Here is a 51,423-nt window from a genome sequence, read left to right on the forward strand (position 1 = left end):
CGGAGACCGTCTACAAGGTGCTCGAGAGCGCCGTCGCCAACGCGGAGACCACTGAGGGTCTCAACGCTGCCGACCTGGTCGTCTCCGCCGCGCTCGTCGACGAGGGTCCGACCATGAAGCGTTGGCGTCCGCGTGCGCAGGGCCGGGCCACCCGGATCAACAAGCGCACCAGCCACATCACGCTGGTCGTCGCGCCGGCCGCTAAGAAGGTGAAGTAATGGGTCAGAAGATCAACCCGAACGGCTTCCGCCTCGGCATCTCCACCGACCACAAGTCGCGTTGGTACGCCGACAAGCTCTACAAGTCGTACGTCGGCGAGGACGTCGCCATCCGCAAGCTGCTCTCCAAGGGCATGGAGCGGGCCGGCATCGCCAAGGTCGAGATCGAGCGCACCCGTGACCGCGTGCGGGTCGACATCCACACCGCGCGTCCGGGCATCGTCATCGGTCGCCGTGGCGCCGAGGCCGACCGCATCCGCGGCGAGCTCGAGAAGCTCACCGGCAAGCAGGTCCAGCTGAACATCCTCGAGGTCAAGAACCCCGAGATCGACGCGCAGCTCGTCGCCCAGGGCGTCGCCGAGCAGCTGTCGGGCCGCGTGCAGTTCCGCCGTGCCATGCGCAAGGCCATGCAGACCTCGATGCGCTCGGGTGCCAAGGGCATCCGGATCCAGTGCTCCGGCCGCCTCAACGGCGCCGAGATGTCGCGCACCGAGTTCTACCGCGAGGGCCGCGTTCCGCTGCACACGCTGCGTGCCGACATCGACTACGGCTTCTACGAGGCCCGCACCACCTTCGGCCGCATCGGCGTCAAGGTGTGGATCTACAAGGGTGAGGTCGCCGGCACCAAGGCCGAGCGCCAGGCCCAGCAGGCCGCCCGCGCCGGTGTCCCCGGCCGCAGCGGCCGTCCGTCCCGTGGTGGCGAGCGTGGGGGCGACCGCCCGAGCCGTGGCTCGCGCGGTGGCCGCACCGACGCTCCTGCCGCCGTCGAGGCCCCGGCCGCCGAGGCCGCCGCCCCGACCGAGACCCAGGAGAGCTGACCCATGTTGATGCCGCGTCGCGTCAAGCACCGCAAGCAGCACCACCCCAAGCGTCGGGGTGCTGCGAAGGGTGGCACCTCGCTCGCGTTCGGTGACTTCGGGATCCAGGCCGTCGAGGGCCACTACGTCACCAACCGCCAGATCGAGTCCGCTCGTATCGCCATGACCCGCCACATCAAGCGTGGCGGCAAGGTCTGGATCAACATCTACCCGGACCGCCCGCTCACCAAGAAGCCTGCCGAGACCCGCATGGGTTCCGGTAAGGGCTCGCCGGAGTGGTGGGTCGCCAACGTCAAGCCGGGCCGCGTCATGTTCGAGCTGTCCGGTGTTCCGGAGGACGTCGCCCGTGAGGCGATGCGCCGGGCCATCCACAAGCTGCCCATGAAGTGCCGCTTCATCACCCGAGAGGCCGGTGAGTTCTGATGAGCAACGCCGTTCACGCTCACGAGCTCGACGAGCTCAACGACGTCGACCTCGAGGCCAAGCTGCGCGAGGCCAAGGAAGAGCTGTTCAACCTGCGCTTCCAGGCCGCCACCGGTCAGCTGGAGAGCCACGGCCGCCTGCGCACGGTCAAGAAGGACATCGCCCGCATCTACACCGTGGTCCGTGAGCGCGAGCTCGGGATCCGGACCGCGCCGGGTGCCGAGGAGGAGAACTGATGACTGAGTCCAGCACCGAGACGGTGGACCGCAACTTCCGCAAGACCCGCGAGGGTCTGGTCGTGAGCGACAAGATGGACAAGACCGTGGTCGTGTCCGTCGAGGACCGCGTCAAGCACGCGCTCTACGGCAAGGTCATGCGCCGCAACACCCGGCTCAAGGCCCACGACGAGCAGAACGAGTGTGGCATCGGCGACCGCGTCCTGATCATGGAGACCCGGCCGCTGTCCGCCACCAAGCGCTGGCGCGTCGTCGAGATCCTCGAGCGCGCCAAGTAATTCCCGTTCGGCCAGGCTCACCGCGCAGCGACGCGTTGAGAACCGGCACGACAACCAGGAGAAGAAATGATTCAGCAGGAGTCGCGACTCAAGGTCGCCGACAACACGGGTGCCAAGGAGATTCTCTGCATCCGTGTGCTCGGCGGCTCCGGTCGTCGCTACGCCGGTATCGGTGACGTCATCGTCGCCACCGTCAAGGACGCGATCCCGGGCGGCAACGTCAAGAAGGGCGACGTCGTCAAGGCGGTCATCGTCCGCACCGTCAAGGAGCGCCGTCGTCCCGACGGTTCCTACATCAAGTTCGACGAGAACGCCGCGGTGATCCTCAAGAACGACGGCGAGCCGCGTGGCACCCGCATCTTCGGCCCGGTGGGTCGCGAGCTGCGTGACAAGAAGTTCATGAAGATCATCTCGCTCGCACCGGAGGTGCTGTGATGACCGACCGCAACAAGCCCCACCTGAAGATCAAGAAGGGCGACACCGTCAAGGTGATCGCGGGCAAGGACAAGGGCGCCGAGGGCAAGGTCATCAAGGTCATCCGCGAGGAAGAGCGCGTGATCGTCGAGGGCGTCAACCGGATCAAGAAGCACACCAAGGTCATGGACCAGGGTGGCCGCGCCGGTGTCACCGGCGGCATCATCACCACCGAGGCGCCGATCCACGTGTCCAACGTGATGCTGATCGAGGACGGCAAGCCCGTCCGCATCGGCTTCAAGCGCGTGGACGTCACCAAGCGTCGCCCGGACGGCTCGGAGTACTCCTCCAGCCGCAGCGTGCGCATCTCCCGCAAGACCGGGAAGGAAATCTGATGAGCGAGACCGCAACCGTCGAGGGCACCGAGAAGGTGACCCCCCGCCTCAAGACGAAGTACCGCGAGGAGATCCTCCCGGCACTGCGCAGCGAGTTCGAGATCGCCAACGTCATGCAGGTGCCCGGCCTGACCAAGATCGTGGTCAACATGGGTGTCGGCGAGGCCGCGCGCGACTCGAAGCTGATCGAGGGCGCCATCAAGGACCTCACCGCGATCACCGGCCAGAAGCCGGCCGTGACGAAGGCCCGCAAGTCCATCGCCCAGTTCAAGCTCCGTGAGGGCATGCCGATCGGCACGCACGTCACGCTGCGTGGCGACCGGATGTGGGAGTTCCTCGACCGGCTGCTGTCCCTGGCGCTTCCGCGCATCCGCGACTTCCGGGGCCTCTCGCCCAAGCAGTTCGACGGCCGCGGCAACTACACCTTCGGCCTGACCGAGCAGGTCATGTTCCACGAGATCGACCAGGACAAGGTCGACCGTCAGCGGGGCATGGACATCACGATCGTCACCACGGCCACCAACGACGAGCAGGGACGGGCGCTGCTGAAGCAGCTCGGCTTCCCGTTCGCGGAGAAGTGAGGAACTGACATGGCGAAGACTGCGCTCAAGGTCAAGGCCGCCCGCAAGCCGAAGTTCGCGGTGCGTGGCTACACCCGCTGCCAGCGGTGTGGCCGCCCGAAGTCCGTCTACAGGAAGTTCGGCCTGTGCCGGATCTGCCTGCGCGAGATGGCTCACCGCGGCGAGCTCCCCGGCGTCACCAAGTCCTCCTGGTGAGCAGGAACCACCACCACAACAGCTGAAGGTCCGCACCGCCTGCGCGCGGTCGGAAACCACAGCAGAAGGAACACACATCATGACGATGACTGACCCGATCGCAGACATGCTCACGCGTCTGCGCAACGCCAACCAGGCGTACCACGACGCGGTGGCGATGCCGCACAGCAAGCTCAAGCAGGGCGTTGCCGAGATCCTCAAGCAGGAGGGCTACATCTCCTCCTTCGAGGTCGCCGACAACGAGAACGGCGTCGGCAAGACGCTGACGATCACCCTGAAGTACGGCCGCAACCGCGAGCGCTCCCTGGCCGGCGTACGCCGGATCAGCAAGCCCGGTCTGCGCGTGTACGCCAAGCACACCGGCCTGCCCAAGGTGCTCGGCGGCCTCGGCGTCGCGATCATCTCGACCAGCCAGGGCCTGCTGACCGACCGCCAGGCGAACCAGAAGGGCGTGGGTGGGGAAGTCCTCGCCTACGTCTGGTGAACCGGAACCACTGAGGAAGGAGAGAGAACATGTCGCGCATTGGCAAGCTCCCCGTCCCGGTCCCGGCCGGCGTGGATGTCCAGATCGAGGGTCCGGTCGTGACCGTCAAGGGCCCCAAGGGGTCGCTGACGCACACCGTCGCCTCCCCGATCGTCGTCGAGAAGGGTGAGGGCGTCCTGGACGTCAAGCGCCCCGACGACGAGCGGGTGTCCAAGTCGCTGCACGGTCTGTCGCGCACCCTGATCAACAACATGGTCGTGGGCGTGACGGAGGGCTACGAGAAGAAGCTCGAGATCGTCGGCGTCGGTTACCGCGTGCTCCCCAAGAGCCCTGTCCAGCTGGAGTTCCAGCTCGGCTACTCGCACCCGATCGTCTTCGACGCCCCCGAGGGCATCACATTCACCACGGACGGCCCCACCCGCTTGGGCGTCGTCGGCATCGACAAGCAGCTCGTCGGCGAGGTCGCCGCGAACATCCGCAAGCTGCGCAAGCCCGAGCCCTACAAGGGCAAGGGCGTCCGGTACGCCGGCGAGAACGTCCGCAAGAAGGTCGGAAAGGCTGGTAAGTGATCATGGCTATCACGCTCAAGCACCAGCGGAACCTGTCCAAGCGCGCCAGCTCCAAGCTGCGCCGCCAGATCCGGGGCCGCAAGAAGATCAACGGCACCTCCGAGCGCCCGCGCCTGGTCGTCACCCGTTCGACCAAGCACATCAGCGTTCAGGTCGTCGACGACCTGGTCGGCAAGACGCTCGCGTCGGCGTCGACCATGGAGGGCGACGTCCGCTCCTTCAGCGGCGACAAGACCGCCAAGGCCAAGCTGGTCGGCGAGCTCGTCGCCGAGCGGGCCAAGGCTGCGGGTGTCGAGTCCGTGGTCTTCGACCGCGCCGGTAACAAGTACCACGGTCGCATCGCGGCCCTGGCTGACGCCGCCCGTGAGGGCGGCCTGAGCTTCTGATCGCGAAGAGGACCAAGGAGTCATCATGAGTGAGACCCAGCAGCGCGGACAGCGCGCGGGCGGCGACCGCGGACAGCGCGGTGGCCGTGGCGGTCGCGACGACCGTCGCGGTGGCGCCGAGAAGAGCCAGTACGTCGAGCGCGTCGTCGCGATCAACCGCGTCGCCAAGGTCGTCAAGGGTGGTCGTCGCTTCAGCTTCACCGCCCTGGTGATCGTCGGCGACGGCGACGGCATGGTCGGTGTCGGCTACGGCAAGGCCAAGGAGGTGCCGGCCGCGATCGCCAAGGGTGTCGAGGAGGCGAAGAAGAACTTCTTCCGCGTTCCCCGCATCCAGGGCACGATCCCGCACCCGGTCCAGGGTGAGAAGGCCGCCGGTGTGGTCTTCCTGCGCCCGGCCGCCCCCGGTACCGGTGTCATCGCCGGTGGTCCGGTGCGCGCCGTGCTCGAGTGCGCCGGCATCCACGACGTCCTCAGCAAGTCGCTGGGCTCGTCGAACCAGATCAACATCGTGCACGCGACCGTCGAGGCGCTGAAGATGCTCGAGCAGCCCGAGGCGGTTGCCGCGCGTCGTGGCCTCCCCGTCGAGGACGTCGCTCCGGCGGCCATGCTCAAGGCGAAGGCCCTGGGCGAGGCCGAGGCGAAGGCCAAGGCCGGCGACTCCTCCCAGGCGGTGACGGTCTGATGGCACAGCTCAAGGTTCAGCAGATCAAGTCGACCATCGGCGCCAAGGCCAACCAGCGCGAGACCATCCGCACGCTCGGCCTGAAGCGCATCGGTGACGTCGTCATCAAGGAAGACCGTCCCGAGATCCGGGGCATGGTTAACACCGTTCGTCACCTGGTGACGTTCGAGGTTGTCGGAGGCGAGTGACCATGACTCTCAAGCTTCACCACCTCCGCCCCGCGGAGGGCGCGAAGAAGGCCAAGACCCGTGTGGGTCGCGGTGAGGGCTCGAAGGGTAAGACCGCGGGCCGAGGCACCAAGGGCACCAAGGCGCGCTACCAGGTTCCGGTGGCGTTCGAGGGTGGCCAGATGCCCCTGCACATGCGCCTTCCCAAGCTCAAGGGCTTCAAGAACCCCTTCAAGGTGACCTACCAGGTCGTCAACCTGGACCGGATCAGCAAGCTCTTCCCGGAGGGCGGCGACGTCACCCCGGAGACGCTGGTGGCGCGCGGCGCCGTCCGCAAGGGCGAGCCGGTCAAGGTCCTCGGTCAGGGCGACCTGACCGTCAAGGTCGCGGTGAGCGCGCAGGCGTTCTCCGGTGCGGCCAAGGAGAAGATCGAGGGCGCCGGCGGGACCGTCACGGTCCTCTGACGGACATGTGAGAAGAGCGCGGCGCAGCCTTTTGCCAGGCGGCCGCGCTCTTCTCGTCTCCGCCGTCAGGCCCCCTGTTAGGCTTCCCAGCGGCCAGTCTCCCGACTGGCCATCTCGATGAGAGGACCCGAGTGCTCACCGCGTTCCTGAACGCATTCCGGACCCCGGATCTGCGCCGCAAGCTGCTGTTCGTGCTCGGCATCATCGTCGTCTTCCGTGCCGGATCGCAGATCCCGGCACCGGGCGTGGACGTGGGCAACGTCCACGCGTGCGTGGACCAGGCGACGCACGGTGCGAACGCCGGCCTGTACAGCCTGGTCAACCTGTTCTCCGGCGGTGCGCTGCTGCAGCTGACGATCTTCGCGCTGGGCATCATGCCCTACATCACCGCGAGCATCATCCTGCAGCTGCTGGTGGTCGTCATCCCGCGCCTGGAGTCCCTCAAGAAGGAGGGCCAGGCCGGTCAGACGAAGATCACCCAGTACACCCGGTACCTCACCCTCGGCCTCGCCGTGCTCCAGGCGACCGGCATCGTGGCGCTCGCCCGGTCCGGCAACCTGCTGGCCGGGTGCACCGATCCGCTGCTGCACAACAACGACTCGACCAAGACCTTCCTGGTCCTGGTCGTGACGATGACCGCCGGCACCGCCGTGATCATGTGGCTCGGCGAGCTCATCACCGAGCGCGGCATCGGCAACGGCATGTCCATCCTGATCTTCACCCAGGTCGTCGCGACCTTCCCCGCCTCCATCTGGCAGGTGCAGAAGACCAACGGCTGGTGGACCTTCGGGGTCGTGATCCTCATCGGCATGGCCGTCGTGGGCGCCGTCATCTTCATCGAGCAGGCCCAGCGCCGCATCCCCGTGCAGTACGCGCGCCGCATGGTCGGCCGCAAGATGTACGGCGGCTCCTCGACCTACATCCCGCTCAAGGTGAACCAGGCCGGCGTCATCCCGGTCATCTTCGCGTCGTCGCTGCTCTACCTGCCGGCGATGATCGTGCAGTTCAACCAGAACAGCACCGCGAGCTGGGTCGGCTGGCTCAACAAGTACTTCGTCAACCAGTCGCACCCGCTGCACATGGCGGCGTACTTCCTGTTGATCATCTTCTTCACCTACTTCTACGTCTCGATCACCTTCGACCCCGAAGAGGTATCGGACAACATGAAGAAGTACGGCGGCTTCATCCCCGGGATCCGGGCGGGCAAGCCGACTCAGGACTACCTGTCCTACGTCCTTTCCCGCATCACGCTGCCGGGCGCTCTCTACCTCGGGTTGATCTCGCTCATCCCGATCATCGCGTTCGTCCTGATCGGTGCGAACTCGAACTTCCCCTTCGGCGGTACCTCCATCCTGATCATGGTGGGTGTCGCACTGGACACGGTGAAGCAGATCGAGAGCCAGCTCCAGCAGCGCAACTACGAAGGATTCTTGAGGTAGCACGCGATGAGACTTCTGCTCATGGGCCCGCCGGGCGCCGGCAAGGGCACGCAGGCCAAGGGGGTTGCCGAGCACTTCGGCATCCCGGCGATCTCCACCGGCGACATCTTCCGCGCCAACGTCTCGCAGGGCACGCCGCTCGGCATCGAGGCCAAGTCCTACATGGACAAGGGCGAGTACGTCCCCGACTCGGTGACCAACCTGATGGTGCGCAACCGCATCGACGAGCCCGACGCCGCCCCCGGCTTCCTGCTGGACGGCTACCCGCGCACCCTCGCGCAGGTCGAGGAGCTCGACGGCATGGTCAAGCACACCGGCCACGCGATCGACGCGGTCGTGGTGATCACCGCCGACCCGGAGGAGCTCATCGCCCGCCTGCTGCAGCGCGCCCAGATCGAGGGCCGCGCCGACGACACCGAGGACGTCATCCGGCGCCGCCAGGAGCTGTACGCCGAGGAGACCGAGCCGCTCATCGCCGTCTACAAGGACCGCGGCCTGGTGCACGAGGTCGACGGCATGGGCGAGGTCGCCGAGGTCAGCAAGCGGATCTTCGACGCACTCGACGTCGTCCAGCAGAGCTGAGCGCTTTGTCGTTGCTCGGCTCGCGCCGGATCGAGGTCAAGACCCCGGAGCAGGTGCGTCTCATGCGGCGCGCCGGCCTCGTCGTCGGCCGGACGCTGGAGGTGCTGCGCGGGGCGGCGGTCGCGGGCGTGACCACCGCGGAGCTGGACCGGCTGGCCGAGGACACGATCCGCGCAGCGGGCGCCGTACCGTCGTTCCTGGGGTACGGCGATCCGCCGTTCCCCGCCACGATCTGCACCTCCGTCAACGACGAGGTCGTGCACGGCATCCCGGGCGACCGGGTGCTCGCCGACGGTGACGTGGTCTCCATCGACTGCGGTGCCATCGTCGAGGGCTGGCACGGGGACGCCGCGATCACGGTCCCGGTCGGGACGATCAAGCCCGACGTCGCCGAGCTGCTGCGCGTGACCGAGGAGTCCCTGTGGGCCGGCCTCGCCGCCGCGGCCGACGGCGGGCGGGTCACCGACATCTCGGCCGCGGTGGAGCGCTCGGTGCGCAGCCACGGCGGCTACGGCATCGTCGAGGACTACACCGGTCACGGCATCGGCACCGCGATGCACATGGAACCCGATGTGCCCAACTTCGGGCGCCCGGGCCGCGGCCCGCGGCTCAAGCCCGGAGTGGCCCTGGCCGTCGAGCCGATGATCACCCTCGGCGACAAGCACACCGACGTCGCCGTCGACGAGTGGACCGTCGTCACCGCCGACGGCTCCTGGGCCGCCCACTTCGAGCACACCTTCGCGCTCACCGAGCGCGGGGTGTGGGTGCTGACCGCGCTGGACGGTGGCGAGGAGCGACTGACCGGCCTCGGCGTACCTTTCGGCGGCGAGGCAGACTGAGGGCATGGGTCACGACCCCCTCCAGGTGATCACCCCGGCCGCGCTGCCGCAGCGGCCGCTGCTGTTCGCCTCCGGCGCCCAGGCGTACGTCGCCGACGAGGTGCTCGAGACGCTGACGACCCCCGACGGGTCGGACACGGCGTGGGCGGACCGCGTGGTCGCGGGGCTGGCCCCCGGGCAGCGGGCGCTCGGTGCGCTCTCGTTCGCGGCCGGCGCCCCCGGCATCTTCCACCGGGTCGTCGGTGGAGAGCGCGCCCTGGTCGGCCCGACCGGCGTACGGACCGGTCGCACCTACCGGGTCGCGGAGTTCCCCACCGCCGAGAAGTACGCCGAGATGGTGGCCGCTGCGCTCGAGCAGATCGCCACCGGTGCGCTGCACAAGGTGGTGCTGGGACGCTGCCTGGACGTGGTGAGCGACCCGCCACTGGTGGCCGCCGAGGTCATCGACCGGCTGCTCGCGACGCGGCCGGGCCGCTACGTGTTCTCGGTGCCGCTGCAGGAGCAGTCCGTCGCGGGCCCGCTGCTGCTCGGCGCCAGCCCGGAGCTGCTGGTGCGTCGCGAGGGCGACCTGATCACCTGCACCCCGCTAGCCGGTTCGGCGCCCCGCTCGGACGACGCCGACGAGGACGCGGCGCGCGCCGCGGGGCTGCTGGCGTCCGCCAAGGACCTCGCCGAGCACGCCTTCGTCGTCGACGCGATCGTGCATGCCCTCAAGGACGTGTGCGTCGAGGTGGAGTCGCCGGCGGGCCCGGAGCTGATGGCGACCGACACCGTGTGGCACCTCGCCTCACCGATCCGAGCCCGGCTCGCGGCGGGCCTGGACGGGCCGAGCGCGCTGCGGCTGGCCCAGATGCTGCATCCCACGCCGGCCGTCGGCGGCGTACCCACCGAGGCAGCCAACGCCACGATCGCCGCCCTCGAGGGCGACCTGCGCGACTACTTCGCGGGCTGCGTCGGCTGGGTCGACGGCAACGGCGACGGAGAGTTCGCCGTCACGATCCGCTCGGCCGTCATCGACGGCGACCGGCTGCGCCTCTTCGCCGGCGCGGGCATCGTCGCCGGCTCCGACCCGGCGCTCGAGGTCATCGAGACCGGCGCCAAGCTGGCCACCATGGGACGCGTGACCGGGCTGTCCGAGTTCGGCGCCTGACCGCCCCCCATGGGACACTGGTCCTGACGGGGGGAGTACTCCTTCGCCACGGGCTCGTCATCACGGACCTCCGATGAGGTTCCGGTCCCGTGGGTCGCGCCGCCAGGCGCGGCGGAAGAGACCTCGAGCGATCCGCCGACCGCTCCAGGAGCTCCCATGCACGTCACCTCCCTCGAATGGGGAATCACCCTCGCCGTCACCATCGGCGTCCTGCTGTTCGACCTCGTGGCCATCGGCCGCAACCCGCGCGAGCCGTCGCTGCGCGAGTGCGCCCTGGCCCTCGCGGTGTACGTCGGTGGCGCCATCGCCTTCGGCACCTGGATCTTCCTCGACCACGGTCACGACTACGGCGTGCAGTTCTTCGCCGGCTGGCTGACCGAGTACAGCCTCTCGATCGACAACCTCTTCGTCTTCCTGCTGCTCATGGCGGCGCTCAAGGTTCCGCGGCACTTGCAGCAGGAGGCGCTGCTCGTCGGGATCGTGCTGGCCCTGCTCTTCCGCGGCGTCTTCATCGCGCTCGGCTACACGCTGGTCCAGAACTTCTCGGCGATCTTCTACGTGTTCGGGGCGTTCCTGGTCTACACGGCCGCGAAGCTGGTGCGCTCCTACGGCGAGGACGAGGACGAGCACCCCGAGGACGGTGCGATCGTGCGCTTCGCCCGCACCCACCTCAACGTCGGCGACGAGTTCCACGGCCTGCGCCCCTGGTACTCCACGCCTGCCGGCCGGGTGCTGTCGCCGATGGTCGTCGTCATCGTCGCCCTCGGCGTGACCGACCTGCTGTTCGCGCTCGACTCGATCCCCGCCATCTTCGGCATCACCCAGGAGCCGTACCTGGTCCTCACGGCCAACGTGTTCGCGCTGATGGGCCTGCGCCAGCTGTACTTCCTGCTCGGCGGGCTGCTGCAGCGGCTGGTGTACCTGTCGCTGGGCCTGGCCTTCATCCTGGCCTTCATCGGCGTGAAGCTGGTCCTCCACGCGCTCCACGAGAACGAGCTGCCCTTCATCAACGGCGGCCACGGCGTGCATGTGCCGGACATCGACTCCCTGACCAGCCTCGCGGTCATCATCGTCACCCTGGTGGTCACCGCGGTGGCCAGCCTGCGGCGGTCGGCGCGGGACGAGAGGCAGCCTGTCGCATAGGGTGCTCAGCGAACCGATGCCGGACGAACGAGGGGATTCGTGGACCGACTCCAGGTGCAGTGGGCAGGCTCCGCCCGCACCTTCGACGGGCCCCGCGTGGTCGTGGGCCGGGAGGCCGACTGCGACGTCCTCGTCTCCGACGGCCGTGCGTCGCGGCATCACGTGTACCTGCACCGCGAGCCCGACGGCTGGGTGCTGACCGACGCCAGCAGCAACGGCACCTACGTCGCCGGGCAGCGCATCAGCCGGGTCCCCCTCGGGCCGCAGCCGCTCACGGTGAACCTGGGTGACCCGGCGGGGGAGCCGGTGGTGGTGGCGGTCGTCGTACCGGCTCCGGCTCCGGCGCCCGCCCCCGCGCCGCCGCCCCCACCGGCACCCACCCCGACCCCCGCTCCCGCCCCAGCCCCGCCGGACAGCTCGCGTCCGGTCGCGGTCCTGCCGCCCGGCCACGTCCCGCACGGCCACTCGATCGTGCGTCCCCAGCACCAGCAGGCCGGTCGCAGCCTGACGATCGGGCGGGAGGCCGGCAACGACATCGTGCTGGACGACCCGCTGGTCAGCCGCCGTCACGCCCGCCTGGACCTCGGCTCGCCGTCCAGTCCCGCAGTGATCCACGACCTCGGCAGCTTCAACGGCGTGTTCGTGGCCGGCCAGCGCATCCACGGCGCGGCGCACCTGCCGCCGGGCGTCGAGGTCGGGCTGGGCAACCAGAGCTTCCACTGGGACGGACGCCAGCTCGTCGCGTCGGCGACGACCCACGAGTTCACCCTGTACGCCGACGCGCTCACCCAGGTGGTGGGTGGTGGGCGGCGGCTGATCGACAACATCAGCTTCCAGCTCGCGCCCTCCACGCTGACCGCCGTCATCGGGCCGTCCGGCGCCGGCAAGTCCACCCTGCTCGGCGCACTGACCGGCCTGAAGCCCGCCTCGCACGGCCGGGTCGTGTGGCAGGGCCACGACCTCTACGCCAACTACGACCAGCTCCGCTTCCAGATCGGCCTGGTGCCGCAGCAGGACATCCTGCACCCACAGCTGAAGGTCAAGCAGGGCCTGGGGTACGCCGCCCGGCTCCGGCTGCCGCCCGACACCACGGCCCGCGAGCGCGACCTGCGGGTCCACCAGGTCGCCCACCAGCTGCAGCTCACCGAGCGCCTCGACAACCGGATCGGCACCCAGCTCTCCGGCGGCCAGCGCAAGCGCGTCTCGATCGCCACCGAGCTGCTGACCGCGCCCCCGCTGCTCTTCCTCGACGAGCCGACCTCCGGCCTCGACCCGGGGCTCGACCTGGAGGTGATGCGCCAGCTGCGCACCCTCGCCGACGACGGCCGGGTCGTCATGGTCGTCACGCACTCGGTGCTCGCGCTCGACCTGTGCGACAACGTGATGGTGCTCGCCCCGGGCGGGAGGATCGCCTACTTCGGCCCGCCCGCCGGTGTGCTCGCGCACTTCGGGCGCTCCAGCTACCCGGAGGTGTTCGACCTGCTGGACGCGCCGGACCTCTGGAGCCGGATCCCGGCCCGGCCGCAGCCGGCTCCCGCTCCGGTGACGCGCCAGCACGGCTCCGGCGTACCCACTCCGCACCGGCAGTCGGTCGGCCGCCAGCTGACCACCCTGGTCTCGCGCAACCTGGCCGTGGTGATGGCCGACCGGCTGCTGCTCGGCATGCTGCTGCTCCTGCCGCTGATCCTGGGCGGGCTGAGCCGGCTGGTCCCCGGCCGCGACGGGATGTCGCTGTGGCGCACGCTGAAGTGTGCCGACGGCATGAAGCGGATCGCGCACGGCCAGTGCCGCGGACCCGACGGCCACACCGTCCATGCCCTGTACGTCGCCACCGAGGCCACCCAGCGGCTGACCGTGCTCATCGTCGCGGCCTGCCTGATGGGCGCGGCCATCGCGATCCGCGAGCTGGTGGGGGAGCGGCCCATCTTCAAGCGTGAGTACGCCGTCGGCCTGTCCCCGGGCGTCTACTTCACCAGCAAGGTGCTGGTCCTCGGCACCGCCGCGTTCGTGCAGGGCCTGCTGGTCACGTTCATCGCCACCGTCGGGCTCCCGCCACCGGACGGCACCGCCGGCGCGGTCCGGGTCGCGCTCGCGATCGCCGCGCTCGCGTTCACGATGTCGGTCGTCGGCCTCGCGCTGTCGGCGGTGGTGACCAGCAGCGAGCAGACCATGCCCGCGCTGGTCGGCATCATCATGCTGCAGCTGGTGCTGTCGGGTGCCCTGTTCGAGATCGCGGGCCGCCCGGGCCTCGAGCAGGTGGCCTGGCTGTCCCCCTCACGCTGGGCGTACGCCGCCTCCGCCTCCGCGATCGGGCTGGTCCGCGGCCAGACCGAGCGCAGCCACGAGGACTGGATCGCGCTCTCGGGCGGCGGTCACTACCCGATGGACCTGGGCATGCTGGCCCTGCTCTGCCTGCTCTCGCTGATCGTCGGGCTGATCATGGTCCGCCGCAGCGCCACCGCCGACGACTGACCGCCGAGTTCAGACTTGTGGTCAGCCGAATCCAGAGTTTCGGCTGACCACAAGGCCGAACTCGCGGGTCAGGAGACGGGCCAGCAGACATCGGTGACGTGGGCCAGCAGGTCCCCGGGCTGCCCGGTGGGGTGGTAGCGCTCCCGCACCGGCCCGCTGGCCGTGCGCGCCTGCTCGGCCACCCACAGCCCGACCGCGCTGTAGGCCTGGTCGAGGTCGACCATCGGGCCGTCGTACCGGGTGACGGCGAGGCGGGCCGCCGGGATCTCGGCGATCTCGACCCGGCCGCCGGGCCGGAACCCGTCGACGAGGTCGATGGGGCCGACCGGCAGGTAGGCGACGAGCTCGCCGACCTCGTCGGTGAAGGCCTCGGTGGGGAAGAGGGCGCCGTCGGGGCCGGTGCGGGTCAGGCCCGAGGAGAGCAGCACGCCGTGCAGCTCGGTGAACGCCCCCATCCACCAGGCGACCCACTCGGCGGCCTGCACCGTCTCCCGGATCGCGAGGACGGTCGTGGCGGGCTCGTCGCGGTACTCCACCTGCGCCGGCGAGGGCGAGGTCAGCAGCCGGCGCAGCGAGTCGACGGTCTCCTGGGTCTCCTGCAGCTGCCGGCTCATCCGCTCCAGGTGCGCGGCGACGGTGTCGTTGAGCGTGCCCTGGTCCGGCGCGGTCAGCACGGTGCGCACGTCGTCGACCGGCATGTCGAGTGCCCGCAGCCGGCGGATCAGCTGCGCCTGGGCGACCTGGTCGGTCCCGTAGTAGCGGTACCCGCTGTGCTCGTCGACGCGGGCGGGCGCCAGCAGCCCGACGTCGTGGTAGTGGCGCAGCGCCTTGACCGACAGGAAGGTCATCCGCGAGAAGTCCCCGATGCTGAGCAGCTCCGTCATGTCCTTGAGCCAACACCCTCCCGCAAGGGGAGGGTCAACGGGCTTGACCCTCCCGTTACGGGAGGCCGGAGAACAGGTCCATGACCACCTCACACACCCTCGAACACCGCACCCGCCAGGCAGCCGAGCCCGCAGGACCGGGCCTGCTGCCCCTCGCCGTCCTGCTGGGCGGCACCTTCCTGGTCGTCCTCGACTTCTTCATCGTCAACGTCGCGCTGCCCCAGCTGCAGACCGACCTCCACGCCGGCGAGAGCGGCCTGGAGTGGGTCGTGGCCGGCTACGGCCTGAGCTTCGGCGCCCTCCTGATGGCCGTCAGCCGCCTCGGCGAGCGCTGGGGCCGCCGCAGGATGTACGCCGCCGGCGTGCTCGTCTTCGTCGCCGCCTCCGCCCTCTGCGGCGCCGCCCCCACCATCGGCGTGCTGGTCGCCGCCCGGGTGGTGCAGGGCGTCGGAGCCGCGATGCTGGCGCCGATGGTGCTGGCGCTCATCGGCGACATCTACCAGGGCCCGGCCCGCCTGCGGGCGCTCGGCACCTACTCCACGGTGATGGGCGTCGCCGCGGCCGGCGGCCAGCTCGTCGGCGGCCTGCTCATCCAGGCCGACCCGGCCGGGCTCGCGTGGCGCTCGGTCTTCCTGGTGAACGTGCCGCTCGGGCTGCTCGTGCTGGTCGCGGTGCCGCGGGTGCTCCCGCGGGTGGCCGCGGACCGGACCGCCCGGGTCGACGTGCCCGGCCTGGTGCTCGCCACGGCCGGGACGACCGCGGTCATCCTCCCGCTGCTCGAGGGCCGTCGTCTCGGCTGGCCGCTGTGGACCTGGGCCAGCCTCGCGGCGGGCGCGCTGCTCGCGGTGGCGTTCGTGCGCTGGTCGGCGGCCGTGGTGGCGCGTGGACGTACGCCGCTGTTCGACCCGGCCGCCTTCGCCTCCCCGGCCGTCCGCCGGGGGCTGGTCGGGCAGATCCTGCTGTTCTGCGGGATGGCGTCGTTCTTCCTGGTCCTGGCGCTCTACCTCCAGGTCGGCCGCGGCCTGAGCCCGCTGGCCTCCGGCGCGGTGTTCACGCCGCTGGCGCTCGCCTACATGGCCGGCACCCGCCGCGCGAGCGCGCTCGTCGCCCGGTACGCCGCACGGGCGGTCGCCGGAGGTGCCGTCCTGTTCACCCTGGGCCACCTGCTCCTGCTCGCCGCGGTCGAGGTGGAGGGCGACGGCGGCAGCGTGCTCGCGCTGGTCCCCGGCCTGGTCGTCGCGGGAGCCGGGATGGGGATCTGCCTGAGCGCGCTCGTCGGCACGGTGATGGGCGCCGTGCCGCCGGTCCACGCGGCGACCGTCAGCGGCACCCTGTCGACGGTCCAGCAGCTCGGCAACTCGATCGGGGTGGCCCTGATCGGGCTGGTCTTCTTCGGTGTCGCGGTGCACGGCATCGACGTCGCGTTCGTCAGCAGCCTGGCCTGTCTGGCGGCCGGGACCGCGGTGCTGGCGGTGCTCGCCTCACGCCCGAGCGGGAATGCGGAGGCGGTCTCCGGCCTTGGGTCGAGGTGACTCTCGCGCTCTCCGTCCTGGACCTCGTCCCCGTCCGCGCCGACCAGACCACCGGTGACGCCGTCGCCGCGTCGGTCCGGTTGGCGCGGGCCGCGGACGAGCTGGGCTATCGGCGCTACTGGGTGGCCGAGCACCACAACATGCCCGCGGTCGCGGCCACCAACCCGCCGGTCCTCATCTCCCTGCTCGCCGCGCAGACCTCGCGGATCCGGGTCGGGTCCGGTGGCGTGATGCTGCCCAACCACGCCCCGCTGGTCGTGGCCGAGCAGTTCGCGCTGCTAGAGGCCGCCTTCCCGGGCCGGATCGACCTCGGCATCGGCCGCGCGCCCGGCACCGACCCGGTGACCAGCTGGGCGCTGCGGCACGGCGCCGGGGGAGTCGACGACGAGGCCGTCAACCGCTTCCCCGAGTACGTCGACAACGTGCTCGCCATGATGGAGCCGGCCGGCGTAGGGCTGTCCCTGCGCGACCGCACCCACACCCTGCGCGCCACCCCCGCCGCGTCGTCGGTGCCGCAGATCTGGCTGCTCGGCTCCTCGGACTACTCGGCGCGGCTCGCGGCCGAGAAGGGGATGCCCTATGTCTTCGCGCACCACTTCTCCGGCAGCGGCACCGCCGAGGCGCTGGAGCTGTACCGGTCGACGTTCCAGCCGTCGCCGGAGTTGGCCGAGCCCCGCACCTTCCTCACCGTCAACGCCGCCGTGGCCGAGACCGCCGAGGAGGCCCACCGCCTCGCGCTGCCCCAGCTGCTCCAGATGGCCGCCCTGCGCACCGGCCGCCCCCTCGGGCCCCAGCAGCTCGTCGAAGACGCTGAGGACCAGGTCGAGGCGGGCCTGGACCACGCCCGGCAGGGACTCGTCGACGCGATGAGCCGGCGCTGGGTGATCGGCGACCCGGCGGGGGCGCGGCAGGAGATCGAGTCGCTCGCGGCGACGTACGGCGTGGACGAGGTGATGGTCAACCCCGTGGCCGGCGCTCTCGCGGGCGCCGATCCGCGCTCCGCCGTACGCCGGGAGGACACCCTGCGCCTCCTGGCCGGCTGAGCACTGCGCCGATTCGGCATTCTGTCAAGAGCACTCATAGACTGGCGTGTCGGTCCAACGTGGGTTCTTGCGTGGTGCAAGGACCTGACGAGGTCCACCTCTCCGGCCTGCCGGAGCGGAGGTTCCCGGACCACCGGTAGACAACCCCAACCCGAAGGACGGCATGGCGAAGAAAGAAGGCGTCATCGAGATGGAGGGCTCCGTTGTGGAGGCCCTCCCGAACGCCATGTTCCGCGTGGAGCTGAGCAACGGCCACAAGGTCCTTGCTCACATCAGCGGAAAGATGCGCCAGCACTACATCCGGATCCTCCCCGAGGACCGCGTGGTGGTGGAGCTCTCGCCGTACGACCTGTCCCGTGGGCGGATCGTCTACCGCTACAAGTAAGCCCGCCGGCTTGCTTGACGCCACAAGAAGAAAGGGCTGACTCATGAAGGTCAACCCGAGCGTGAAGCCGATCTGTGACAAGTGCAAGGTGATCCGTCGCCACGGCCGCGTCATGGTGATCTGCGAGAACCCGCGCCACAAGCAGCGCCAGGGCTGAGCGAACCGCTCCACCCCGGCACTGCAGCACAACTGAAGAACACCTCTACGCGATCGCTTAGCCGTCGGAAGACGGTGAACCACCTCCGGAACGGATGGCCGGAGCTGGGATCAGATATCCCGGAACGCATCGCGACCAGACCACCGTGTACCGAAGGGACCGCCATTCATGGCACGCCTCGTTGGTGTTGACCTCCCGCGCGACAAGCGCATCGAGGTCGCTCTCACCTACATCTACGGCATCGGCCGTACCCGCGCCCAGCAGCTGCTGGCCGCAACCGGGGTCAACCCGGATCTCCGCGTCCACGAGCTGGGCGACGAGGAGCTGGTCAAGCTCCGCGACGAGATCGAAGCCAACTTCAAGATCGAGGGTGACCTCCGTCGCGAGGTCCAGGCCGACATCCGCCGCAAGATCGAGATCGGCTCCTACCAGGGTCGGCGTCACCGCATGGGCCTCCCGGTCCGCGGCCAGCGCACCAAGACCAACGCGCGTACCCGCAAGGGTCCCAAGCGCACCGTTGCCGGCAAGAAGAAGGCGAAGTGATCTGAGTGCCTCCCAAGACTCGCGCGGCCGCTAAGAAGGTCCGCCGCAAGGAGAAGAAGAACGTCGCTCAGGGCGAGGCCCACATCAAGAGCACGTTCAACAACACGATCGTCACGATCACCGACCCCACGGGTGCGGTCATCTCGTGGGCCTCTGCCGGCACCGTCGGCTTCAAGGGCTCCCGCAAGTCCACGCCGTACGCCGCGCAGATGGCCGCCGAGGCCGCCGGTCGTCGGGCGATGGAGCACGGCATGAAGAAGATCGACGTCTTCGTCAAGGGCCCGGGCTCGGGCCGCGAGACGGCGATCCGCTCGCTGGGTGCGATCGGCCTCGAGGTCGGCACCATCCAGGACGTGACCCCCGCCCCGCACAACGGCTGCCGCCCGCCCAAGCGCCGGCGCGTCTGAGACCGAAGGAGACTGACCGATGGCCCGTTACACCGGACCCCTGACCAAGAAGTCCCGCCGGCTCGGCGTGGACCTCGTCGGCGGCGACGCCGCCTTCGAGAAGCGCCCCTACCCGCCCGGCCAGCACGGCCGCGCGCGGATCAAGGAGAGCGAGTTCCGCAACCAGCTGCAGGAGAAGCAGAAGGCCCGCTTCACCTACGGCGTCCTGGAGAAGCAGTTCCACAAGTACTACGTGGAGGCTGCTCGTCGCCAGGGCAAGACCGGCGACAACCTGCTCCAGCTGCTCGAGTGCCGCCTCGACAACGTGGTCTACCGTGCCGGCTTCGCCCGCACCCGCCGCCACGCCCGCCAGCTCGTGTCCCACGGGCACTTCCTGGTCAACGGCAAGAAGGTCGACATCCCGTCGTACCAGGTGGCCCAGTACGACATCATCGATGTCCGTGCGAAGTCCCTGGAGATGACGCCGTTCATCGTGGCTCGTGAGACCCACGGCGAGCGGGTCGTCCCGGCCTGGCTGCAGGCGCTCCCGAACCGCATGCGGATCCTGGTGCACCAGCGCCCCGTGCGTGAGCAGATCGACCTGCCCATCCAGGAGCAGCTCATCGTGGAGTACTACTCCAAGAAGTAATCGCCGGGCGCTTCGCCCCGGACCCGATCATGGGTCCGGGGCGGAGCGGCCCCGGATCCGTCGTACCTCTTCTCCACCTCACATATCTGGGTCCTCATATAGCGGTCGGCCCGGAAAGGAAAAGAAAAAGTGCTCATCGCACAGCGCCCCACCCTGTCGGAAGAGACCGTCGACCAGTTCCGTTCGCGGTTCGTCATCGAGCCGCTGGAGCCGGGCTTCGGCTACACGCTGGGCAACTCGCTCCGTCGCACCCTGCTGTCCTCCATCCCCGGTGCTGCCGTCACGAGCATCAAGATCGACAGCGTCCTGCACGAGTTCTCCACCATCGAGGGCGTCAAGGAGGACGTCACCGAGATGATCCTGAACCTCAAGGGTCTGGTGGTCTCCTCCGAGCACGACGAGCCGGTCACCATGTACCTGCGCAAGTCGGGTGCCGGTGACGTCACCGCCGCGGACATCGCGCCGCCGGCCGGCGTCGAGGTGCACAACCCCGACCTGAAGATCGCCACCCTGGGCGACAACGGCAAGCTCGAGATGGAGCTCGTCGTGGAGCGTGGCCGTGGCTACGTCTCCGCCGTCCAGAACAAGGGTGCCGACAACGAGATCGGCCGGATGCCCGTCGACTCGATCTACAGCCCCGTGCTGAAGGTCAGCTACAAGGTCGAGGCCACCCGTGTCGAGCAGCGCACCGACTTCGACAAGCTCGTCATCGACGTCGAGACCAAGCCCTCGATCCTGCCCCGCGACGCCATCGCGTCGGCCGGCAAGACCCTGGTCGAGCTCTTCGGCCTGGCCCGTGAGCTCAACGTCGAGGCCGAGGGCATCGACATCGGCCCGTCGCCGGTCGACGAGCAGCTCGCCGCCGACCTCGCCCTCCCGGTCGAGGACCTGCAGCTGACCGTCCGGTCCTACAACTGCCTCAAGCGCGAGGGCATCCACACCGTGGGTGAGCTCATCAGCCGCTCGGAGCAGGACCTGCTGGACATCCGCAACTTCGGTGCCAAGTCGATCGACGAGGTCAAGGCCAAGCTGGTCGAGATGGGCCTGTCCCTCAAGGACAGCGCGCCCGGCTTCGACCCGACCGCCGCCCTCGCGGCGTACGGCGACGACGACTACGACGAGGACGAGTCGGCCCTCGAGGACGAGTCCTTCTGATCGAACTGCCCTCCCGGCAGCCACCTCCGGTACCTGACACGGCCGGACCACTACCCGAGTACCTGACACGGCTCGGGAGATAGAGAGAGAACAATGCCCAAGCCCAAGAAGGGTCCCCGCCTCGGCGGCTCGGCCGCCCACCAGCGACTGATCCTGTCGAACCTGGCGACCGCGCTCTTCGAGCACGGCCGGATCACCACCACCGAGGCCAAGGCCCGCACCCTGCGGCCGTACGCCGAGAAGCTGGTGACCAAGGCGAAGAAGGCCCACGCCGGCGAGAACCCGCTGCACCAGCGTCGCGAGGTCCTCAAGGACATCCGGGACAAGGGCGTCGTGCACACCCTGTTCACCGAGATCGCTCCGCTCGTCGCGGACCGCCCCGGTGGCTACACCCGGATCACCAAGATCGGCAACCGTGCGGGCGACAACGCCCCCATGGCGGTCATCGAGCTCGTGACCGAGGCGTTCACCCCGGCTCCGGCCAAGGCCAAGCCTGCTGCGGCTCCGGCCGAGCCGGCCGCCGCCGCTCCGGTCGAGGAGACCCCGGCGGAGGAGACCCCCGAGGTCGAGGGCGACGTGACGACCGAGGCCGCGGCCGAGGAGCGTCTCGAGGAGGAGGCCCCCGAGGTCGCCGCCGAGGCTCCGGTCGAGGAGACCGAGGAGTCCTGAGCCCCGCTCAGCAGATCCAGCAGTAGACGGACGGCCCGTCCCCGCTCAGGCGGGGGCGGGCCGTCCGGCGTCTCCGGGCATGTGGGGGAGGACCTGCTGCGACCGTAGACTGGACCCCATGAGCATCGACCTCGGAACGCCCCGTCTGATCGACGACGCCGGCCGGCAGGTGCTGCTCGCGGACCCGCGCGGGTACTGCGCGGGCGTCGACCGGGCGGTGGTGACGGTGGAGCAGGCGCTGGACCTGTACGGCGCCCCCGTCTACGTGCGCAAGCAGATCGTGCACAACAAGCACGTCGTGGCGAACCTGGAGTCGCGCGGCGCGATCTTCGTCGAGGAGCTCGACGAGGTCCCCGAGGGGGAGACCGTCGTCTTCTCCGCCCACGGCGTCTCGCCGGCCGTCCACCGGCAGGCCGAGGAGCGCTCGCTCAAGACCATCGACGCCACCTGCCCGCTGGTCACCAAGGTGCACCGCGAGGCCGTGCGGTTCGCGCGCGAGGGCTACACGATCCTGCTCATCGGCCACGCCGGCCACGAGGAGGTCGAGGGCACCGCGGGCGAGGCACCCGACCAGACCGTCCTGGTCGAGCACCCCGACGACGTCGACCGGCTGGAGTTCGCCCCGGACGCCAAGCTCGCCTGGCTCTCCCAGACGACCCTCAGCGTCGACGAGACCATGGAGACCGTACGCCGCCTCCGCGCGAAGTTCCCGCAGCTGGAGGACCCGCCGTCGGACGACATCTGCTACGCGACCCAGAACCGCCAGGTCGCGGTGAAGGAGATCGGGGCGGCCGCCGACCTGGTCATCGTGGTGGGCTCGGCGAACTCCTCGAACTCGGTGCGCCTGGTCGAGGTCGCCCTCGAGGCCGGCGCCAAGGCGTCGTACCGCATCGACGACGTGACCGAGCTCGATCCCGCCTGGCTCGACGGCGTCTCGTCGGTGTCGGTGACCTCCGGTGCCTCGGTGCCCGACCACCTCGTGCAGGAGGTGCTGGCCTACCTCGCCGAGCGCGGCTTCCCGGACGCCCGGCCGGTGCAGACCGCCGAGGAGACGCTCGCGTTCTCGCTGCCCAAGGAGCTGCACAAGGACCTCAAGGCAGCCGGCCGCTGATGGCTCGCTACCTCGACGTCCATCCGGACAACCCCCAGCCGCGTGCGCTGCAGCAGATCGTCGCGGCGCTCCAGGACGACGCGCTGATCGCCTACCCGACCGACTCGGGCTATGCGCTGGGCTGCCGGATCGGCAACCGGGACGGCCGCGACCGGATCCTGAAGATCCGCGGCCTCGACGACAAGCACCACTTCACCCTGGTGTGCCGCGACTTCTCCCAGCTCGGGCAGCTCGTGCACGTCGACAACTCCGCGTTCCGGGCCATCCGCTCCGCGACGCCCGGGCCCTACACGTTCATCCTGCCGGCCATGCCCGAGGTGCCCAAGCGGCTGCTGCATCCCAAGAAGCGCACCGTCGGCGTCCGCATCCCCGACCACGTCTTCGTGCAGGCGCTGCTCGAGGAGCTCGGCGAGCCGCTGCTCAGCTCCACGCTCATTCTGCCGGGCGAGACCGAGCCGCGGACGATGGGCTGGGAGATCAAGGAGGACCTCGACCACGAGGTCGACATCGTCGTGGAGGCCGGCGAGGTCAAGCCGGAGCCCACCACGGTCGTGGACTGGTCCGAGGGCGCGCCGGAGGTCATGCGGCGCGGCGCGGGCGACCCCGACAGGTTCTGAGGCGTTCTTCATCTTCTCTCAAGGTGGGCGTGCCTAGCCTGCCTGGTATGACTGCCCCGGGTGTGCCATCGGCGCCGGCTGCCAAGCCGGGACGGCGTCGTCGCCGGCGCCGTTGGGTACGGCCCACCCTGATCGGGCTGGCGGTCCTGCTGGTCCTCCTGGGCGGAGCGGCGTTCTGGGGCTACCGAACGATGGCGGGCAAGATCCACACCTTCGACGCCGCCGGCGTCGCCGCCCACCGGCCGAACCCCACCGGCGGAGAGAACGTGCTGCTCATCGGCACCGACTCCCGCGCGGGTGCGAGCGGCGTCCTGGGCGGGCGCGGCGACGCGGTGGGCCGTTCCGACACCACGATCCTCGTGCACGTCTTCTCCGGCAGCCGCCGCGCGGTAGCGGTGTCGATCCCGCGTGACTCGCTGGTCACGGTGCCGTCCTGCCGGCTGCCCGACGGCACCTGGACCCAGCCGCAGCACGACGTCATGTTCAACTCTGCGTTCAGTGTGGGCGACACGGTGGAGGGCAATCCCGCGTGCACCCAGAACACCGTCGAGAAGCTGACCGGGCTGCGGATCGACCACACCGTCGTCGCCAACTTCGCGGGCTTCGCCGCCCTGTCGGACGCTGTCGGCGGCGTCGAGGTCTGCGTGCCGAACGCGGTCTACCAGGACGACCTCCGCCCACAGATGACCACCCGTGGACGACTGCTGTTCCACGCCGGCCGCCAGCTGGTCGAGGGTGCGAAGGCGCTGGACTACGTGCGGATCCGGCACGGGCTCGGCGACGGCTCCGACATCGGGCGGATCAAGCGCCAGCAGGCGTTCCTGTCCTCGATGATCGACACGATCCGCAAGCAGGGCCTGACCTCCAGCCACCTGCTGCCGCTCGTCGACGCCGCCACGGCGAACCTGACCTTCGACCCCGGCCTCGGCTCGCCCCTCAAGCTGATGTCCTTCGCCATGGGCCTGCGGCACCTACAGCCGTCCGACATCGACTTCGTGACCGTCCCCTGGCGGTACGACGGCTACCGGGTCGCGATCGTCGAGCCGGCCGCGCGGCGGCTGTGGGCCGCGCTGCGCAACGACCAGCCCGTGACCGGGCCGGCGGGGGCGCACCGGCATCGCCATCCTGCGGTGCCCAGGACCGTCCTGGTCGGCGGCCGCACCGCCAGCACGAATCCCTGTGCGAACCTGACCTGAGCAGGTGCGGTCAGAGCCCGCCGACGCGGGTCAGCACCCGGCGGCGTACGGCGAGGATGGCCAGGCAGGCCAGGTAGCCGGTGACCAGGGCCAGGCTGTGGTGCGACAGACCCGTGACCGTCGCCTGGAGGGTGCCGTCCGACGCCTGGGCCACCGACTCAGGCTGGGCGAACCCGAGCAGGGCGACCGTCCCGGCCATGGCCAGCGGCGGGAGCACGCCGACGGTGAAGAAGTCGTGCGGGCGGACCGAGAGGGCGGCGTACAGGCACACGGCGACGAAGACGAGGTCGAACAGGCCCCCGAGGTGGTCGGCCATGCCGACCTCGACCGCGGTCACGGTCAGCAGCAGGGCAGCCGCCAGCGCCGCGACCTCCCGCCCAGGTTCGCGGCCCTCTTCCCACAGCGTGCGGGGCCGTGGCTGTGCCACTTGGCTCACGCTCTCCACGGTAGGCGCACGGCGGGGTGTGCTCGGTACGGCGCGCCGAGGCGGGCTCGTTCAGGTGGTCGGCAGCACCCGGCGCCGCCATTCCTCCTGGGGCGTGTAGCCGGCGGCGCGCCATAGCGACTGCCCGAGCGCGTTGCCCTCGAGCACCATGGCGTCTATCCGCGCGGCACCGAGCTCGACGAGCCGTTGCTGTGCGGCCGCGAGGAGCAGGGGGCCCACCCCTCGGCGGCGGACGTCGGGGTGGACGGCGAGTCGGTAAAGGTGTGCGCGCCAGCCGTCCCAGCCAGCGATGATCGAGCCGACGATCCGGCCGTCCTGCTCGGCGACGAGGCACGCGTCGGGATCGCGAAGCAGGACCGCTACCACCTTCTCAGCGGTGTCGGTCGGCCTGGCGTCGTTCTCGGCCGCGACCTCCCACAGGGCGAGCAGGGCGGGTACGTCGGCCGGGCCGGCCGCGCGCAGCGTGGGCGTACCCATCACGGGCGGCCCTGTCGGCTGCGCGCGTACTCGTACAGGTCGCCTCGCAGGGACGAGAGCTGGTAGATCACGACGAGAACGAGGAGCCCGACGCACAGAGCGCCCCCGGACGCGTCGTTCGAGGTGAGGATCACCCCGAAGCCGACAACGACGAGGACGAGAGCGAGGACGGCTTCGACGATGCGCATGGCCGATCCTGACACGGCCCTCCCGCTCAGTCGGTGAGGTCGACCACGACGGGGGCGTGGTCGGAGGGGGAGCCCGTGCCGATCGCCGGGTTGCGCTCGTCGCGGTCGACGAAGGCGCCGGTGACCCGGTCGGCGAAGGCGGGGGAGCCGAGGACGAAGTCGATCTTCAGGCCCCGGTCGCGCTCGAAGCGCTGCCGGTAGTAGTCCCAGTGTTGACTGGGACAATAGTTACTTCCTGAGCGTTGAACTGAGCGAGGGCCGACGTACGGCCACCGGGCGCGAGGAGATCCGGTCATGGGTGCAGCAGTCGAGCACGGCGAGCCGTGGGACGCCTACGAGCGGATCAGCGACGACCCCACCGACGAACGGGAGGGGGTCGGTCGGCAGGTCGCCGACACCGACAGCGCCGTGGCGGCCCGTCGAGGCCACGTAGAGCGCCACCACACCGAGAACGACACCTCGGCCTACAAGAAGCGCCCGGTCGAACTCACCGACCCCGTGGGCGGCTACAAGTACACCGGCTACCGGGTCTTCCGCCCGGTCTGGGCTGAGGCGCTGCGGCGGCTGCGAACGGGTGAGGCCAAGCGCCTGATGGTTTACGACCTCGACAGGCTCGCCCGCGACCCGCGAGACCTTGAGGACGCGATCGAGGTGGTCGAGCACTACGTCGCTGAGATCCGGTCGGCCACGGCGTCAGAGATCGACCTGTTCACCGAGACCGGCCGGATGAACGCTCGGCTCCTGGTGATGATCGCGAACAAGGCCAGTGCTGACACCGCCCGCCGGGTCAAGCGCCAGAAGAAGCAGCGGCTGACTGAAGGGAAGCCGCCGGGTTCGCGCTACCGGACCTTCGGCTACAACGTCACCAAGCGTGCTCGTGACGGCAAGAAGCCCGGGTGTGGTCTGTCAACGAGGCGGAGACCGAGATCGTCCGGGAGGTCTTCGAGCGGATCGCCGCTGGAGAGTCGGTCATGTCGGTGACCCGTGATCTCGCCGGGCGGGGCGTCAAGCGGGTCTCGGGGGAGCCGTGGGCGTACGCCGCGACCATGCGGCTGCTTGACTCGCCGATCTACTGCGGGTGGGTGTCCTACAAGGGCCAGAAGGCCCACAGGGTCGATCCCGCCGTCGTGGAGCCCTTGGTGTCCGAAGACCTCTACGACGCCGCTGTAGCGCGTCGGGATGCCGCCAGGAAGCCCGGCCGGACCAATGCCCGCAAGCACCTGCTGTCGGGCATCGCAGTGTGCGGCCGGTGCTTGACGCCGATGACGGCCACGGGCCAGCGCCAGGGCTCACAGGGCATCTACGTGTGCAACCGGCAGGCCGGTGGCTGCGGCAACACCACGGTCACTCGCGCCCCGCTGGATCGGCTGATCGAGAACGCCGTCAAGACGGGCCTGTTCGTCCAGTCATCGCCCGGTGGCGACGAGGGCGAGAGGTTGCAGCAGGAGGCTGCGTAACGAGCCGCTGAGATCGACGCGGAGATCGCGGTGATCGACGGGCGGATCGCCAAGACCCAAGCAGCACTGACCGGCGGCGGACTGTCGTACGAGGACGGCCTGCCGATGCTGGCCGACCTGCGGAAGACCCGGAAGGCGCTCCAAGCCGACCGGACCAAGGCCGCCGAGGTGCGTGGGGAGTTCCTCAGGCCGCTGGACGACTACGAGTCAGCCGGACTCGGTGCCCGCGTCGCTGAGGTCAAGCGGTCGATCTCGGTGATCTTGGTCAACCCCACGTCGAAGCGCGGGCGGAACTCCTTCGACCCTGGCCGGGTCGACGTGGTGCTGACCAACGGTGACAAGATCAACGGCGCAGTGATCTCCGAGAACTCGGTGCAGTTCGAGGATCTGCCGATCTAATGGCCGAGGAGGACGACCTCAGGATTGGCTCAGAGCGACGCAGATGCCCTCGAACAGGTGGAATCGCTTGTGGAAGATCCGCCACCAACGAATGGCGTCGCGCTGCGTCCGAGAGTGCGTCAACTTCAAGATCGCGCCGACAGAACCGTCGAGGGCCTGCTTAGTGTCCAGGTTGCCGTGATCCCAGGCGTAGGTGAGCGCCTCGGCAAACTTCAAGTACGTCTTGCGATCACTCCTTGTCACGATGTGGAGTTTCTGGGCCTGCGCGGCGACGAACCTGCACGTGACCGCGAGCGAGACGTTGCGAAACTCAGACTTGGGCTTGGAGACGACCTCGATCTTGCTGGTGTCGCGGATCTGCATCTGCGTCGCGCCCTCGTAGGTGCTGATGTCGCCCGTCACGCACACCCGCGACGACTTGGAGGGTGCCTTGTAGTTGTCTTGGTCCCACACGATGACGACGAATCTGCTCGGGTTCGGGTACGGCTTGCCGACGTTGAGGAACGTGTCGTTGGTGTCCTTCGCCGTGCTGACGACTGGACCGCACACGCGGGCGGTGTCGCCCACGTGATCGGCCGCCGCGCTCCACTCGATGGTCGAAGGAGACGGTGCGCCCCCGCCGGTCGTGGAGCCGCCTCCGCACGCCGCAGTCGTGCCGACAAGCAAAGCGATGGAAGCGACGCCGAAGGCCGATTGAGTCCGAGTCTTCACGTGGCGGAACCTACTGGCTTCAGGCGCAGTCCACAGCCGAATCTGGTGACGACGGGGCCACCGGGCGTTTACACGGGCAGTCGGCGCGGTGGTGGTTTCAGGGGTGGACAGGGGTGGACATGTCCACCCCTGACCTCTCCCTCGTCGTGATTGTCAGTCAGCGGCCGTTTCGCGTTTCCGCAGGTCAGAGGCTATATACATACATACTCTCTGGGTTTCGCGTACGCGGAGAATGAGTTCAGGGGTGGACATGTCCAGTGTCCACCCCTAAATGTCCACCCCTGAATCTGGGGTGTGCGAACGGGCCGGGCCTGGGCCGGGCTTGGCTCTCCTCGCCCACGTCGAGGTCGAGGCTGTCGGCCACGTGCGCGGTCATGGAGTCGATGTGGAGTTCTGGATTGCTCTGGCGCTCTCCGAACCGACTTCAATATGACCTTCCGCGTGCGTCAGACCGCCCATAGAACCGGGGTTTCGAGCGCGGACGCCGTTTCACAGAACCGGCCGAACGTCCCCGAAGTCGCCGTTTCAAAGTTCCCGAGAACGCGTCGTTCTGGAGTACACCCGTGCCAGACATCGGCGAGCGTCCCGAGGAATTTCAAAACGGCCGGATTCGTTGTGCAGATAGAGCCCTTCCGGGCTTGTTGGGCGCTCTTGAAAGGAACAACCAGCCCAGATGAACGAAACTCAGCAATCCGGCCGCGTCGTCGGCTACGTCCGCGTCAGCAGCGCGGCTCAGAACCCTGCTCGGCAGTATGAAGCCCTCGGCGACGTGTCATTGAGCCCCCGCACGGGTAAGCCACTGGTGTTCGAGGACAGGGTCAGCGGGAAGACGGCCGACCGGCCCGGACTGGACGCGCTCCTGGAGTACGTCCGCGAAGGTGACACCGTCCGAGTCGCGTCGATGGACCGGCTCGCCCGCAACCTGCTCGATCTCCGCGGCATCGTCACCGACCTGACTGAGCAGGGCGTCAGCGTGGAGTTCGTCAAGGAAGGCCAACGCTTCGGCTTCGGTGCCCGCGACGCCTCGGCCACGTTGCTGCTCAACATCATGGGTGCGGTCGCTGAGTTCGAGCGCGAGTTGATCTCCGAGCGCCAGAAGGAAGGCATCGCCCTGGCGAAGCAGCGCGGCGTCTACAAGGGCCGGGTCGCGGCACTCAAGCCCGAGCAGGTCACTGAGGCCAGGAGGCTCGTGGACCATGGCGTACCCAAGTCGAAGATCGCCCGCGACCTCGGCGTCAGCCGGGCGACGCTGTACTCGGCCCTGTCTGGCACCGGCACCTACGCGGCCTGACCGCTCCATTCACTTGCGTCGGAGCGAGCCGTTCGTTCCGAAGTCCACGAGCGTGGTCGCCAGTTGCACAGCGGCGCGGGCTTCGTTCGCGTCGTTGATGGTGACAGCACCCGACTCGCCGTGTCGTGTCTTCTGCCCGTAGGCCAGCGTGCGCAGCATCTGGAGAACGGTGTCGATCGTGTCGATTACCGGTTCATTGGCTCCGGCCGCCATGCCGCGAGCGTCGCCTAGGGCGAACTCGAAGTTGGACCTGCCGTCGCGCAGCGCATTGATGATCTGTGTGATGGTTGCTCGATGGTTGTTGGGGATGACGATGCCTCGGAGTGCGCCCTCGACCGCCTTGATTGAGGCGTCGTACGAGGGACCCGGCCGAGGCGTACGCGAGTAGGCGTCATTCCAGGCTTCGGCCAGCCAGTGCGAAGGCCCTTGGTCTGCCGCTTCGATCGCCGCGTCGGCGCGGGCCTGCACCGTCGGGTCTACCCGGTATCCCAGCGCTCCATCGCGCACGGTCCAGATCGAATGGGCGGTCAAGAAGAGGCGCTCCAATGCCGCAAGATCGTCGTCGTCGGACGTGTGTTCAACGAGGTATTCGACGATCTCCAGCAACAGGACGCCGTTTCGCAAACACGCGGTTCGGACCTGTGCTCGGATGTTGTCGTCGTTGTACCAATCGACATGATCCAAACCCCACTCGAATGCCACGTTCAGCAAGTTCAGAACGTGGCTGTTCAGGTGGCCCTCGCACCAAGCCCATAGGGCTCCCTTTAGGTGGCTCGGGACTCCGTCATGGAAGGGCTTCAACGCCTTGGCTCTTGCGCGGGCTCCGGGCTCAAACGGCACGTCTCCAACACTAAGCAGAGGTGCCGAAGGATTGGTCGCGATTCGCCCTAACGCACAGGGCGTTGCGGAGTGCTGGCGGGGCGGTAGGCAGCGGGCAGCCACATGAGTGCCACGACGCCGAGGAGGATCATGAAACCCACCGCGTCGACCGCTCGGTCCCACGGCATGTAGGACGAGTCCGCGACGATCAAGATCGCGCCAAGCCCGGCGAGGCCAGAAAGGGCACTGATGACGATCTTGGTCCACTGTTGACCGCGCCATGCCCATAGTCCGGTCAGCACGAACGACGCGAGGACAGCGATCGCGTCGAGCGCGATGCTGCCAGCATCTTGAGAGCGCCATGACTGCTCTGTAAACACGCCCCCCTGGCTCGCCGCATAGTCAAGCCGGGCAGTCTGCGTGGCGATCACTGCAATGGTCTCGATCAGCCAGAAGATCGGCCCAATCGACGCCAGCACGACTGCCCAGGTGTATGGAGGGCGATCAGGCTGCCGAGGCATAGGCACAGGTGGTCTCGGCCCGAAGCCCGGCGGGTGCGGCTGGAGTGCCGGGACTGTGTGGCCCGTCCACCGAGTCCTATCCCAGTAGCGAAGCAGCCCGGGCGACTGAGGATCTGGGTGCCATGCCGGGGGAGCGGGGGGAGGCTGCATCTCACTCACAATCGGACGATAGGCCTCAGTCGACCAGCGTGTTCGCAGATTGGGTAAGCCAGATGCTGCGAAACCCTGCGAAGGGTCGGACCTACGTGTTACTCCTCTGCCATGCGAGGTGTGGCAACGATCGACCGACAGCCCGGCGGGCACCAGATCGCGGTTTGGGTGACCAGTTCGCTGGCTCAGCCCAGCGCGAGCCACGTCAACGCCGTGGTCATGGAGGCTGAGGCTGCGGACACCCACGAGAAGGTGCGCTCTCTGACCCGCTCGTGTGTCGTGCTCGCGACGGACGGCTCCACGCTCGACGGCCTGCCGGTCGAAGGCGCGGTGCTTCACACCTCGGACCTGGACCATCTCTTGGACGAGACCGCCGTCCAGCAGAATCGCATCGTGGATGCGATCCGGTCCTACCGTGGCTCGCTGGTCGTGCCGACCTTCCCGGACCGGCCGGAGCCGAGGGACTTCCAGCCGACCGAGGACACGGCGTCGGCACGAGCCTTCGCTGCTGCGTCCTACCTGCGGGCGGCGTGGCACGCATGGCTCAAGACCGAGGACGAGCGGGTCCGCAGGACGATCCAGCCCCGCACCGGCAAGACGCCGTGGATCATGCCTGAGGACATGAACTCGCCGGTCGTCGCCACGTTCCCCGAGGCGTTCGCTGCCCGGCTGACCGAGCAGGCGCTGGTCTGATGCTCGACTACGTAGCGATCGACTTCGAGACTGCCAACTCCTACCGGGGCTCGCCGTGCTCGGTGGGCTTGGTGAAGGTGCGCAACGGCCAGATCGTGGACGAGCGGCACTGGCTCATTAGGCCCCCGGCGGGCGCTGACTGGTTCTCCGACTTCAACATCGCGGTTCACGGGATCACGCCGGACATGGTCGAGGACGCGCCACGCTGGAACCTCGCCCTGCCCGCGATCGTGGACTTCATCGGCGACGACGTGGTGGTGGCTCACAACACGGGCTTCGACATCGGAGTGATCCGGTATGCCTGCGCGGTGGACAACATCGAGTGGCCCGAGATGCGGTTCCTCTGCACCCTCAACATGGCTCGGCGGGCGCTCTCGTTGCCGTCCTACAGGCTGCCGTTCGTCGCGGATGCTGTGGGCGGTGAGATGGGCCAGCACCACGACGCCCTGGACGATGCGCGGGCCGTGGTCGCGATCGTCTCCGGGTTCGCGGCGCTGGAGAACGCCCTCGACATCGACGCCCTGGCGAAGTCGCTGCGGATGGGCATCGGCCGCATGTCGGCCGGGATCTACAAGGGCAGCGTCTGCACGGCCACCGGCAACAACGGTCTCGTCAGCCCGGACCTGAACCCCGACGCAGACCCGGAGGGCTACCTCTACAACCGGGTCGTGGTGTTCACCGGGGCGCTGATGTCCATGACCCGGCAGATCGCCTGGGAGGAGTGCGCCAACGTCGGGGCGGTCGCCGAGAAGACACCGACCAAGCGCACCAACGTCCTCGTGGTGGGCGACATCAACCCGGCGGTGCTCCGCCCCGGTTCCAACATCACAGGCAAGGCCCGCAAGGCCTTCGAGTTGCAGGACAAGGGCCAGGACATCGAAGTGATGACCGAGGACGACTTCCTGCGATGCCTCGACGGCAAGCCTCTGGACATCGCCGAACTGCTGGGCTGATCGAGATGCGGGTGCCGGGCCGAGGTGCTCGCGATCTCGGTTCGGGTAGGTCTAGCCTGTGCTGCCGCTCCAACGGCGAGGGGCACCCAGGCTGCGTAAAGGCGCGGGACGATTGCCACGCTTTTGGCGTCAGAGCCAGCGGCATCCCAATAGCATCGCGACATGTCATGCCCATCTTGCGGAGGTACTGACCGCGAGGCGCTCGCGCCCGGCTTGTTCCGCTGCACCTCCCCGGTTGTCACCTCGGTGCCGAACATCGCCCTCGGCAACCCGACGCCGGGGTTGACGACCCGGAGTGATCCGTGTGGCGCTGAGTACCAAGAAGGGTTGACGATGACTGCTCAACTCTGTTCCTGCGGAACAGGCGCCGTTGGGGTCTGCCAGGAGTGCAACGAGTTCCGGTGTGGCTATTGCAGCGGCGTGATTCGCGGTCAGCGCCGTTGCTATGCCCACGAAAATGAGCGTGCTGCGGAGGCCACGAGGACACGGCAACGGGAGGCTCGCGCGGCGCAACAAGCATCCCGTAGGGCGAGCGCGTCACACCTGCCCGCGCGTCTGTCAGACCAGGTCCTAGACGACATGCAGACGTGCGTTTGGTACGGCACGGTCTGGGTGGGCAATGTAACTCCCTCAAACCGAGGGGCGATCGACGACAGGGCTAACGGGATCGCCCATCGCCTCGAAGGCTTGGGGCCTCAGCAGTTTGGTCGGGCTTTAGCCCAGTACTTGCGGACCACTCACGTTGGCACCGTGAAGTACAAGACCAGTCTGGTCGCCCGCACTTCCGTCTTTCAGGGCGTCAAGTTTCCCGGGATGAAGGATTGCTACTTCTCCACCGCCGGGAACTGGTATGTGGCGACCAAGTTCAGCCACGGCAGTGGTTGGGGCGAAACCTGGACGAGCGTCGAGCAAATCGGGCGGACGACCATGACCGCAGAGCAGTGGAAAGCAATCCTCGCCCGTCTGCCGAATCCGCGCTGATTGCTCTAGAGATCAAGCGAACAGGTCGGCGGCGCTCACGCCGAGTGCCTCGGTGCGACGGCGAGAGCTCCGCATGAACGACCGGCTCGGGCTGTACGGGTGTGCATTCCCAGTAATCCGCGATGACCCGGTTGGTTCCGGGCCATGTGCCGACGATGTGCTCGGTCGCAACATAGTCCGGCGCGCTCGGAAGTCGGTCGCCAACATCAACTCGGTCAGGGAACTCCATAACCAGTGCGGCGATCTGACCGCGCTGGTGCAGATGGAATTGAGTCATGCCTTCACCGTACGACCGCTGTCTCGGCTCGTTCGGCACTAGTCGGTGATGTCCACGATGATCGGCGCATGGTCCGATGCGCCGGGCTCGTTGAACCGCTCCTCCAGGTCGATGCTCGCGTGGGTGACGCGAGCCGCCAGTGGGGGAGAGGCGAGGGCGAAGTCGATCTTGAGACCGCGCTCGCGGTAATTGGATCTTTTCTTCTGGTAGTAGTCCCAGTAGGTGTAGCCGGGCGCGTGGGGGCGGGTGACCTCGGTCCAGCCGGCGTCCAGGAAGGCCTGGAAGGAGGCCCGCTCGGCGGGGGTGACGTGGGTCGAGTTCGCGAACTGCGTCACGTCGAAGACGTCGTCGTCGGTGGGGCAGATGTTCCAGTCGCCGACCAGCGCGGCAGGCGTCTCCAGCCACTCGGCCGCCGCCTCGCGCAGGCGCTGCAGCCAGTCGAGCTTGTAGACGTAGTGCGGGTCGTCGGGCTTGCGGCCGTTGGGGATGTAGAGCGACCAGATGCGTACGCCGCCGCACGTCGCTCCGAGGGCCCGTGCCTCGGGCCTCTCGTTGAAGTCCGGCATCCCGGGGAACCCGACGGTCACGTCCTCGATGCCGACCCGGCTGATCAGGGCGACGCCGTTCCACTGGTCGTAGCCGACCGCGGCGACGTCGTACCCGCGCGCCTGCAGACCCATCAGCGGCAGCTGCTCCTCGCGCGCCTTGATCTCCTGGACGGCCAGCACGTCGATGTCGTGCCGCTCCAGGAAGGCCTCGACCCGGTCGATGCGCGAGCGGAGGGAGTTGACGTTCCAGGTGGCGATCCGCACCCGGCGAGGCTATCGCCTCAGTCGTCCTGCCCTGCTCCGTGCCACCGGGTGTGGATCGGGCCCTTGGCCACGGATAGGACCAGGAAGGCGAGCAGGGCGAGAGCGCCCGTCGGCACCGTCGCGGGCCAGGGGAGGAGCGCTGCGGTCACCGCCGGGACGAGGGCGAGCACGACGACCGAGACCCAGCCCTGCCAGGTGATCGGCACGCCGCCGTACGACGTGCGCCTGCGTCCGAACCAATGCCGCCTGCTCATGGGGCCAAGGTAGGGACGCGGCCGGTCGGCGACGGTGACGATCGGCGACGTCGGTCGTAACGAGGTACTCACGGGCCAACAGGCCGCGCTCGGCCCAGAAGTATCAGTCGTCGTGGCCGAAGCGCAGCCAGTGCGGCATCGGGCTGCGGGCGATCGCCACCGCGAACGTGCACAGCAGCAGGAACCCGAACAGGGCGAGCCAGCCGAGGACGGCGAGGGTGGAGTCCGCCTCAACGATCAGCAGGCCCCCGGCCACCACGATGACCGCCTGGATCGCGATCAGGACGAACGCCTGCCAGGTCACCGGCACGAGCAGCTGGCCCAGGTTGCGGCGGTTGAACCAGTAATGAACCGAATGAGTCGCCATTGACACTCTCTGTTCCGGGGGTTCCGGGGTGGGTGGGGCCGAAGTTACGCCAGGTCAGGCGTCGGGGGAAGCACCCTCCACCAGGAATCGGGCGGCGAGCAGGCCCTCGAAGGTGTCGATGAGCCGCTCGGGCGGACACGCCTCCGGATCGGCGAGCACCAGTCGCGCGAAGTCCTCGCCCACCGCCATCACCATGTGGGCCACGACCTCGGCGTCGAGGAACGGTCCGCCGCGCCGCTCGAGACCGGTCTCGACGGCGTCGGCGATGTAGCCGCGGATCAGGTCCTTGGTGCTCTCGATCCGCTCGCGGACCACGTCCGGGGCGTTGCGCGTCAGGCCGAGGACCGGTCGCCACACCTCGGGCTCCTTCTGTACGACGTCCAGGAAGGCCCGCAGCATCCGGACCAGCCACAGGTCGATGTGCTCGGGGAGGTCCTGGGGGAGCAGGTGGATCACCGAGGCGAGCGCGCGGCGCTGGGTGCGGTCCAGGAGGGCGTCGAGCAGCGGTCCGAGGCCGTCGTACGCCGAGTAGACGACCGGCCGGGTCACGTCGGCCTCGCGGGCGATGGCCTCGATGGTCAGCTTGTCGTAGCCGTCCCGGGACAGCAGTCGCAGCGCGGCGTCGAGCAGGTGCTCGCGGCGTACCTCGACCGGCTGGCGCGGCGCGTAGCGCCGTTTGCCTGTGGGCTCCGTCACTCCATCGACAATATACAGGGGCGTCAATTTGTGCGAACCTACACATCTGTAGCAATTGCGACACCGTGTCGCAGGTGGACGAGGAGGTCCCGATGTTCGGCGTGAAGACCCGCAAGCAGCTGATGGCGACGTACGAGCCGATGGCCGACTACGGCTTCCTCGGTCCGGACTCGGTCTCCTGGAAGGTCTGGGGCCACCCGACGTCGTACGTCCTCGGCTTCGTGCGCGCGGTGACCATCGAGCACTTCGACCCGAACCTCGCCGCGGCCGTCATCCAGTCCGGTGGCGTGAAGTACCGGCCCTCGACCCGCTACGGCCGCACCCTGCGCTACTTCGGCCTCCAGCTCTTCGGCGGTGCCGAGCAGACCTGCCGCGCCGCCGACGTACTGGTCAAGGTGCACTCCAAGGCGATCGGCCACGACCCCGTCACCGGCGGCACCTACGACGCCAACGACGGCGGCTCGCAGCTGTGGATCCACGTCACCGCATGGCACTCGATCCTCAAGTGCTACGAGATGTTCGGTCCCGGCAAGCTCACCGAGGACGAGGAGAACCGGTTCTGGGCGGAGATGAAGGAGGTCGCCAAGCTCCAGACGATCGACCCCGACCTCGTCCCGACCAGCCGGGAGGCCGTGCACCGCTACTTCGAGGAGTGGCGCCCGCGGCTGGCCGCCTCCGAGGGCGCGCAGGACATGATCAAGTTCATCCTGCCGATCGACGTGGCGCTGCCGGTCGACTCCCCGGCGTGGCTGAAGGCGGCGCTCAAGCCGGCGATCGTGCTGCTGACGAAGGCCGTCATCTCGACCTACCCGAAGCACATGCGCGACATGGCGGGCCTGCGCCAGGGGCGGCTGACCGACGCCGCCGTCCGGCTGCCGGTCAAGGCGATGCACTCCTTCCTGAACAGCAACCTCAGCGTGCGCCTGCTCTTCATGGACTTCATCGCCCCGCAGGCCGTCCCGGTCGCCGCTCCGGCGATCCTCGGCATCCCGCCGGTCTCGGACAAGGTCTGGGAGGTCCGGGAGGCGCAGGCCCACTTCGGCTTCGACGTCCCGGCCGAGGCGCACCGCGACCTGAGGGACCGGCAGCACGAGCGCGTCTTCGCCAAGGGCGAGAAGCCGTCCGACGAGGGCCTGGTGGAGTCCCAGGCGCACATCGGCTCGATGGACGTCCTGAACCCGCAGGCCCTCGGCGCCTGAGCCGTCACCGTTTGCCCGGCGGTGCTGGGGGTACCTGCGCGGCATGTCCGCCGGGATCGTCCTCATCATCGTCGGCGCGGTGTTCGCCTTCGCGCTCCGCTCCGACGGCACCTGGGTGGACACCCGCGCCCTCGGCGCGATCCTGATGCTCGGCGGGCTCGCCTTCGTGGCCCGCGCGCTGGTCGGGCGGCGCGAGGTCGTCGTCCACGAGGAGCACACCGAGTCCGACGGCCCGGACGGACTCGAGGAGGACGGCCGGGAGCGGCGCGTCGTCGTGGAGAAGCGCGTGGAGTGACGAATCGGCCGGGGGCGTCGTACGCACCTAGGATGGCGACCCGTGGCACTCACCATCGGCATCGTCGGTCTCCCCAACGCGGGCAAGTCGACGCTCTTCAACGCGCTGACCAAGAACAACGTGCTCGCTGCGAACTACCCGTTCGCCACGATCGAGCCGAACGTCGGCGTCGTGGGCGTGCCCGACCCGCGGCTGGCCCAGCTCGCCACGATCTACGGCTCGCAGCGGCTGTTGCCGGCCACGGTCGAGTTCGTCGACATCGCCGGCATCGTCCGCGGCGCCTCGCAGGGTGAGGGCCTGGGCAACAAGTTCCTCGCGCACATCCGCGAGGCTGCGGCGATCTGCCAGGTCACCCGCGTCTTCCGCGATGAGGACGTCACCCACGTCGATGGCGAGGTCAACCCCGCCAACGACATCTCGACCATCCAGACCGAGCTGATCCTGGCCGACCTGGAGACCGTCGAGAAGGCCCTCCCGCGGCTGGAGAAGGAGGCGCGGGTCAAGAAGGAGGCCGCGCCCAAGCTCGCCGCGGTCAAGGCGGCCAAGGAGGCCCTCGAGGCCGGTACGCCGATCATCGCGGCCGACATCGAGCGCGAGCACGTCGCCGAGCTGACGCTGCTCACGGCCAAGCCGTTCATCTACGTCTTCAACTGTGACAGCGACGAGCTGTCCGACGAGTCGCTCAAGGACCGGATGCGCGAGATCGTCGCGCCGGCAGAGGCGATCTTCCTCGACGCGAAGTTCGAGTCCGAGCTGATCGAGCTCGACGACGAGGAGGCTGCGGAGTTCCTCGCCGAGGCCGGGATCACCGAGCCCGGCCTGGAGGTCCTCGCGCGCGTCGGGTTCGACACCCTCGGCCTGCAGACCTACCTCACCGCCGGGCCCAAGGAGGTCCGCGCCTGGGAGATCAAGAAGGGCGCGACCGCTCCCGAGGCGGCCGGTGTCATCCACACCGACTTCCAGAAGGGCTTCATCAAGGCCGAGGTGGTCTCCTTCGACGACCTGATGGCCGCGGGCTCCGTGAACAAGGCGCGAGAGCTGGGCAAGGTGCGCATGGAGGGCAAGGACTACGTCATGGCCGACGGTGACGTGGTGGAGTTCCGCTTCAACGTCTAGCCGCGAGGCCCGGTCAGGCCGAGGAGGGCTCGCCACTGCTCGGCCGCCGGACAGGTCGGATCGATCGGGCCGCCGTCGGCGGCGAACGGCAGCCACTGCCAGTCCTCCTGACCGGTGAACGCCAGGGGCGCCCAGCGATCGACGAGATCCATCAGGTCGGAGGCGAGCCGGTGGCCGTGCCCCTCCCCGTCGTCGTGACTGAGGTAGACGATGGCGCCCTCGGTCGCCGGCTCGAGATCGACGGCGAGGAAGTCGCCGTTCCCGACCTCGCTCAGTGCGAGCTTGTCGTGCCACACACGGTCGTAGGGGTCGTCGGGATCGCTGAAGACCTCGGTCTTCCAGCCGAGGCACAGCTCCTGCAGGTCCGGCAGCGCGGACAGCGACCAGGCGACCTGCCCGCAGAAGTTCTGTCGGAAGGGGTCTGGGAACCGCAGGGACGAGGGCGCGAACCAGGACCATTCGACGCCGGCGCTCAGCCGGGTGAACGCGGCCGTCAGGCTCTCGGGCAGGTCGAATCCGAGCGCGTCCTCGACAGAGCGGACCGCGCCGGAGCCGGCCGGTTCGAGCACGGTGTACTCGCGGACATCCATTCCGCGATCGACCAGTGCGTGGGACTGGGCGCGAAGGAGCTCGAGGAGTGCCGGCCGGTCCATGTCGCCCAGTATCGCGCCGCTGAGCCGGCGCCGCCCGTCGGCTGACGGGCGACGCCGCTGTCAGTGGCTCAGGCCAGGGCGTCCACGAGCAGCTTGCCCACCGACGCGCTGGACTGCGGGTTCTGGCCGGTGATCAGGTTGCCGTCGACGACCACGTGGTCGCTCCACGGGGCGCCGACCTCGACCACGGCGCCGGCCTCGCGGAGCCGCGACTCGGCCAGGAAGGGCGCGTTCGCGGCCAGGCCGCCCTGGCGCTCCTCCTCGTCGGTGAAGCCGGTGATCCGCTTGCCCGCGAAGGCCCAGGTGCCGTCCGTGCGGTCGGCCGCGAGGAGCGCGACGCTGCCGTGGCACACGACCGCCAGGGGGCGGCCGGAGTCGAGGGCGGCGACCAGCAGCGCGCCGGAGTCGCGGTCGTCGACGAGGTCCTCCATCGGGCCGTGGCCGCCGGGGTAGTACACGGCGGCGTACGCCTCGAGGTCGACGTCGGTGAGGGCGATCGGGTGCCGCAGGGCGTCGATGGCGTCGAGCTCGGCGGTCACGTCCGCGCCGCCGGTGTACTCGGGGGTGAGGCTCGCCCGGTCGACGGTCGGTACGACGCCGCCCGGGGTCGCGATGTCGACGGTGTGGCCCGCGGCGGTCAGCGCGCGGTAGGGCTCGAGCAGCTCCTCGGCCCAGAAGCCGGTCGGGTGCGCGGTGCCGTTGGCGAGCGTCCAGGTGCTGGCGCCGGTGACGACGAAGAGGATCTTGGCCATGTCGGTCTCCTTGGATCGGGTGGGAATCGGTGGGTCCTGTGCAGGGGGTACGTCGGTGCCAACCCGCCTCTCTCGTCATCCACTCCGATAGATTGCCGATGTGAGCGATAGTTCTGCTGATGGGTTGGGCGACCTCCACCTGTGGCGGACCTTCCTGGCCATCCACCGCCAGGGCTCGATCTCGGCCGCGGCCCGCTCGCTCGGCCTCGCCCAGCCGTCGGTGACGGCCCAGCTGCAGACCCTCGAGCGCCGTCTCGGGGAGGCGCTGTTCGAGCGGCACGCCCGCGGGGTGCTGCCCACGCCCCGCGCGGACGAGCTCGCCGCGCACTTCGCCGGCCCCTTCGACGCGCTGGCGGCCGCCTCGGCGGTCGCGGTCGGCGACGACGACACCCCTCCGGTCCGGGTCGGCGGCCCGGCGGAGTTCCTCGCCGAGGTCGCCCTCCCGGCGCTGGCCGGCGAGGTGGCGGCCGGGCTCCACCTGCGCGTCGTGTCCGGCCTGACCGACGACCTGCTGGCCGACCTCCGCGCGGGCCGGCTGGACGTGGTCGTCTCGACACGCCGGCCGAAGGGTCGCTCGCTGAGGGCGGTCCCGCTGGCCGACGAGGAGTTCGTGCTCGTCGGTCCGGCCGGGTCGGCACTGCGCCCGGTGGCCGGCCCCGACGAGCTGAGCGGCGTACCCCTCATCGCGTACGCGCTGGACGTGCCGATCCTGCGGCGCTACTGGCGCCACGTCTTCGAGCGCCGTCTCGACGTCGCGCCCGCGGTGACCGTGGCCGACCTGCGGGCGGTCCGCGCGGCGGTCGCGGCCGGGGCCGGGGTGAGCGTGCTGCCGCGCTACCTGGTGCAGGAGATGCTCGACGCCGGAACGCTGGTGGAGCTGGTCGCCACCGACGACCCGCCGCTCAACACCACCTTCGCGGTCACCCGCGCGACGGCGGCGCCCGGTGTGCTCCGCGTCGTCGAGGCGCTGCGGGTCGCCACGGCGCACTGGCGCTGACGCCCGGACGGAAGTCATCCGGCCAGATCGGCCTAGACAGGAGATCGGCCTTCCGCCGCCACCCTTGCCAATCAATCCTCGGAGGTCCAGAGTGCGGTGTGGTGGTCACCCGGGCCACCTTCGGTCGCGCAGAGGTACTCCCATGCTCGTTGCGTCACGCCTTCGTCGTATCGTCCCGGCCACCGTCGTCTCGGTGATGGCCGCCTTCCTGGCAGCGGTGGCGCCTCCGGCGCACAGCGCTCCGTCGGGTGACGACACACCCGTCCTGCTGACGCCCAAGGGCGAGCACGAGACCGGGGACGACGAGGCGTCCTTCGACAAGCTGCGCGACGCCTACTACTGGAGCCGGCTGCTCGCCGGTGACAGCCCGATCTCGCTCACCCAGGCGGCCCAGCTGCGGACCAAGGCCGTGAAGGCCGCCGCCGCGACGCCGCACTCCGCCCCTGCCGGCGCGGCCCGCGGTGGTGCGTGGTCGGGCCAGGGCCCGGCGCCGATCGTGCAGGTCGCGCGCACCTCGAACACCTTCGAGGCGGTCGCCGGCCGGGTCGGGGCGCTGGCCATCCGCAACGACGGCACGATCATCCTCGGCGCCGCACAGGGCGGGATCTGGACCTACGACGCCGGCAGCGGCACCTGGACCTCGCGGACCAGCAACGCCGACACCCAGTCGGTCGGTGCCCTGGCCATCGCGCCCAGCAACGACAGCGTCGTCTACATGGGCTCGGGCGAGGGCGCGCTGTCCGGTGACAGCTACTACGGCGACGGCTTCTACCGGTCGACCGACGGCGGCATCTCCTGGCAGCACGTCTCCACGCTGTTCACGGGCCAGGCAGTGTCGGCCATCGCCGTCGACCCGACGAACCCGCAGCACGTGTACGCCGCCACCCTGCGCGGCCGCGGCGGCAACCACCGCACGACCAGCCCCGCGGCCCAGCCCTACGGCATCTACGAGTCGACCGACGGCGGCACGACCTGGACCCTGCGCAAGGGGACGACGGACCAGCTGCACGGAGCGACCGATCTCGTGATCGACCCGCAGGACAAGAACGTCCTGTTCGCCTCCTTCTGGGGCGACGGCATCTACAAGTCGACCGACGGCGGCAAGACCTGGGCCACCGCGATGAACGGCCTGCCGGACGGCAACTTCCTCGAGGGCGGCACCCGCTTCTCGCTCGGCATCTCGCACCCCTCCGCGAGCGCGGCCGCGACGCTCTACACCGGCTTCGACTACTTCGACAGCGCCGACACCTACCACAAGGGGCGCGTCTACAAGTCGACCGACGGCGGCGCGAGCTGGGCCGCGACGCCGGTCGGCAGCGGCCGCAACTCGATCCTCGACTACTGCGGCACGCAGTGCTTCTACGACAACGTGGTCAAGCCCGACCCGACGAACCCCGACGTCGTCTACGTCCTGGGCTCCTACGGCTACAACTTCAGCCCGCAGTCCAACGGCGTCTTCCGGTCGACCGACGGCGGCGCGACCTGGAAGAGCCTCGGCTACGACCTCCACCCCGACTTCCACGCCTTCGCCTTCCAGCCCAACGACACCTCGCACGTCGCGATCGGCAACGACGGCGGAGTGTGGGACTCGCACACCGGCGGCGGTCGCAACGGCGCGACCGACCCGTTGTCCGCGGCCGACTGGCAGGACCTCAACGGACAGGTCAACCCCACCACGGGCGCGCTGATCCACTCGACGGGTCTGGCGATCACGCAGTTCAGCTCGATCGCGACGGCGCCCCTGGTGCCCGGCCAGTACTGGGGCGGCACCCAGGACAACGGCACCCTGCGCAAGTCGCTGGCCAACCAGCGCTGGTTCGACCAGGCCAGCGGTGACGGCGGCCAGGTGATCGTCGACCAGTCGACGCCGAACCCGATCAACCCGAGCGTCCCGGCGTACGTCTTCGGCACCTACACCGGTACGTCGATCTACCGCTACGACCCCTCGGAGACGAACACCTTCTTCGGCAACGAGGCGATCGACGGGGGCATCGACCTCAGCGACCGTGCGGAGTTCTACCTGCCGTGGATCCAGAACCGCGGCAACGTGAACCAGATGTTCCTCGGCACCTACCGGGTCTACCGCACCGACAACGCGGAGGCGCCCGGCGCCGGTGACGTGCACTGGGACGCCATCAGCGGCGACCTCACCAGCGGGTGCCTCGGCTCCGCGCCGAACGGGGCACGCGGCTGCCTCATCTCAGCGCTCGGCATGGCCGACGGCGGCGACGGCGTGTACGCCGGCACCGACGAGGGCTGGATCCAGGTCAGCCCGAACGCGGCCACCTCGTCCGACCCCAGCTGGCACCGGGTGGGTCAGACGGTCCTGCCGAACCGGCCGGTCGACCAGATCGCCGTCGACCGCTCCAACTGGCGGATCGCCTATGCGGCGTACGGCGGCTTCGGTGCGGCCACGCCCGGCAACAGCGGGCACCTCTTCGCCACCACCGACGGCGGAACGCACTGGGCCAACATCGGCACCGGGCTCCCGGACGTGCCGGTCAACACGGTCGTCCTCGACCCGTCCGACTCCAAGACGCTGTACGTCGGCACCGACGTCGGCGCCTTCCTGACCACCAACGGCGGCGGCAAGTGGTACTCCCTCGGCACGGCGCTGCCGAAGGTGGCCGTGTGGCAGATGGACTATGACGCCACCAACGGCGTGCTCGTCGCGGGCACGCACGGACGCGGCGCCTACACGCTGACGAACACCACGCAGCGGCCGGCGCTGGTCGTCTCCGAGGCGGACTCGGGCAGGCCGGTCGGACCGGGCAGCACGATCGACTACACGATCACGCTGCGCAACATCGGCAACGGCGCCGCCAGCGGGGTCTCGGTCACCGCGCCGGTGCCCACGCACACCTCCTTCGTGTCGGCCGGTGACGGCGGCTACCTGGGCGGAAGCACCGTGCACTGGGACGGCAAGACCGTCCCGGCGGGCGGCAGCATCACGCTGACCTACCGCGCGCGCATCGACGCGAACCTGTCCGGCTCGGTCACCGCGATCACCTCCGACGGCATCGTGGTGAAGACGTCCGCCGGACCCGCGGCGACGGGCAGCCCGCACACGACGCTGATCGCGGCCGCGCACGCCCTGAAGGTCGCACCGACCTCCGGTCTGGAGGGCGCGAAGGTCGGCCAGTCCGCGTCGTTCGTGGAGCACCTGACGAACGCCGGCTACCAGACCGACACCTACGCGGTGTCGGCGTCGGGTGGTGGCTGGCCGGCGGCGACGTACGACGCCAGCTGCACGACCCCGATGACGACGACGCCGAGCGTCGCGGCCGGTGACTCGGTCGACGTCTGCGTGAAGGTGGACGTGCCCGCGGGCGCGGCCGACGACGCGCGGGCCGACACGACGTTCGACGCCCACTCGACGGCGGCCCCGTCGGTGACCGGGTCGGCGACGCTGACCTCGATCGCGGTGGCGAGCGACGTGCTGCTCGTCGCGGGCGACACGCCGACCCCGGGGACCTCGGGCCAGTACTACCAGGCCGCGCTGGACGCGAACGGCGTCACGTACGGCTCCTGGGACCTGAAGAGCGACCCGGACATCCCGTCGTCGTACATCAACGCCCACAGGACCGTGGTGTGGTTCACCGGCAATGCCTACCCGGGCCCGATCACGCCGTACGAGAGCGAGCTGTCGTCGTTCCTCGACGGTGGTGGCCGGCTGTTCCTGTCCGGGCAGGACCTGCTCGACCAGGCGGCGGGCACGACCGCGTTCGTCCACGACTACCTGCACGTGGACTGGAACGGCACCGAGGCGCAGAACGACCGGGCCACCGTGAACGTCAACGGCGTCGCCGGCAACCCGGTGACCGACGGGATCGGCACGGTGCCGCTGGACCACAGCGTCCTGAACGCCGCGTTCGAGGACGAGGTCACGCCGATCGCCCCGGCGACCGCCGCGTTCACCGACGACGCGGCCGAGCCGGACGCGCTCAGCGTTGCCGACGGGTCCTACAAGGTCGTGTTCCTGGCGTTCCCGTTCGAGGCGTACGGGAACGCAGGGGATCGGGCGGCCCTGATGAACAAGGCACTCACCTGGTTCGGCTCCTGACCGGGCACCCGCGCGACGTGCCTGCCGGACTCACTCCGGCAGGCCGTCGCCGGGGAAGCCGAGACAGGGGAGGACCTCGACGGTCATCATGCCGGCGCGGACGCACGGGTCGGCCGACATCGTGCGCTCGGCGTCGTCGGGCGGGAGCGTCATGATCGCCACGCCGGCGAGAGTTTCGGAGAGCACCGGGCAGAGGACGGCGATGGCGCCGGCGGCCCGCAGACCGACCATGCGACGCTGGTGCTCGAGCTCGATCGCGTCCGCGCCGGGGTGGTCACGGCCCGGTGCCCAGCGCAGCTGGACGAGGCTGAAGGGCCGGGCGGTCGCCGCGAGTGCCTGGATCTGGTCGTCGGTGATGGCGTCGTTCATGACGCTCACCTACCCGTCTCCGACGCGCTGACGCGCTCCGCCCGCTCGCGGACCAGCTCCTCGACCGCGCTCGGCAGCGTGGTCTCGAAGTCGATGAGCTTGGCCCAGGTGGGGGTGATGACGACGCGGACCATGCCGCCGGCGTACAGCGAGCGGACCTCGGCCTCCCAGGCCACGCGCTGCTCCTCGCTCATCTCGTAGGTGCCGTTCATCTGCAGGAACTCCTCGGGGATGCCGTCGACCTCGTCGAGCTCGGCGGTGCCGCGCAGCAGCAGGATCTGCGGCGGGTGCACCTCGGTGTCGATGGTCAGCGCGACCTGCGGGTTGCGCCGCAGGGCCGGCAGCTTGGGCGCGTTCGGGATCGTGCAGACGACGATCTCGGAGCCGTTCCAGGTGAAGGCGATGGGGATGTTGCGCGGCGTGCCGTCGGCGGCGACGTACGCCATGCGCACGATGTCGCGCGCCAGCAGCTCCTGGCTCAGCGGGCGGTTCAGGATCTCGGTGATCTCGCGGGGTGCCATGGTCGTCTCCTCGGGTGTCGGGCCCGTCCGGCCCTCGTGCCCCTGGGACGGAGACGCCCGCCCGTTCTCGACATCGGGCCTCAGCGTGACTCGAGGAGCTCCTTGAGCCGGCGCAGGTCCTTGGTCGTTGCGGACCGCATGGCGCGGCTCATCAGCGGTGCCGCGAGCGACCCGAAGCCGCTGGGTGCGCCGGTGTTGCGCAGGGTCATCCGGGTGCCGTCGCCGGCCGGCGACCAGGTGTAGGTGGTGCGCATCGGGAACGGGCCGTCGGCTGTCTCCATCACCATCCGCTCGCCGGGCACGAGCTCGACGACCTCGTAGGTGTAGGCGATGCGGCGGCCCAGGAAGTGCGCGACGAAGTCCATCCGGGAGCCGAGCTCGACCGGGCCGGGGGTGTGCAGCTCGACGCTGCGGATGTTGACGTACCACTCGGGCGCATGCACCGGATCCGCCGCGTAGGTCGCGACGACGGCGACCGGGCGCTCGATGACGGTGGAGACCTCGACGTCGACGTTCGCGCCGCGATCGTCCCACGCGTGGGCGAGGTCGGTCAGCGCGCCTGCGGCAGCCCGGCGCCGTTGCGCTGGAAGTCCACGAGCAGGGCGTTCTCGTGCTCGATGCGCTCGGGGAGCTGCTCGAGATCGCGGAACATCGCCTTGAGGGTCCGTACGCCGGCGGGCGACTGCCGCGTGATCGCGCCGGCCAGCTCCAGCGCGGTCTCCTCGGCCAGGTCGGCGGGGACGCTGCGGTGCGCGAGGCCGAGGGTGGTGGCCTCGTCGGCACCGATCGCGCGGCCGGTGTAGATCAGCTCCTTGGCGCGGGACAGGCCGATCAGCGTGGTCAGCCGGGCCGGGCCGACCGGGACGCCGAGCCGGGCACCCGCCCAGGCCAGCTTGAGGTTGTCGCCGGCGACCCGCAGGTCGCAGCCGGCCACGATCTCGGCGCCGGCGCCCACGCAGTCGCCCACGCACACCGCGATGGTCGGCACCGGCACCTGCTCGACGCGCAGGTAGAGCTCGGCGAACGCCTCCATCCGCGTCACCCCGCCGGCCGCGTCGAGCTCCTCGCCCACGTCGGCCCCGGCGCAGAACGCGGTGGTGGAGGTGGTGGACAGCACGACCGCGCGCACGTCGGCGTCGTCGGCCAGCTCCGCCAGAGCGGTGTTGAGCAGACGGATCGTCGCGGTGTCGAGCGCGTTGCGCTTGGTGGGCCGGTCGATGCGGAGGATCTCGACGCCGTCGTCACGGCGCTCGCGGAGCAGGCTCATGGGCCCTGAGTATGGCGACCCTCCGCGAGCCAGGTGGCCGTGGCGTCCCACAGCCGCGCCGCCGTGGTGGCGTCGCCCGCATCCGGCGAGGGGTCGGCCGGCCCGCCGTCGCGGTAGTAGCCGGGCGCCAGATCCGGCGCGGTCGCGCACAGCACGGTGGTCCGGGCGCCCTGCTCGGGAGTCATCAGCGCGCGCCGCTCGAGCGGTGCGGCCAGCCTGCGCAGCGCACCCAGCACCGGGCTCGTCTCCAGGCCGCGGTCGGCGATGCGGGTGTAGACCTCCCCGGGGTGGACGGCGTACGCCGTGATCCGGGGGTGTCGCCTCCCGAGCTCGGTCGCGTGGTGGAGGAGCCCGAGCTTGGAGGTGCCGTAGGCGGCCCACGACTCATACGGTCGTACGCCGCCGAACAGCGCCGCGTTGCTCCCGCGCCGGTGCAGCTTGGACACCACGTTCACCACCCGGGGATCGGGGGAGGCCTCGAGGAGCGGCAGGAGCAGCGCGGTGAGGTGCCAGGTGCCCAGGTAGTTGACCCGCCAGTGGATCTCGTGACCGTCGACCAGCTGCGGCTCCTTCCAGCGCGATCGCAGGTCGAGGTGGATCCCGGCGTTGTTGACCAGCACGTCGAGGGTGGAGCGCTCCTCGGCGTACCACTGCGCGAAGGCCTGGACCGACGCCCGCGAGGAGAGGTCGAGGTCGTGCCCGACGACACCGTGCCCGATCCGCGCCGCGGCGGCCGAGGCACCGGACCTGGTCGTGACGACCACCTCCGCGCCCTGCTCGACCAGCAGACGGGCGGTCGCCTCGCCGAGCGAGCGCTCGCCGGCGCCGGTGACGAGGACGCGGGTCATCCGGCCGCCTTGATCGCGGCGAACAGCTCGTCCATCTCCGGCGAGATCCGCGCCAGCTCGACGTAGGGCGCCCCGAACGCGGAGCAGTCCAGGTAGGCGAACTCCATCGGTCCGGCCATGGTCCCCGACATCAGCACCTCGATGCCCTCGGCGGCGGCCGCGTCGAGGGCCTGCTGCAGGTCCGGGACGCGGAAGCAGACGTGGTGCAGCCCGGGGCCGGACCGCGCCAGGAACTCCGACCACACGCTGTCGCCGGACACCGGCCGGATCAGTTCGAGCTGGAGGTCGCCGCTGTAGGCCATCGAGACGTCTGCGATCGCGTCGCACGGCCGGCCGCGGAAGGTGCAGCTGTCCGGCCCGAACCGCACCCCCGGGATGCGCGTCCATGCGCCGACGCCGAACCGGCCGGTCAGCAGGCGCTCGGTCGCGTCGAGGTCGTCGGTGACCCAGGAGACCTGGGAGAGCGGTTCGTGGGTGATCGGCACGGGCTCCACCTGACGGGTTGGGAAGTAGAACGTGTTCTATCACGTTCCCGGTCGGCTTGACGTCCTCTTAGCGGTTCGCTGAGGAAGGCATAGGGCCCGCTCTGACATCGTGGGGCGCATGGAGGGAAGCACCGGAACCGCTGGACGCACGCGCCTCGTGGCGCGCGCACGGCGCTACCTGGCCGTCGTGGTGACGGGCGGCATCGCTGTGGGCGGCGGACTCACCGTCGCCGCCGCCCGGCTCGGTCCGCCGACGGCGGCGAGCCGACCGCACGGCTCGACCGCCTCGCGGCCGCGGGGCGCGCACGCCGCGCAGGCCGCGCATCGCACGCGGCACGCGACGTCGCCCGTGCGCGCCGTACCGCACCCCCGGCGTGCCGCTCGTCCCGCCGCCACCACCCACTCGTCCTGACCCGTCCCAGCCCGATCCCGGAGAGATGATCCAGATGACCATCAACGGTCTCCCGCTGCACCCGCTCGTCGTCCATGGCGCCGTCGTGTTCGCCCCGATCGCCGGCCTCCTCGCGCTCGCGTACCTGGTGCCGCGGTGGCGCCACCACCTGCGCTGGCCGCTGCTGGTCGTGGGCGCGCTGGCCGCCGTGCTCGTGTGGCTGGCCGGGTTCACCGGCGGATCGCTCGAGAGCTCGGCCTCGATGCGCACCGCGATGGAGGTCAACCCGGCCCTCGCGCAGGCGATCCACCACCACGAGGACCTCGCCGGCAAGCTCCAGGCCTCGACCTGGGTGCTCGCCGCGGTGGCGGCCGCGGCGTGGTGGTTCCATCACCGGCCCGGGCGCGTCCGTACCGCGCTGATGGTGCTGCTCCCGATCTGCGGCCTCGCCGCCCTGGTCCTCGTCGCTATGACGGGCGACGCCGGGGCGCGCGCGGTCTGGGCCGCCGGCGCCTGATCGGTACGACGCCGCGGACCCGCGCCGCGTACTCCTCGTAGGCCGGGAGCTCGCGGCGCAGGTCGCGCTCCTCGAGTTGGATGCCGACCGCGATGTAGCCGCTCGCCGCGGCCGCGAACAGCAGGTGGCCCCAGGTCATCGTGGGCGTGGCCCAGAACGCGACGAGCAGGCCGAGCATGAGCGGATGCCGGACCACGACGTAGAGCCAGCGAGCCCGGAACTGCGGGGGGCGGTCGCGCCCCGCGGCCTGCCGCAGCCCGACCAGCTCGAAGTGGTCGATCATGGACGTCGAGGCGATCGCGACGACCCAGCCGAGGGCGTACATCACCCAGACCGGCGCGCGCCACGGGTCGTCCAGGCGCCAGACGTCACCGCCCACCGGCTGCCAGAGAGCCAGGGTGAGCAGCAGGAGGACGTCGGCGCCCAGCACGTACGTCGACCGCTCGGCCGGCCGCGGCACGTACCGGGTCAGCAGCCGCTTGGCCGCCGGGCGGGCCATCGCCGAGTGGTGGACCGCGAAGGCGCCGAGCAGCGCCAGGTCGGCCGCCGCCGCCGGCGCCGGACCGAGCTGGGGCCGGCCGTCGACGGTGGTGAGCAGGTGCACGTCGGCCAGGAAGGCGACCGACCAGGCGATGGCGGCCAGGAAGCCGGCGTACGCGACCACGGCGTAGGCGAGGAGGAGGGTTCGTCCCATGGCGCCAGCGTCGTCGCGGCACCCGGTCGGCACATCGGGGGAACGACCGATGTTCCTGCGGGCGACGGCCGGCAACTAGGGTGCCGCCATGGCCGAGCTGCGAGTGACCGGAGTCGTGCCCGCCTCGGTGGAGGAGGCGTGGGCCGCCGTGTCCGACCTGAGCCGCTTCGACGACTGGCTGAGCCTGCACGACGGCTGGCGCGGCGAGGTGCCCGACGAGCTCGCCGCCGGCCAGCGGATCGAGAGCGTCATCAAGGCCAAGGGGATCCGCAACCGGATCGCCTGGGTCATCGAGGACTTCGCGCCGCCGCGCCACGTCGCGCTGGTGGGGGAGGGCGTGGGCGGCACCGCCGTCACGCTGACCTTCGACCTCACCGACGTCGACGGCGGTACGTCGGTCGCCATGCTCGCCCACTTCAAGCACCCGATGCTCAAGGGGCCGATGGGCGCGGTCGCCGCCCGCACGATCAAGGGCGACCTCGAGGCGTCCATGCGGCGCCTGGTCGCGATCGCGACCGCATGAGCGGTCCGGAGGTGCGGGTCGTCGACCTGCGGATCGCCGATGCGCCGCAGGCCTGGCGGGATGCGGGATTCGCCGTCGACGGCGACGTCTGCCGGGTCGGATCGGTGCTGCTGCGGTTCGTGGGTCGCGAGGCCGGACGGGGCGTCGTGGGCTGGGGGCTGAGCGGTGTCGAGGTCGGTGAGGTCGACGGCGTACCGACCGTTGGTCTCGATACGCCGCTCGCCGGCGCTCGCTCCTCCTCGACCAACGGCGTGACCGGCATCGACCATCTCGTGCTGATGACCCCCGACCTCGACCGGACCGTCACCGCACTCGCCGGGATCGGCCTGGAGCCGCGCCGGCGTCGGGACGCGGAGCTCGGCGGGAGCGCCGTGCAGCAGGTCTTCTACCGGCTCGGCGAGGTCATCCTCGAGGTCGTCGGCGACCCCGCCTCCCATGGCGAGGGCGCCGCCTCGATCTGGGGGATCACCTTCACCGTCGCGGACATCGACGCCACGGCTGCCCTGCTCGGCGAGGGCGTCGGGCGGGTCAAGGACGCCGTCCAGCCCGGTCGCCGGATCACCACCCTGCGCGGCAGGGCCTTCGACATCAGCACCGCGGTCGCCTTCCTCTCGGAGCGCGCATGAGCGCGCCGGTCGTCATCCACACCGACGGCGGCTGTACGCCGAACCCGGGCCCGGGCGGATGGGGAGCGGTGCTGCGCTTCGGGGAGCACGTCAAGGAGCTGTACGGCGGATCCCCGGAGCCGACCACGAACAACCGGATGGAGCTCACCGCGCCCATCGAGGCGCTCGAGCTGCTGACCCGGCCGTGCGTGGTGCAGATCCACACCGACTCGACGTACGTGCGCAACGGGATCACCCAGTGGGTGGCCGGCTGGAAGCGCAACGGCTGGAAGACCTCGGCCAAGCAGCCGGTCAAGAACGAGGACCTCTGGCGTCGCCTGGAGGCGGCGTGCGCGCGGCACGAGGTCGAGTGGT

The 51,423-nt window shown here is 69.7% G+C and carries 71 protein-coding genes and 1 pseudogene (2 of these 72 only partly in view); 50 read left to right on the plus strand and 22 right to left on the minus strand.

The window, feature by feature from the left end; genetic code table 11:
• The 21 genes from rplV to ACYU8V_RS02060 form a co-directional block, all read left to right on the plus strand.
• Nucleotides 1-218, plus strand: partial view of a 50S ribosomal protein L22 gene (gene rplV / locus ACYU8V_RS01960; RefSeq protein ID WP_460844752.1) — the 3' portion only. The gene continues 190 nt to the left of window position 1, outside the view; 218 of the gene's 408 nt are visible here — the last part of the coding sequence; its start codon lies beyond the left edge, outside the window; it ends in the stop codon at nucleotides 216-218.
• Nucleotides 218-1,036: a 30S ribosomal protein S3 gene (gene rpsC / locus ACYU8V_RS01965; RefSeq protein ID WP_460844753.1), complete on the plus strand. Its 819-nt coding sequence runs from the start codon at nucleotides 218-220 to the stop codon at nucleotides 1,034-1,036. Before rplV ends, rpsC begins: the two co-directional genes overlap by 1 nt.
• Nucleotides 1,037-1,039: 3 nt before the next feature.
• A complete protein-coding gene (gene rplP, locus ACYU8V_RS01970; protein ID WP_038681126.1) occupies nucleotides 1,040-1,459 on the plus strand; it encodes a 50S ribosomal protein L16 in 420 nt (139 codons plus the stop codon).
• Complete coding sequence (gene rpmC, locus ACYU8V_RS01975) at nucleotides 1,459-1,695, plus strand: 50S ribosomal protein L29 (protein WP_460791477.1); 237 nt, start codon at nucleotides 1,459-1,461, stop codon at nucleotides 1,693-1,695. The genes rplP and rpmC overlap by 1 nt, the downstream gene beginning before the upstream one ends.
• Entirely contained in the window at nucleotides 1,695-1,973 is a 279-nt protein-coding gene (rpsQ, locus tag ACYU8V_RS01980; protein ID WP_460844754.1) for a 30S ribosomal protein S17, read from the plus strand. Before rpmC ends, rpsQ begins: the two co-directional genes overlap by 1 nt.
• 66 nt (nucleotides 1,974-2,039) lie before the next feature.
• Nucleotides 2,040-2,408 carry a 50S ribosomal protein L14 gene (gene rplN / locus ACYU8V_RS01985; protein WP_183098880.1) on the plus strand — a complete coding sequence of 123 codons (369 nt, stop codon included), beginning with the start codon at nucleotides 2,040-2,042 and terminating at the stop codon, nucleotides 2,406-2,408.
• Complete coding sequence (gene rplX, locus ACYU8V_RS01990) at nucleotides 2,408-2,782, plus strand: 50S ribosomal protein L24 (protein WP_460844755.1); 375 nt, start codon at nucleotides 2,408-2,410, stop codon at nucleotides 2,780-2,782. Before rplN ends, rplX begins: the two co-directional genes overlap by 1 nt.
• Entirely contained in the window at nucleotides 2,782-3,363 is a 582-nt protein-coding gene (gene rplE / locus ACYU8V_RS01995) for a 50S ribosomal protein L5 (RefSeq protein ID WP_460844756.1), read from the plus strand. Before rplX ends, rplE begins: the two co-directional genes overlap by 1 nt.
• Nucleotides 3,364-3,372: 9 nt before the next feature.
• Nucleotides 3,373-3,558 (plus strand): type Z 30S ribosomal protein S14, encoded by a 186-nt coding sequence (locus ACYU8V_RS02000; RefSeq protein WP_056151931.1) that lies wholly within the window; start codon nucleotides 3,373-3,375, stop codon nucleotides 3,556-3,558.
• 79 nt (nucleotides 3,559-3,637) lie between these two features.
• On the plus strand, nucleotides 3,638-4,042 hold the full coding sequence (gene rpsH / locus ACYU8V_RS02005; RefSeq protein ID WP_460844757.1) for a 30S ribosomal protein S8: 405 nt from the start codon (nucleotides 3,638-3,640) through the stop codon (nucleotides 4,040-4,042).
• Between the two features lie 29 nt (nucleotides 4,043-4,071).
• Nucleotides 4,072-4,611 (plus strand): 50S ribosomal protein L6, encoded by a 540-nt coding sequence (gene rplF / locus ACYU8V_RS02010; RefSeq protein ID WP_460844758.1) that lies wholly within the window; start codon nucleotides 4,072-4,074, stop codon nucleotides 4,609-4,611.
• Between the two features lie 2 nt (nucleotides 4,612-4,613).
• The gene (rplR, locus tag ACYU8V_RS02015; protein WP_460844759.1) at nucleotides 4,614-4,997 is read left to right on the plus strand and encodes a 50S ribosomal protein L18; all 384 of its coding nucleotides are present in this window, start codon (nucleotides 4,614-4,616) and stop codon (nucleotides 4,995-4,997) included.
• Nucleotides 4,998-5,022: 25 nt separating this feature from the next.
• Nucleotides 5,023-5,679 carry a 30S ribosomal protein S5 gene (gene rpsE / locus ACYU8V_RS02020; protein WP_460844760.1) on the plus strand — a complete coding sequence of 219 codons (657 nt, stop codon included), beginning with the start codon at nucleotides 5,023-5,025 and terminating at the stop codon, nucleotides 5,677-5,679.
• The gene (gene rpmD, locus ACYU8V_RS02025) at nucleotides 5,679-5,867 is read left to right on the plus strand and encodes a 50S ribosomal protein L30 (RefSeq protein ID WP_460844761.1); all 189 of its coding nucleotides are present in this window, start codon (nucleotides 5,679-5,681) and stop codon (nucleotides 5,865-5,867) included. Before rpsE ends, rpmD begins: the two co-directional genes overlap by 1 nt.
• 2 nt (nucleotides 5,868-5,869) lie before the next feature.
• Entirely contained in the window at nucleotides 5,870-6,310 is a 441-nt protein-coding gene (gene rplO / locus ACYU8V_RS02030) for a 50S ribosomal protein L15 (protein WP_460791487.1), read from the plus strand.
• A 131-nt stretch (nucleotides 6,311-6,441) separates the two neighbouring features.
• Entirely contained in the window at nucleotides 6,442-7,749 is a 1,308-nt protein-coding gene (gene secY, locus ACYU8V_RS02035; protein ID WP_460844762.1) for a preprotein translocase subunit SecY, read from the plus strand.
• A 6-nt stretch (nucleotides 7,750-7,755) separates the two neighbouring features.
• On the plus strand, nucleotides 7,756-8,331 hold the full coding sequence (locus ACYU8V_RS02040; RefSeq protein ID WP_460844763.1) for an adenylate kinase: 576 nt from the start codon (nucleotides 7,756-7,758) through the stop codon (nucleotides 8,329-8,331).
• A gap of 11 nt (nucleotides 8,332-8,342) precedes the next feature.
• The gene (gene map, locus ACYU8V_RS02045) at nucleotides 8,343-9,170 is read left to right on the plus strand and encodes a type I methionyl aminopeptidase (protein ID WP_460844863.1); all 828 of its coding nucleotides are present in this window, start codon (nucleotides 8,343-8,345) and stop codon (nucleotides 9,168-9,170) included.
• Between the two features lie 4 nt (nucleotides 9,171-9,174).
• Nucleotides 9,175-10,320: an isochorismate synthase gene (locus ACYU8V_RS02050; protein ID WP_460844764.1), complete on the plus strand. Its 1,146-nt coding sequence runs from the start codon at nucleotides 9,175-9,177 to the stop codon at nucleotides 10,318-10,320.
• A 156-nt stretch (nucleotides 10,321-10,476) separates the two neighbouring features.
• Complete coding sequence (locus ACYU8V_RS02055) at nucleotides 10,477-11,463, plus strand: TerC/Alx family metal homeostasis membrane protein (protein ID WP_460844765.1); 987 nt, start codon at nucleotides 10,477-10,479, stop codon at nucleotides 11,461-11,463.
• A gap of 39 nt (nucleotides 11,464-11,502) precedes the next feature.
• Nucleotides 11,503-13,935 (plus strand): ATP-binding cassette domain-containing protein, encoded by a 2,433-nt coding sequence (locus tag ACYU8V_RS02060; RefSeq protein ID WP_460844766.1) that lies wholly within the window; start codon nucleotides 11,503-11,505, stop codon nucleotides 13,933-13,935.
• Nucleotides 13,936-14,003: 68 nt separating this feature from the next.
• On the opposite strand, the gene ACYU8V_RS02065 is transcribed toward ACYU8V_RS02060, so the two are convergent.
• Nucleotides 14,004-14,819 carry a MerR family transcriptional regulator gene (locus ACYU8V_RS02065; protein WP_460844767.1) on the minus strand — a complete coding sequence of 272 codons (816 nt, stop codon included), beginning with the start codon at nucleotides 14,817-14,819 and terminating at the stop codon, nucleotides 14,004-14,006.
• Nucleotides 14,820-14,899: 80 nt separating this feature from the next.
• On the opposite strand from ACYU8V_RS02065, the gene ACYU8V_RS02070 reads away from it, so the two are divergent.
• The 12 genes from ACYU8V_RS02070 to ACYU8V_RS02125 all read left to right on the plus strand — a co-directional run bounded on the left by ACYU8V_RS02070 (nucleotide 14,900) and on the right by ACYU8V_RS02125 (nucleotide 24,262).
• On the plus strand, nucleotides 14,900-16,351 hold the full coding sequence (locus ACYU8V_RS02070; RefSeq protein WP_460844768.1) for an MFS transporter: 1,452 nt from the start codon (nucleotides 14,900-14,902) through the stop codon (nucleotides 16,349-16,351).
• A complete protein-coding gene (locus ACYU8V_RS02075; RefSeq protein WP_460844769.1) occupies nucleotides 16,348-17,394 on the plus strand; it encodes an LLM class flavin-dependent oxidoreductase in 1,047 nt (348 codons plus the stop codon). Before ACYU8V_RS02070 ends, ACYU8V_RS02075 begins: the two co-directional genes overlap by 4 nt.
• A 163-nt stretch (nucleotides 17,395-17,557) precedes the next feature.
• Nucleotides 17,558-17,779 (plus strand): translation initiation factor IF-1, encoded by a 222-nt coding sequence (gene infA / locus ACYU8V_RS02080; protein ID WP_028656368.1) that lies wholly within the window; start codon nucleotides 17,558-17,560, stop codon nucleotides 17,777-17,779.
• Between the two features lie 43 nt (nucleotides 17,780-17,822).
• A complete protein-coding gene (gene rpmJ / locus ACYU8V_RS02085) occupies nucleotides 17,823-17,936 on the plus strand; it encodes a 50S ribosomal protein L36 (RefSeq protein ID WP_004008316.1) in 114 nt (37 codons plus the stop codon).
• A gap of 168 nt (nucleotides 17,937-18,104) precedes the next feature.
• Complete coding sequence (gene rpsM, locus ACYU8V_RS02090) at nucleotides 18,105-18,479, plus strand: 30S ribosomal protein S13 (RefSeq protein WP_344772110.1); 375 nt, start codon at nucleotides 18,105-18,107, stop codon at nucleotides 18,477-18,479.
• Nucleotides 18,480-18,484: 5 nt separating this feature from the next.
• On the plus strand, nucleotides 18,485-18,886 hold the full coding sequence (rpsK, locus tag ACYU8V_RS02095) for a 30S ribosomal protein S11 (protein WP_460844770.1): 402 nt from the start codon (nucleotides 18,485-18,487) through the stop codon (nucleotides 18,884-18,886).
• A 19-nt stretch (nucleotides 18,887-18,905) separates the two neighbouring features.
• Nucleotides 18,906-19,514 carry a 30S ribosomal protein S4 gene (gene rpsD / locus ACYU8V_RS02100; RefSeq protein WP_460844772.1) on the plus strand — a complete coding sequence of 203 codons (609 nt, stop codon included), beginning with the start codon at nucleotides 18,906-18,908 and terminating at the stop codon, nucleotides 19,512-19,514.
• A gap of 129 nt (nucleotides 19,515-19,643) precedes the next feature.
• On the plus strand, nucleotides 19,644-20,669 hold the full coding sequence (locus ACYU8V_RS02105; protein ID WP_460844773.1) for a DNA-directed RNA polymerase subunit alpha: 1,026 nt from the start codon (nucleotides 19,644-19,646) through the stop codon (nucleotides 20,667-20,669).
• 93 nt (nucleotides 20,670-20,762) lie between these two features.
• The gene (gene rplQ, locus ACYU8V_RS02110) at nucleotides 20,763-21,338 is read left to right on the plus strand and encodes a 50S ribosomal protein L17 (protein WP_460844775.1); all 576 of its coding nucleotides are present in this window, start codon (nucleotides 20,763-20,765) and stop codon (nucleotides 21,336-21,338) included.
• Nucleotides 21,339-21,456: 118 nt separating this feature from the next.
• Nucleotides 21,457-22,449 carry a 4-hydroxy-3-methylbut-2-enyl diphosphate reductase gene (locus tag ACYU8V_RS02115; protein WP_460844776.1) on the plus strand — a complete coding sequence of 331 codons (993 nt, stop codon included), beginning with the start codon at nucleotides 21,457-21,459 and terminating at the stop codon, nucleotides 22,447-22,449.
• Nucleotides 22,449-23,066 carry an L-threonylcarbamoyladenylate synthase gene (locus tag ACYU8V_RS02120; RefSeq protein WP_460844777.1) on the plus strand — a complete coding sequence of 206 codons (618 nt, stop codon included), beginning with the start codon at nucleotides 22,449-22,451 and terminating at the stop codon, nucleotides 23,064-23,066. The genes ACYU8V_RS02115 and ACYU8V_RS02120 overlap by 1 nt, the downstream gene beginning before the upstream one ends.
• Nucleotides 23,067-23,113: 47 nt before the next feature.
• Nucleotides 23,114-24,262: an LCP family protein gene (locus ACYU8V_RS02125; protein ID WP_460844779.1), complete on the plus strand. Its 1,149-nt coding sequence runs from the start codon at nucleotides 23,114-23,116 to the stop codon at nucleotides 24,260-24,262.
• Nucleotides 24,263-24,272: 10 nt separating this feature from the next.
• On the opposite strand, the gene ACYU8V_RS02130 is transcribed toward ACYU8V_RS02125, so the two are convergent.
• From ACYU8V_RS02130 to ACYU8V_RS02145, 4 genes are read right to left on the minus strand one after another with little or no spacing between them, the layout of a single operon-like run.
• Nucleotides 24,273-24,698 (minus strand): DUF6542 domain-containing protein, encoded by a 426-nt coding sequence (locus ACYU8V_RS02130; RefSeq protein ID WP_460844781.1) that lies wholly within the window; start codon nucleotides 24,696-24,698, stop codon nucleotides 24,273-24,275.
• 60 nt (nucleotides 24,699-24,758) lie between these two features.
• Nucleotides 24,759-25,184, minus strand: a complete 426-nt coding sequence (locus tag ACYU8V_RS02135; RefSeq protein WP_460844783.1) for a GNAT family N-acetyltransferase — start codon at nucleotides 25,182-25,184, stop codon at nucleotides 24,759-24,761.
• On the minus strand, nucleotides 25,184-25,372 hold the full coding sequence (locus ACYU8V_RS02140) for a hypothetical protein (protein ID WP_460844785.1): 189 nt from the start codon (nucleotides 25,370-25,372) through the stop codon (nucleotides 25,184-25,186). The genes ACYU8V_RS02135 and ACYU8V_RS02140 overlap by 1 nt, the downstream gene beginning before the upstream one ends.
• Nucleotides 25,373-25,398: 26 nt before the next feature.
• Entirely contained in the window at nucleotides 25,399-25,668 is a 270-nt protein-coding gene (locus ACYU8V_RS02145) for a hypothetical protein (RefSeq protein ID WP_460844786.1), read from the minus strand.
• On the opposite strand from ACYU8V_RS02145, the gene ACYU8V_RS02150 reads away from it, so the two are divergent.
• From ACYU8V_RS02150 to ACYU8V_RS02160, 3 genes are read left to right on the plus strand one after another with little or no spacing between them, the layout of a single operon-like run.
• Complete coding sequence (locus ACYU8V_RS02150) at nucleotides 25,667-26,353, plus strand: recombinase family protein (protein ID WP_460844788.1); 687 nt, start codon at nucleotides 25,667-25,669, stop codon at nucleotides 26,351-26,353. The genes ACYU8V_RS02145 and ACYU8V_RS02150 overlap by 2 nt on opposite strands.
• Nucleotides 26,344-26,829, plus strand: coding sequence for a recombinase zinc beta ribbon domain-containing protein (locus ACYU8V_RS02155; protein ID WP_460844789.1), 486 nt, complete (start codon nucleotides 26,344-26,346; stop codon nucleotides 26,827-26,829). The genes ACYU8V_RS02150 and ACYU8V_RS02155 overlap by 10 nt, the downstream gene beginning before the upstream one ends.
• Nucleotides 26,830-26,859: 30 nt before the next feature.
• The gene (locus tag ACYU8V_RS02160) at nucleotides 26,860-27,228 is read left to right on the plus strand and encodes a hypothetical protein (RefSeq protein WP_460844790.1); all 369 of its coding nucleotides are present in this window, start codon (nucleotides 26,860-26,862) and stop codon (nucleotides 27,226-27,228) included.
• 18 nt (nucleotides 27,229-27,246) lie between these two features.
• Here the strand turns inward: ACYU8V_RS02160 and ACYU8V_RS02165 are convergent, their stop codons facing one another.
• Nucleotides 27,247-27,939: a hypothetical protein gene (locus ACYU8V_RS02165; RefSeq protein ID WP_460844793.1), complete on the minus strand. Its 693-nt coding sequence runs from the start codon at nucleotides 27,937-27,939 to the stop codon at nucleotides 27,247-27,249.
• A gap of 673 nt (nucleotides 27,940-28,612) precedes the next feature.
• On the opposite strand from ACYU8V_RS02165, the gene ACYU8V_RS02170 reads away from it, so the two are divergent.
• A complete protein-coding gene (locus ACYU8V_RS02170; protein WP_460844795.1) occupies nucleotides 28,613-29,230 on the plus strand; it encodes a recombinase family protein in 618 nt (205 codons plus the stop codon).
• Between the two features lie 9 nt (nucleotides 29,231-29,239).
• On the opposite strand, the gene ACYU8V_RS02175 is transcribed toward ACYU8V_RS02170, so the two are convergent.
• From ACYU8V_RS02175 to ACYU8V_RS02185, 3 genes and pseudogenes are all read right to left on the minus strand, one after another.
• A complete protein-coding gene (locus tag ACYU8V_RS02175) occupies nucleotides 29,240-29,941 on the minus strand; it encodes a hypothetical protein (protein WP_460844796.1) in 702 nt (233 codons plus the stop codon).
• A gap of 176 nt (nucleotides 29,942-30,117) precedes the next feature.
• Nucleotides 30,118-30,528: a hypothetical protein gene (locus ACYU8V_RS02180; RefSeq protein WP_460844866.1), complete on the minus strand. Its 411-nt coding sequence runs from the start codon at nucleotides 30,526-30,528 to the stop codon at nucleotides 30,118-30,120.
• Between the two features lie 84 nt (nucleotides 30,529-30,612).
• Nucleotides 30,613-30,720: pseudogene (locus tag ACYU8V_RS02185) on the minus strand (DUF2510 domain-containing protein); the annotation flags it as partial.
• A gap of 168 nt (nucleotides 30,721-30,888) precedes the next feature.
• Between ACYU8V_RS02185 and ACYU8V_RS02190 the strand changes: the two are divergent.
• The 3 genes from ACYU8V_RS02190 (at nucleotide 30,889) to ACYU8V_RS02200 (ending at nucleotide 33,347) form a co-directional block, all read left to right on the plus strand.
• Nucleotides 30,889-31,413, plus strand: a complete 525-nt coding sequence (locus tag ACYU8V_RS02190) for a hypothetical protein (protein WP_460844798.1) — start codon at nucleotides 30,889-30,891, stop codon at nucleotides 31,411-31,413.
• Nucleotides 31,413-32,366, plus strand: a complete 954-nt coding sequence (locus ACYU8V_RS02195) for an exonuclease domain-containing protein (RefSeq protein ID WP_460844799.1) — start codon at nucleotides 31,413-31,415, stop codon at nucleotides 32,364-32,366. The genes ACYU8V_RS02190 and ACYU8V_RS02195 overlap by 1 nt, the downstream gene beginning before the upstream one ends.
• A gap of 750 nt (nucleotides 32,367-33,116) precedes the next feature.
• Nucleotides 33,117-33,347: a hypothetical protein gene (locus tag ACYU8V_RS02200; RefSeq protein WP_460844800.1), complete on the plus strand. Its 231-nt coding sequence runs from the start codon at nucleotides 33,117-33,119 to the stop codon at nucleotides 33,345-33,347.
• Between the two features lie 315 nt (nucleotides 33,348-33,662).
• Here ACYU8V_RS02200 and ACYU8V_RS02205 read toward each other — a convergent pair whose 3' ends face one another.
• From ACYU8V_RS02205 to ACYU8V_RS02220, 4 genes are all read right to left on the minus strand, one after another.
• Complete coding sequence (locus tag ACYU8V_RS02205) at nucleotides 33,663-34,436, minus strand: exodeoxyribonuclease III (RefSeq protein ID WP_460844801.1); 774 nt, start codon at nucleotides 34,434-34,436, stop codon at nucleotides 33,663-33,665.
• A gap of 17 nt (nucleotides 34,437-34,453) precedes the next feature.
• Nucleotides 34,454-34,690: a hypothetical protein gene (locus tag ACYU8V_RS02210; RefSeq protein WP_460844803.1), complete on the minus strand. Its 237-nt coding sequence runs from the start codon at nucleotides 34,688-34,690 to the stop codon at nucleotides 34,454-34,456.
• 103 nt (nucleotides 34,691-34,793) lie between these two features.
• Nucleotides 34,794-35,057: a hypothetical protein gene (locus tag ACYU8V_RS02215; protein WP_460844805.1), complete on the minus strand. Its 264-nt coding sequence runs from the start codon at nucleotides 35,055-35,057 to the stop codon at nucleotides 34,794-34,796.
• A 54-nt stretch (nucleotides 35,058-35,111) separates the two neighbouring features.
• Complete coding sequence (locus ACYU8V_RS02220) at nucleotides 35,112-35,753, minus strand: TetR/AcrR family transcriptional regulator (RefSeq protein WP_460844806.1); 642 nt, start codon at nucleotides 35,751-35,753, stop codon at nucleotides 35,112-35,114.
• 74 nt (nucleotides 35,754-35,827) lie between these two features.
• Between ACYU8V_RS02220 and ACYU8V_RS02225 the strand changes: the two genes are divergently transcribed.
• Genes ACYU8V_RS02225 through ychF form a run of 3 tightly spaced genes read left to right on the plus strand, consistent with a single transcriptional unit; the run spans nucleotide 35,828 to nucleotide 38,363 of the window.
• Complete coding sequence (locus ACYU8V_RS02225; RefSeq protein ID WP_460844807.1) at nucleotides 35,828-36,952, plus strand: oxygenase MpaB family protein; 1,125 nt, start codon at nucleotides 35,828-35,830, stop codon at nucleotides 36,950-36,952.
• A gap of 43 nt (nucleotides 36,953-36,995) precedes the next feature.
• Nucleotides 36,996-37,247 carry a hypothetical protein gene (locus ACYU8V_RS02230; RefSeq protein WP_460844809.1) on the plus strand — a complete coding sequence of 84 codons (252 nt, stop codon included), beginning with the start codon at nucleotides 36,996-36,998 and terminating at the stop codon, nucleotides 37,245-37,247.
• Between the two features lie 42 nt (nucleotides 37,248-37,289).
• Nucleotides 37,290-38,363: a redox-regulated ATPase YchF gene (gene ychF / locus ACYU8V_RS02235; protein ID WP_460844810.1), complete on the plus strand. Its 1,074-nt coding sequence runs from the start codon at nucleotides 37,290-37,292 to the stop codon at nucleotides 38,361-38,363.
• Here the strand turns inward: ychF and ACYU8V_RS02240 are convergent.
• Both ACYU8V_RS02240 and ACYU8V_RS02245 read right to left on the minus strand, forming a co-directional pair.
• A complete protein-coding gene (locus ACYU8V_RS02240; protein WP_460844812.1) occupies nucleotides 38,360-39,016 on the minus strand; it encodes an SMI1/KNR4 family protein in 657 nt (218 codons plus the stop codon). The genes ychF and ACYU8V_RS02240 overlap by 4 nt on opposite strands.
• A 68-nt stretch (nucleotides 39,017-39,084) precedes the next feature.
• On the minus strand, nucleotides 39,085-39,768 hold the full coding sequence (locus ACYU8V_RS02245) for a type 1 glutamine amidotransferase domain-containing protein (RefSeq protein ID WP_460844813.1): 684 nt from the start codon (nucleotides 39,766-39,768) through the stop codon (nucleotides 39,085-39,087).
• Between the two features lie 100 nt (nucleotides 39,769-39,868).
• Here ACYU8V_RS02245 and ACYU8V_RS02250 point away from each other — a divergent pair, with 100 nt between their 5' ends.
• Entirely contained in the window at nucleotides 39,869-40,765 is an 897-nt protein-coding gene (locus ACYU8V_RS02250; RefSeq protein ID WP_460844815.1) for a LysR family transcriptional regulator, read from the plus strand.
• A gap of 142 nt (nucleotides 40,766-40,907) precedes the next feature.
• Nucleotides 40,908-44,828 (plus strand): hypothetical protein, encoded by a 3,921-nt coding sequence (locus tag ACYU8V_RS02255; protein WP_460844817.1) that lies wholly within the window; start codon nucleotides 40,908-40,910, stop codon nucleotides 44,826-44,828.
• 30 nt (nucleotides 44,829-44,858) lie between these two features.
• Here the strand turns inward: ACYU8V_RS02255 and ACYU8V_RS02260 are convergent, their stop codons facing one another.
• From ACYU8V_RS02260 to ACYU8V_RS02285, 6 genes are all read right to left on the minus strand, one after another.
• A complete protein-coding gene (locus tag ACYU8V_RS02260) occupies nucleotides 44,859-45,197 on the minus strand; it encodes a hypothetical protein (RefSeq protein ID WP_460844819.1) in 339 nt (112 codons plus the stop codon).
• A gap of 5 nt (nucleotides 45,198-45,202) precedes the next feature.
• On the minus strand, nucleotides 45,203-45,718 hold the full coding sequence (locus ACYU8V_RS02265) for a pyridoxamine 5'-phosphate oxidase family protein (protein WP_460844821.1): 516 nt from the start codon (nucleotides 45,716-45,718) through the stop codon (nucleotides 45,203-45,205).
• 80 nt (nucleotides 45,719-45,798) lie between these two features.
• A complete protein-coding gene (locus tag ACYU8V_RS02270; RefSeq protein WP_460844865.1) occupies nucleotides 45,799-46,272 on the minus strand; it encodes an SRPBCC family protein in 474 nt (157 codons plus the stop codon).
• Entirely contained in the window at nucleotides 46,269-46,985 is a 717-nt protein-coding gene (locus tag ACYU8V_RS02275; protein WP_460844822.1) for an enoyl-CoA hydratase/isomerase family protein, read from the minus strand. The genes ACYU8V_RS02270 and ACYU8V_RS02275 overlap by 4 nt, the downstream gene beginning before the upstream one ends.
• Complete coding sequence (locus tag ACYU8V_RS02280; RefSeq protein ID WP_460844823.1) at nucleotides 46,982-47,833, minus strand: SDR family NAD(P)-dependent oxidoreductase; 852 nt, start codon at nucleotides 47,831-47,833, stop codon at nucleotides 46,982-46,984. Before ACYU8V_RS02280 ends, ACYU8V_RS02275 begins: the two co-directional genes overlap by 4 nt.
• The gene (locus ACYU8V_RS02285; protein ID WP_460844824.1) at nucleotides 47,830-48,318 is read right to left on the minus strand and encodes a VOC family protein; all 489 of its coding nucleotides are present in this window, start codon (nucleotides 48,316-48,318) and stop codon (nucleotides 47,830-47,832) included. Before ACYU8V_RS02285 ends, ACYU8V_RS02280 begins: the two co-directional genes overlap by 4 nt.
• Before the next feature lie 118 nt (nucleotides 48,319-48,436).
• On the opposite strand from ACYU8V_RS02285, the gene ACYU8V_RS02290 reads away from it, so the two are divergent.
• Together ACYU8V_RS02290 and ACYU8V_RS02295 are read left to right on the plus strand one after the other, a co-directional pair.
• The gene (locus ACYU8V_RS02290) at nucleotides 48,437-48,730 is read left to right on the plus strand and encodes a hypothetical protein (protein WP_460844826.1); all 294 of its coding nucleotides are present in this window, start codon (nucleotides 48,437-48,439) and stop codon (nucleotides 48,728-48,730) included.
• A gap of 34 nt (nucleotides 48,731-48,764) precedes the next feature.
• Entirely contained in the window at nucleotides 48,765-49,226 is a 462-nt protein-coding gene (locus tag ACYU8V_RS02295) for a DUF2231 domain-containing protein (RefSeq protein WP_460844828.1), read from the plus strand.
• Here ACYU8V_RS02295 and ACYU8V_RS02300 read toward each other — a convergent pair.
• Nucleotides 49,177-49,920, minus strand: coding sequence for a methyltransferase family protein (locus ACYU8V_RS02300; protein WP_460844830.1), 744 nt, complete (start codon nucleotides 49,918-49,920; stop codon nucleotides 49,177-49,179). The two genes, ACYU8V_RS02295 and ACYU8V_RS02300, sit on opposite strands and share 50 nt — an antisense overlap.
• Before the next feature lie 88 nt (nucleotides 49,921-50,008).
• Between ACYU8V_RS02300 and ACYU8V_RS02305 the strand changes: the two genes are divergently transcribed.
• The 3 genes in view from ACYU8V_RS02305 to rnhA are tightly spaced (each overlapping or abutting the next) and all read left to right on the plus strand, a layout consistent with a single transcriptional unit that may run on beyond the window.
• A complete protein-coding gene (locus tag ACYU8V_RS02305; RefSeq protein WP_460844831.1) occupies nucleotides 50,009-50,443 on the plus strand; it encodes a type II toxin-antitoxin system Rv0910 family toxin in 435 nt (144 codons plus the stop codon).
• Nucleotides 50,440-51,069 (plus strand): VOC family protein, encoded by a 630-nt coding sequence (locus tag ACYU8V_RS02310; RefSeq protein WP_460844833.1) that lies wholly within the window; start codon nucleotides 50,440-50,442, stop codon nucleotides 51,067-51,069. Before ACYU8V_RS02305 ends, ACYU8V_RS02310 begins: the two co-directional genes overlap by 4 nt.
• Nucleotides 51,066-51,423, plus strand: the 5' portion of a protein-coding gene (rnhA, locus tag ACYU8V_RS02315; protein WP_460844835.1) for a ribonuclease HI. It continues 89 nt past the right edge of the window; the window shows 358 of its 447 coding nt (coding positions 1-358); the start codon lies at nucleotides 51,066-51,068; the stop codon falls past the right edge of the window. The genes ACYU8V_RS02310 and rnhA overlap by 4 nt, the downstream gene beginning before the upstream one ends.

Source organism: Nocardioides ultimimeridianus, from assembly GCF_054777895.1.

What these genes read in the sequence shown, in the direction of transcription:
- rpsC (WP_460844753.1), top strand. Translation starts at nt 218, where the DNA reads ATGGGTCAGAAGATCAACCCGAACGGCTTCCGCCTCGGCATCTCCACC.
- rplP (WP_038681126.1), top strand. Translation starts at nt 1,040, where the DNA reads ATGTTGATGCCGCGTCGCGTCAAGCACCGCAAGCAGCACCACCCCAAG.
- rpmC (WP_460791477.1), top strand. Translation starts at nt 1,459, where the DNA reads ATGAGCAACGCCGTTCACGCTCACGAGCTCGACGAGCTCAACGACGTC.
- rpsQ (WP_460844754.1), top strand. Translation starts at nt 1,695, where the DNA reads ATGACTGAGTCCAGCACCGAGACGGTGGACCGCAACTTCCGCAAGACC.
- rplN (WP_183098880.1), top strand. Translation starts at nt 2,040, where the DNA reads ATGATTCAGCAGGAGTCGCGACTCAAGGTCGCCGACAACACGGGTGCC.
- rplX (WP_460844755.1), top strand. Translation starts at nt 2,408, where the DNA reads ATGACCGACCGCAACAAGCCCCACCTGAAGATCAAGAAGGGCGACACC.
- rplE (WP_460844756.1), top strand. Translation starts at nt 2,782, where the DNA reads ATGAGCGAGACCGCAACCGTCGAGGGCACCGAGAAGGTGACCCCCCGC.
- ACYU8V_RS02000 (WP_056151931.1), top strand. Translation starts at nt 3,373, where the DNA reads ATGGCGAAGACTGCGCTCAAGGTCAAGGCCGCCCGCAAGCCGAAGTTC.
- rpsH (WP_460844757.1), top strand. Translation starts at nt 3,638, where the DNA reads ATGACGATGACTGACCCGATCGCAGACATGCTCACGCGTCTGCGCAAC.
- rplF (WP_460844758.1), top strand. Translation starts at nt 4,072, where the DNA reads ATGTCGCGCATTGGCAAGCTCCCCGTCCCGGTCCCGGCCGGCGTGGAT.
- rplR (WP_460844759.1), top strand. Translation starts at nt 4,614, where the DNA reads ATGGCTATCACGCTCAAGCACCAGCGGAACCTGTCCAAGCGCGCCAGC.
- rpsE (WP_460844760.1), top strand. Translation starts at nt 5,023, where the DNA reads ATGAGTGAGACCCAGCAGCGCGGACAGCGCGCGGGCGGCGACCGCGGA.
- rpmD (WP_460844761.1), top strand. Translation starts at nt 5,679, where the DNA reads ATGGCACAGCTCAAGGTTCAGCAGATCAAGTCGACCATCGGCGCCAAG.
- rplO (WP_460791487.1), top strand. Translation starts at nt 5,870, where the DNA reads ATGACTCTCAAGCTTCACCACCTCCGCCCCGCGGAGGGCGCGAAGAAG.
- ACYU8V_RS02040 (WP_460844763.1), top strand. Translation starts at nt 7,756, where the DNA reads ATGAGACTTCTGCTCATGGGCCCGCCGGGCGCCGGCAAGGGCACGCAG.
- ACYU8V_RS02050 (WP_460844764.1), top strand. Translation starts at nt 9,175, where the DNA reads ATGGGTCACGACCCCCTCCAGGTGATCACCCCGGCCGCGCTGCCGCAG.
- ACYU8V_RS02055 (WP_460844765.1), top strand. Translation starts at nt 10,477, where the DNA reads ATGCACGTCACCTCCCTCGAATGGGGAATCACCCTCGCCGTCACCATC.
- ACYU8V_RS02065 (WP_460844767.1), bottom strand. Translation starts at nt 14,819, where the DNA reads ATGACGGAGCTGCTCAGCATCGGGGACTTCTCGCGGATGACCTTCCTG.
- ACYU8V_RS02070 (WP_460844768.1), top strand. Translation starts at nt 14,900, where the DNA reads ATGACCACCTCACACACCCTCGAACACCGCACCCGCCAGGCAGCCGAG.
- infA (WP_028656368.1), top strand. Translation starts at nt 17,558, where the DNA reads ATGGCGAAGAAAGAAGGCGTCATCGAGATGGAGGGCTCCGTTGTGGAG.
- rpmJ (WP_004008316.1), top strand. Translation starts at nt 17,823, where the DNA reads ATGAAGGTCAACCCGAGCGTGAAGCCGATCTGTGACAAGTGCAAGGTG.
- rpsM (WP_344772110.1), top strand. Translation starts at nt 18,105, where the DNA reads ATGGCACGCCTCGTTGGTGTTGACCTCCCGCGCGACAAGCGCATCGAG.
- rpsD (WP_460844772.1), top strand. Translation starts at nt 18,906, where the DNA reads ATGGCCCGTTACACCGGACCCCTGACCAAGAAGTCCCGCCGGCTCGGC.
- rplQ (WP_460844775.1), top strand. Translation starts at nt 20,763, where the DNA reads ATGCCCAAGCCCAAGAAGGGTCCCCGCCTCGGCGGCTCGGCCGCCCAC.
- ACYU8V_RS02115 (WP_460844776.1), top strand. Translation starts at nt 21,457, where the DNA reads ATGAGCATCGACCTCGGAACGCCCCGTCTGATCGACGACGCCGGCCGG.
- ACYU8V_RS02120 (WP_460844777.1), top strand. Translation starts at nt 22,449, where the DNA reads ATGGCTCGCTACCTCGACGTCCATCCGGACAACCCCCAGCCGCGTGCG.
- ACYU8V_RS02125 (WP_460844779.1), top strand. Translation starts at nt 23,114, where the DNA reads ATGACTGCCCCGGGTGTGCCATCGGCGCCGGCTGCCAAGCCGGGACGG.
- ACYU8V_RS02135 (WP_460844783.1), bottom strand. Translation starts at nt 25,184, where the DNA reads ATGGGTACGCCCACGCTGCGCGCGGCCGGCCCGGCCGACGTACCCGCC.
- ACYU8V_RS02140 (WP_460844785.1), bottom strand. Translation starts at nt 25,372, where the DNA reads ATGCGCATCGTCGAAGCCGTCCTCGCTCTCGTCCTCGTCGTTGTCGGC.
- ACYU8V_RS02150 (WP_460844788.1), top strand. Translation starts at nt 25,667, where the DNA reads ATGGGTGCAGCAGTCGAGCACGGCGAGCCGTGGGACGCCTACGAGCGG.
- ACYU8V_RS02145 (WP_460844786.1), bottom strand. Translation starts at nt 25,668, where the DNA reads ATGACCGGATCTCCTCGCGCCCGGTGGCCGTACGTCGGCCCTCGCTCA.
- ACYU8V_RS02155 (WP_460844789.1), top strand. Translation starts at nt 26,344, where the DNA reads ATGTCGGTGACCCGTGATCTCGCCGGGCGGGGCGTCAAGCGGGTCTCG.
- ACYU8V_RS02170 (WP_460844795.1), top strand. Translation starts at nt 28,613, where the DNA reads ATGAACGAAACTCAGCAATCCGGCCGCGTCGTCGGCTACGTCCGCGTC.
- ACYU8V_RS02195 (WP_460844799.1), top strand. Translation starts at nt 31,413, where the DNA reads ATGCTCGACTACGTAGCGATCGACTTCGAGACTGCCAACTCCTACCGG.
- ACYU8V_RS02210 (WP_460844803.1), bottom strand. Translation starts at nt 34,690, where the DNA reads ATGAGCAGGCGGCATTGGTTCGGACGCAGGCGCACGTCGTACGGCGGC.
- ACYU8V_RS02215 (WP_460844805.1), bottom strand. Translation starts at nt 35,057, where the DNA reads ATGGCGACTCATTCGGTTCATTACTGGTTCAACCGCCGCAACCTGGGC.
- ACYU8V_RS02230 (WP_460844809.1), top strand. Translation starts at nt 36,996, where the DNA reads ATGTCCGCCGGGATCGTCCTCATCATCGTCGGCGCGGTGTTCGCCTTC.
- ACYU8V_RS02240 (WP_460844812.1), bottom strand. Translation starts at nt 39,016, where the DNA reads ATGGACCGGCCGGCACTCCTCGAGCTCCTTCGCGCCCAGTCCCACGCA.
- ACYU8V_RS02245 (WP_460844813.1), bottom strand. Translation starts at nt 39,768, where the DNA reads ATGGCCAAGATCCTCTTCGTCGTCACCGGCGCCAGCACCTGGACGCTC.
- ACYU8V_RS02255 (WP_460844817.1), top strand. Translation starts at nt 40,908, where the DNA reads ATGCTCGTTGCGTCACGCCTTCGTCGTATCGTCCCGGCCACCGTCGTC.
- ACYU8V_RS02260 (WP_460844819.1), bottom strand. Translation starts at nt 45,197, where the DNA reads ATGAACGACGCCATCACCGACGACCAGATCCAGGCACTCGCGGCGACC.
- ACYU8V_RS02265 (WP_460844821.1), bottom strand. Translation starts at nt 45,718, where the DNA reads ATGGCACCCCGCGAGATCACCGAGATCCTGAACCGCCCGCTGAGCCAG.
- ACYU8V_RS02275 (WP_460844822.1), bottom strand. Translation starts at nt 46,985, where the DNA reads ATGAGCCTGCTCCGCGAGCGCCGTGACGACGGCGTCGAGATCCTCCGC.
- ACYU8V_RS02280 (WP_460844823.1), bottom strand. Translation starts at nt 47,833, where the DNA reads ATGACCCGCGTCCTCGTCACCGGCGCCGGCGAGCGCTCGCTCGGCGAG.
- ACYU8V_RS02290 (WP_460844826.1), top strand. Translation starts at nt 48,437, where the DNA reads ATGGAGGGAAGCACCGGAACCGCTGGACGCACGCGCCTCGTGGCGCGC.
- ACYU8V_RS02295 (WP_460844828.1), top strand. Translation starts at nt 48,765, where the DNA reads ATGACCATCAACGGTCTCCCGCTGCACCCGCTCGTCGTCCATGGCGCC.
- ACYU8V_RS02300 (WP_460844830.1), bottom strand. Translation starts at nt 49,920, where the DNA reads ATGGGACGAACCCTCCTCCTCGCCTACGCCGTGGTCGCGTACGCCGGC.
- ACYU8V_RS02305 (WP_460844831.1), top strand. Translation starts at nt 50,009, where the DNA reads ATGGCCGAGCTGCGAGTGACCGGAGTCGTGCCCGCCTCGGTGGAGGAG.
- ACYU8V_RS02310 (WP_460844833.1), top strand. Translation starts at nt 50,440, where the DNA reads ATGAGCGGTCCGGAGGTGCGGGTCGTCGACCTGCGGATCGCCGATGCG.